This is a genomic window from Clostridium sp. 19966, assembly GCF_032335695.1.
Classification (GTDB): domain Bacteria; phylum Bacillota; class Clostridia; order Clostridiales; family Clostridiaceae; genus JACTOJ01.
Genome location: NZ_JACTOJ010000006.1, coordinates 115,343 through 173,013, shown reverse-complemented (window position 1 = coordinate 173,013; position 57,671 = coordinate 115,343). Strand labels below are relative to the sequence as shown.

Annotated in this window: 60 protein-coding genes (2 of these 60 running past the window's edge); 57 read left to right on the top strand and 3 right to left on the bottom strand. The window is 33.0% G+C overall.

Features of this window, described 5'->3' with window-relative positions:
• The 45 genes from fliM to IAI10_RS08220 all read left to right on the top strand — a co-directional run.
• A protein-coding gene (gene fliM / locus IAI10_RS08440; protein ID WP_315672863.1) for a flagellar motor switch protein FliM crosses the window boundary here: on the top strand, positions 1-444 show its end. Its footprint begins 555 nt before the window's first position; the window shows 444 of its 999 coding nt (coding positions 556-999); the start codon falls outside the window, past its left edge; it ends in the stop codon at positions 442-444.
• A complete protein-coding gene (fliY, locus tag IAI10_RS08435) occupies positions 437-1,579 on the top strand; it encodes a flagellar motor switch phosphatase FliY (protein ID WP_315672862.1) in 1,143 nt (380 codons plus the stop codon). The genes fliM and fliY overlap by 8 nt, the downstream gene beginning before the upstream one ends.
• 137 nt (positions 1,580-1,716) lie before the next feature.
• The gene (flgM, locus tag IAI10_RS08430) at positions 1,717-1,989 is read left to right on the top strand and encodes a flagellar biosynthesis anti-sigma factor FlgM (protein ID WP_315672861.1); all 273 of its coding nucleotides are present in this window, start codon (positions 1,717-1,719) and stop codon (positions 1,987-1,989) included.
• 1 nt (position 1,990) lies between these two features.
• Positions 1,991-2,398, top strand: a complete 408-nt coding sequence (locus IAI10_RS08425; protein ID WP_315672860.1) for a flagellar protein FlgN — start codon at positions 1,991-1,993, stop codon at positions 2,396-2,398.
• 17 nt (positions 2,399-2,415) lie between these two features.
• Positions 2,416-4,215: a flagellar hook-associated protein FlgK gene (gene flgK / locus IAI10_RS08420; RefSeq protein WP_315672859.1), complete on the top strand. Its 1,800-nt coding sequence runs from the start codon at positions 2,416-2,418 to the stop codon at positions 4,213-4,215.
• A gap of 20 nt (positions 4,216-4,235) precedes the next feature.
• A complete protein-coding gene (gene flgL, locus IAI10_RS08415; protein ID WP_315672858.1) occupies positions 4,236-5,246 on the top strand; it encodes a flagellar hook-associated protein FlgL in 1,011 nt (336 codons plus the stop codon).
• Between the two features lie 22 nt (positions 5,247-5,268).
• Positions 5,269-5,694, top strand: a complete 426-nt coding sequence (gene fliW, locus IAI10_RS08410; protein WP_315672857.1) for a flagellar assembly protein FliW — start codon at positions 5,269-5,271, stop codon at positions 5,692-5,694.
• A 4-nt stretch (positions 5,695-5,698) separates the two neighbouring features.
• A complete protein-coding gene (gene csrA, locus IAI10_RS08405) occupies positions 5,699-5,911 on the top strand; it encodes a carbon storage regulator CsrA (RefSeq protein ID WP_315672856.1) in 213 nt (70 codons plus the stop codon).
• A gap of 31 nt (positions 5,912-5,942) precedes the next feature.
• A complete protein-coding gene (locus IAI10_RS08400) occupies positions 5,943-6,314 on the top strand; it encodes a flagellar protein FlaG (RefSeq protein WP_315672855.1) in 372 nt (123 codons plus the stop codon).
• A 51-nt stretch (positions 6,315-6,365) separates the two neighbouring features.
• Positions 6,366-6,668, top strand: coding sequence for a hypothetical protein (locus tag IAI10_RS08395; RefSeq protein ID WP_315672854.1), 303 nt, complete (start codon positions 6,366-6,368; stop codon positions 6,666-6,668).
• 7 nt (positions 6,669-6,675) lie between these two features.
• Positions 6,676-7,071: a flagellar export chaperone FliS gene (gene fliS / locus IAI10_RS08390; RefSeq protein WP_315672853.1), complete on the top strand. Its 396-nt coding sequence runs from the start codon at positions 6,676-6,678 to the stop codon at positions 7,069-7,071.
• Positions 7,072-7,101: 30 nt separating this feature from the next.
• Complete coding sequence (fliD, locus tag IAI10_RS08385; RefSeq protein ID WP_315672852.1) at positions 7,102-8,907, top strand: flagellar filament capping protein FliD; 1,806 nt, start codon at positions 7,102-7,104, stop codon at positions 8,905-8,907.
• A 5-nt stretch (positions 8,908-8,912) separates the two neighbouring features.
• Positions 8,913-9,236 (top strand): hypothetical protein, encoded by a 324-nt coding sequence (locus IAI10_RS08380; RefSeq protein WP_315672851.1) that lies wholly within the window; start codon positions 8,913-8,915, stop codon positions 9,234-9,236.
• Positions 9,237-9,430: 194 nt separating this feature from the next.
• Complete coding sequence (locus IAI10_RS08375) at positions 9,431-10,720, top strand: flagellin (RefSeq protein ID WP_315672850.1); 1,290 nt, start codon at positions 9,431-9,433, stop codon at positions 10,718-10,720.
• 112 nt (positions 10,721-10,832) lie between these two features.
• Positions 10,833-12,047 carry a flagellin lysine-N-methylase gene (gene fliB, locus IAI10_RS08370; RefSeq protein WP_315672849.1) on the top strand — a complete coding sequence of 405 codons (1,215 nt, stop codon included), beginning with the start codon at positions 10,833-10,835 and terminating at the stop codon, positions 12,045-12,047.
• Between the two features lie 185 nt (positions 12,048-12,232).
• The gene (locus IAI10_RS08365) at positions 12,233-12,544 is read left to right on the top strand and encodes a hypothetical protein (protein ID WP_315672848.1); all 312 of its coding nucleotides are present in this window, start codon (positions 12,233-12,235) and stop codon (positions 12,542-12,544) included.
• Between the two features lie 86 nt (positions 12,545-12,630).
• Positions 12,631-13,497: a flagellin gene (locus IAI10_RS08360; protein WP_315672847.1), complete on the top strand. Its 867-nt coding sequence runs from the start codon at positions 12,631-12,633 to the stop codon at positions 13,495-13,497.
• Between the two features lie 511 nt (positions 13,498-14,008).
• Positions 14,009-14,413, top strand: a complete 405-nt coding sequence (gene flgB / locus IAI10_RS08355; protein ID WP_315672846.1) for a flagellar basal body rod protein FlgB — start codon at positions 14,009-14,011, stop codon at positions 14,411-14,413.
• A 5-nt stretch (positions 14,414-14,418) separates the two neighbouring features.
• Complete coding sequence (gene flgC / locus IAI10_RS08350) at positions 14,419-14,847, top strand: flagellar basal body rod protein FlgC (protein WP_315672845.1); 429 nt, start codon at positions 14,419-14,421, stop codon at positions 14,845-14,847.
• Positions 14,848-14,858: 11 nt separating this feature from the next.
• Positions 14,859-15,173, top strand: a complete 315-nt coding sequence (fliE, locus tag IAI10_RS08345; protein WP_315672844.1) for a flagellar hook-basal body complex protein FliE — start codon at positions 14,859-14,861, stop codon at positions 15,171-15,173.
• A 19-nt stretch (positions 15,174-15,192) separates the two neighbouring features.
• Positions 15,193-16,773: a flagellar basal-body MS-ring/collar protein FliF gene (gene fliF, locus IAI10_RS08340; RefSeq protein ID WP_315672843.1), complete on the top strand. Its 1,581-nt coding sequence runs from the start codon at positions 15,193-15,195 to the stop codon at positions 16,771-16,773.
• Positions 16,774-16,778: 5 nt separating this feature from the next.
• Positions 16,779-17,795 (top strand): flagellar motor switch protein FliG, encoded by a 1,017-nt coding sequence (fliG, locus tag IAI10_RS08335; RefSeq protein WP_315672842.1) that lies wholly within the window; start codon positions 16,779-16,781, stop codon positions 17,793-17,795.
• The gene (locus IAI10_RS08330; protein WP_315672841.1) at positions 17,779-18,522 is read left to right on the top strand and encodes a FliH/SctL family protein; all 744 of its coding nucleotides are present in this window, start codon (positions 17,779-17,781) and stop codon (positions 18,520-18,522) included. The genes fliG and IAI10_RS08330 overlap by 17 nt, the downstream gene beginning before the upstream one ends.
• 25 nt (positions 18,523-18,547) lie before the next feature.
• Complete coding sequence (gene fliI, locus IAI10_RS08325) at positions 18,548-19,861, top strand: flagellar protein export ATPase FliI (protein ID WP_315672840.1); 1,314 nt, start codon at positions 18,548-18,550, stop codon at positions 19,859-19,861.
• Positions 19,862-19,877: 16 nt separating this feature from the next.
• On the top strand, positions 19,878-20,321 hold the full coding sequence (fliJ, locus tag IAI10_RS08320; protein ID WP_315672839.1) for a flagellar export protein FliJ: 444 nt from the start codon (positions 19,878-19,880) through the stop codon (positions 20,319-20,321).
• Positions 20,321-21,808: a flagellar hook-length control protein FliK gene (locus tag IAI10_RS08315; RefSeq protein WP_315672838.1), complete on the top strand. Its 1,488-nt coding sequence runs from the start codon at positions 20,321-20,323 to the stop codon at positions 21,806-21,808. Before fliJ ends, IAI10_RS08315 begins: the two co-directional genes overlap by 1 nt.
• 13 nt (positions 21,809-21,821) lie before the next feature.
• Positions 21,822-22,481, top strand: coding sequence for a flagellar hook capping FlgD N-terminal domain-containing protein (locus IAI10_RS08310; RefSeq protein WP_315672837.1), 660 nt, complete (start codon positions 21,822-21,824; stop codon positions 22,479-22,481).
• 8 nt (positions 22,482-22,489) lie between these two features.
• Complete coding sequence (locus IAI10_RS08305) at positions 22,490-22,870, top strand: TIGR02530 family flagellar biosynthesis protein (protein WP_315672836.1); 381 nt, start codon at positions 22,490-22,492, stop codon at positions 22,868-22,870.
• Between the two features lie 96 nt (positions 22,871-22,966).
• On the top strand, positions 22,967-24,664 hold the full coding sequence (locus IAI10_RS08300) for a flagellar hook-basal body complex protein (protein WP_315672835.1): 1,698 nt from the start codon (positions 22,967-22,969) through the stop codon (positions 24,662-24,664).
• A gap of 103 nt (positions 24,665-24,767) precedes the next feature.
• Complete coding sequence (locus IAI10_RS08295) at positions 24,768-24,953, top strand: flagellar FlbD family protein (protein ID WP_315672834.1); 186 nt, start codon at positions 24,768-24,770, stop codon at positions 24,951-24,953.
• Positions 24,954-24,969: 16 nt separating this feature from the next.
• Positions 24,970-25,452: a flagellar basal body-associated FliL family protein gene (fliL, locus tag IAI10_RS08290; protein ID WP_315672833.1), complete on the top strand. Its 483-nt coding sequence runs from the start codon at positions 24,970-24,972 to the stop codon at positions 25,450-25,452.
• Positions 25,453-25,461: 9 nt separating this feature from the next.
• Positions 25,462-25,815: a flagellar biosynthetic protein FliO gene (fliO, locus tag IAI10_RS08285; protein ID WP_315672832.1), complete on the top strand. Its 354-nt coding sequence runs from the start codon at positions 25,462-25,464 to the stop codon at positions 25,813-25,815.
• Positions 25,812-26,582 carry a flagellar type III secretion system pore protein FliP gene (gene fliP, locus IAI10_RS08280; RefSeq protein ID WP_315672831.1) on the top strand — a complete coding sequence of 257 codons (771 nt, stop codon included), beginning with the start codon at positions 25,812-25,814 and terminating at the stop codon, positions 26,580-26,582. Before fliO ends, fliP begins: the two co-directional genes overlap by 4 nt.
• 11 nt (positions 26,583-26,593) lie before the next feature.
• Positions 26,594-26,863 carry a flagellar biosynthesis protein FliQ gene (gene fliQ / locus IAI10_RS08275; protein WP_315672830.1) on the top strand — a complete coding sequence of 90 codons (270 nt, stop codon included), beginning with the start codon at positions 26,594-26,596 and terminating at the stop codon, positions 26,861-26,863.
• 14 nt (positions 26,864-26,877) lie between these two features.
• A complete protein-coding gene (locus tag IAI10_RS08270) occupies positions 26,878-28,719 on the top strand; it encodes a fused FliR family export protein/FlhB family type III secretion system protein (protein WP_315672829.1) in 1,842 nt (613 codons plus the stop codon).
• Positions 28,720-28,738: 19 nt separating this feature from the next.
• Entirely contained in the window at positions 28,739-30,814 is a 2,076-nt protein-coding gene (flhA, locus tag IAI10_RS08265; RefSeq protein ID WP_315672828.1) for a flagellar biosynthesis protein FlhA, read from the top strand.
• Entirely contained in the window at positions 30,814-32,007 is a 1,194-nt protein-coding gene (gene flhF / locus IAI10_RS08260) for a flagellar biosynthesis protein FlhF (RefSeq protein ID WP_315672827.1), read from the top strand. The genes flhA and flhF overlap by 1 nt, the downstream gene beginning before the upstream one ends.
• Positions 32,001-32,858 carry a MinD/ParA family protein gene (locus IAI10_RS08255; protein ID WP_315672826.1) on the top strand — a complete coding sequence of 286 codons (858 nt, stop codon included), beginning with the start codon at positions 32,001-32,003 and terminating at the stop codon, positions 32,856-32,858. Before flhF ends, IAI10_RS08255 begins: the two co-directional genes overlap by 7 nt.
• 11 nt (positions 32,859-32,869) lie before the next feature.
• On the top strand, positions 32,870-33,517 hold the full coding sequence (locus IAI10_RS08250) for a flagellar brake domain-containing protein (RefSeq protein ID WP_315672825.1): 648 nt from the start codon (positions 32,870-32,872) through the stop codon (positions 33,515-33,517).
• Positions 33,518-33,583: 66 nt separating this feature from the next.
• A complete protein-coding gene (locus IAI10_RS08245) occupies positions 33,584-34,318 on the top strand; it encodes a FliA/WhiG family RNA polymerase sigma factor (protein WP_315672824.1) in 735 nt (244 codons plus the stop codon).
• 15 nt (positions 34,319-34,333) lie between these two features.
• The gene (locus IAI10_RS08240; RefSeq protein ID WP_315672823.1) at positions 34,334-34,774 is read left to right on the top strand and encodes a DUF6115 domain-containing protein; all 441 of its coding nucleotides are present in this window, start codon (positions 34,334-34,336) and stop codon (positions 34,772-34,774) included.
• 191 nt (positions 34,775-34,965) lie between these two features.
• The gene (locus tag IAI10_RS08235; RefSeq protein WP_315672822.1) at positions 34,966-35,748 is read left to right on the top strand and encodes a flagellar hook-basal body complex protein; all 783 of its coding nucleotides are present in this window, start codon (positions 34,966-34,968) and stop codon (positions 35,746-35,748) included.
• Between the two features lie 28 nt (positions 35,749-35,776).
• Positions 35,777-36,565, top strand: coding sequence for a flagellar hook-basal body complex protein (locus IAI10_RS08230; RefSeq protein ID WP_315672821.1), 789 nt, complete (start codon positions 35,777-35,779; stop codon positions 36,563-36,565).
• Between the two features lie 75 nt (positions 36,566-36,640).
• Positions 36,641-36,910 (top strand): hypothetical protein, encoded by a 270-nt coding sequence (locus tag IAI10_RS08225; protein ID WP_315672820.1) that lies wholly within the window; start codon positions 36,641-36,643, stop codon positions 36,908-36,910.
• 160 nt (positions 36,911-37,070) lie between these two features.
• Positions 37,071-37,814 carry a hypothetical protein gene (locus IAI10_RS08220; protein ID WP_315672819.1) on the top strand — a complete coding sequence of 248 codons (744 nt, stop codon included), beginning with the start codon at positions 37,071-37,073 and terminating at the stop codon, positions 37,812-37,814.
• 40 nt (positions 37,815-37,854) lie between these two features.
• On the opposite strand, the gene IAI10_RS08215 is transcribed toward IAI10_RS08220, so the two are convergent.
• Positions 37,855-39,498 (bottom strand): putative manganese-dependent inorganic diphosphatase, encoded by a 1,644-nt coding sequence (locus IAI10_RS08215; RefSeq protein ID WP_315672818.1) that lies wholly within the window; start codon positions 39,496-39,498, stop codon positions 37,855-37,857.
• 163 nt (positions 39,499-39,661) lie between these two features.
• Here IAI10_RS08215 and IAI10_RS08210 point away from each other — a divergent pair, with 163 nt between their 5' ends.
• On the top strand, positions 39,662-42,217 hold the full coding sequence (locus IAI10_RS08210; protein ID WP_315672817.1) for a calcium-translocating P-type ATPase, PMCA-type: 2,556 nt from the start codon (positions 39,662-39,664) through the stop codon (positions 42,215-42,217).
• A gap of 22 nt (positions 42,218-42,239) precedes the next feature.
• On the opposite strand, the gene IAI10_RS08205 is transcribed toward IAI10_RS08210, so the two are convergent.
• The gene (locus tag IAI10_RS08205) at positions 42,240-42,659 is read right to left on the bottom strand and encodes a hypothetical protein (protein WP_315672816.1); all 420 of its coding nucleotides are present in this window, start codon (positions 42,657-42,659) and stop codon (positions 42,240-42,242) included.
• A gap of 321 nt (positions 42,660-42,980) precedes the next feature.
• Between IAI10_RS08205 and IAI10_RS08200 the strand changes: the two genes are divergently transcribed.
• Positions 42,981-45,272 (top strand): AAA family ATPase, encoded by a 2,292-nt coding sequence (locus IAI10_RS08200; RefSeq protein ID WP_315672815.1) that lies wholly within the window; start codon positions 42,981-42,983, stop codon positions 45,270-45,272.
• A gap of 23 nt (positions 45,273-45,295) precedes the next feature.
• Here the strand turns inward: IAI10_RS08200 and ychF are convergent, their stop codons facing one another.
• Positions 45,296-46,393 (bottom strand): redox-regulated ATPase YchF, encoded by a 1,098-nt coding sequence (ychF, locus tag IAI10_RS08195; protein WP_315672814.1) that lies wholly within the window; start codon positions 46,391-46,393, stop codon positions 45,296-45,298.
• A gap of 329 nt (positions 46,394-46,722) precedes the next feature.
• Here ychF and mraZ point away from each other — a divergent pair, with 329 nt between their 5' ends.
• The 10 genes from mraZ to IAI10_RS08145 form a co-directional block, all read left to right on the top strand.
• A complete protein-coding gene (mraZ, locus tag IAI10_RS08190; RefSeq protein WP_315672813.1) occupies positions 46,723-47,151 on the top strand; it encodes a division/cell wall cluster transcriptional repressor MraZ in 429 nt (142 codons plus the stop codon).
• Positions 47,152-47,161: 10 nt separating this feature from the next.
• Entirely contained in the window at positions 47,162-48,094 is a 933-nt protein-coding gene (gene rsmH / locus IAI10_RS08185; RefSeq protein WP_315672812.1) for a 16S rRNA (cytosine(1402)-N(4))-methyltransferase RsmH, read from the top strand.
• Positions 48,095-48,121: 27 nt separating this feature from the next.
• Entirely contained in the window at positions 48,122-48,628 is a 507-nt protein-coding gene (locus tag IAI10_RS08180) for a hypothetical protein (protein ID WP_315672811.1), read from the top strand.
• 33 nt (positions 48,629-48,661) lie between these two features.
• Complete coding sequence (locus IAI10_RS08175; RefSeq protein WP_315672810.1) at positions 48,662-50,869, top strand: stage V sporulation protein D; 2,208 nt, start codon at positions 48,662-48,664, stop codon at positions 50,867-50,869.
• Between the two features lie 253 nt (positions 50,870-51,122).
• Positions 51,123-52,577 (top strand): UDP-N-acetylmuramoyl-L-alanyl-D-glutamate--2,6-diaminopimelate ligase, encoded by a 1,455-nt coding sequence (locus IAI10_RS08170; protein ID WP_315672809.1) that lies wholly within the window; start codon positions 51,123-51,125, stop codon positions 52,575-52,577.
• 1 nt (position 52,578) lies between these two features.
• A complete protein-coding gene (gene murF / locus IAI10_RS08165) occupies positions 52,579-53,946 on the top strand; it encodes a UDP-N-acetylmuramoyl-tripeptide--D-alanyl-D-alanine ligase (RefSeq protein ID WP_315672808.1) in 1,368 nt (455 codons plus the stop codon).
• A gap of 26 nt (positions 53,947-53,972) precedes the next feature.
• Positions 53,973-54,941: a phospho-N-acetylmuramoyl-pentapeptide-transferase gene (mraY, locus tag IAI10_RS08160; protein WP_315672807.1), complete on the top strand. Its 969-nt coding sequence runs from the start codon at positions 53,973-53,975 to the stop codon at positions 54,939-54,941.
• A gap of 64 nt (positions 54,942-55,005) precedes the next feature.
• Positions 55,006-56,121, top strand: coding sequence for a stage V sporulation protein E (spoVE, locus tag IAI10_RS08155; protein ID WP_315672806.1), 1,116 nt, complete (start codon positions 55,006-55,008; stop codon positions 56,119-56,121).
• A 244-nt stretch (positions 56,122-56,365) separates the two neighbouring features.
• Positions 56,366-57,115 (top strand): FtsQ-type POTRA domain-containing protein, encoded by a 750-nt coding sequence (locus IAI10_RS08150; protein ID WP_315672805.1) that lies wholly within the window; start codon positions 56,366-56,368, stop codon positions 57,113-57,115.
• A gap of 42 nt (positions 57,116-57,157) precedes the next feature.
• Positions 57,158-57,671, top strand: partial view of a DUF881 domain-containing protein gene (locus tag IAI10_RS08145; RefSeq protein ID WP_315672804.1) — the 5' portion only. Its footprint extends 203 nt past the window's final position; 514 of the gene's 717 nt are visible here — the first part of the coding sequence; its start codon is at positions 57,158-57,160; the stop codon falls past the right edge of the window.

Genomic DNA, 57,671 nt, shown 5'->3' with positions numbered 1-57,671 from the left:
CCTGCTTTAAACCAGACATTAGCACCACATGAGCCTGTGGCACTTATAACTTTCTCAGTTGAAATAGGCAATAATACTACTTTTATTAATATTTGTATACCATATATTTCTATAGAGAAAGTTATGGATAAATTAGTATTCCAGTATTGGTTTGAGCAGGGAGATGATCAATCCCTTTTAGAGTCCAGAGAAAAGCTTAAAAACAGATTGAATGTTATAAACGTTGATCTTACTGCGGTTTTAGGCCAGGCGAAGGTTACTGTGGATGAGTTCTTGAAGCTCACTGTAGGAGATGTGATACCTTTGAATCAAAGGATTGTGAATCCTGTAGTGCTTATGGCTGAGGATGAAAGAATATATTACGGAAAACCAGGTGTTATTGGTAAAAACATGGGGATTGAGATTCTAGATATTATAAGTAAGGATGTGGATTTATATGAGTAATGGATTCCTTTCTCAGGAAGAAATAGATTCTCTTCTTAATGGCGGAGCAGCAGCTTCTACACCTGATACTGCAGAACCTCAGCAAGAAGAGATTTTATCAGATATAGAAAAAGATTTACTTGGTGAAGTTGGTAATATATCAATGGGGTCAGCTTCAACAGCATTATCTCAAATATTAAATCAGCCAGTTAACATAACTACACCAGTAGTTACTCTAACTACCTTTGATGAACTTACTGATACCTTTGAAGTTCCTAATATAGCGGTGGCAGTAGAATATGTTACTGGAATAATAGGAAAAAACCTATTGGTAATGAAATCTCAAGATGCGGCTGTAATTGCCAGCCTTATGATGGGCGGAGATGGTAAGGTTCAAGTGGCTGAACTTACCGAAATAGAAGAAAGCGCAGTATCGGAAGCTATGAATCAGATGATAGGTTCTGCTGCTACCTCTATGGCTACAATGTTTGCCAGAGAGGTTAATATATCTCCACCTAATGCTATGATATGGCATAAAAATGATGAGATTAATGTAGAGGATATGGATCCTAAGGAAACCATTGTTAAGGTATCCTTTAGATTGACCATCGGAGACTTGGTAGATAGCAATATAATGCAGATACTTCCAGTTACTACTGCTAAAAAAATAGTATCCATCATGATGGGAAAAGAAGAGCAGGAAACTAAAGAGACTGTTGAAGTTAAAGCAGCGCCTTCTTCTAAAAACATAGCAAGCGAGCAGCCTAAAGAGATAGAAACAAGAAATGAAAATAATTACTACTATGAAGAAGAGCAACCTCAAAGAAAGCCATCTGTAGAAGTTCATAGAGCTGATTTTCAGCCTCTTGAAAGCCGTCAGGTTTATTCTCAGCCTAAGAACATAGATTTAATTATGGATGTTCCGCTGGATATATCAGTAGTTCTAGGAAGAACAAAGAAAAGTATAAAAGATATATTAGCTCTTGGAACAGGGTCCTTAATTGAATTAGATAAATTAGCAGAAGAACCAGTAGAGATATTGGTTAATGGAAAGAGAGTAGCTTATGGCGAAGTAGTAGTAGTAGATGAAAACTTTGGAGTGAGAATAACCAGCATTGTAAATAGCGAAGAAAGAATAAAATCTTTAGGAAAGTAAAAAATACTAAAATTAGAAAATATCTCATTAGCAGGAAAAATATTATGAGCTGATGAGATATTTTTGTTATTTAAAGTATAAACTTTTGTTCACTGTGCACGATAATAAGATTAAAGGAAGTATACGGAGGTAGCGGCATGAAAATAGATGGAGTTGGATCCAGCAAAATTATAAATATATATAACAAAGTCAGCAAAAGAGAACAAGTGCCTCAAAAAAACAATGGTACAGATAGCATAGAAATATCCTCTGCAGGAAAGAGCTTAAGCAGCTTTTCTGTAGAAAAGGATTATACATCTTCTGAAAAAAGACTTGAAGAGTTAAGAAACAGTATAAGTCAGGGAACTTACAATGTAAATGCAAAACTTATAGCTCAGGGGATAGTAGAATCTATAAAAGGAGAGAAATAGGATGCAGTCTATCAAAGAGATATTAATAAAAGAATCAGAAGCACTAAAGAGTCTTTTGTCTCTTCTTGAGAAACAGCACAAATTGCTTCTAGAAAATGATTTATTTGCTATTGACAGCATGACAAATGAAATAAGAGCAGTAAATAAAGTGATTGCAGAGTCGGAAGTGGAAAGAAGAAAACTAACTCAAGGAAGAAATATGAGTGACATAATAAGCTCTGAAAAGGATATGGAGTTAGAACAAAGCTATAGGCATATAAAAAATATATTATTTAATCTTCAAGTCCAAAAGGATAGCAATGAAGCTTTGATAAAGCAAGGACTTGGTTTTACTACCAGAATGCTTAAGGTTTTAAACCCTGATAGGAGAACAAAAACCTATAATTCTACTGGTAAAATGGGCAGATAATGAGAGGATGGTAATAGATGTCAGGATTGTTTTCAACATTTAATATAGCAAAAAGCGGAATGTTTACTCAACAGAAAGCTATTGATGTAACTTCCCATAATATTGCAAATGCCAATACGGATGGATATTCCAGGCAGAGAGCAAATATAGAAACCACAAGGCCTTTTAGCGATGGAAGTGCTGGTCAGCTGGGAACGGGAGCGCAGGTAAGTTCCATAGATAGAATACGAGATTCTTTCCTAGATTATCAGGTAAGAAATGAAACTAGTACCTATGGAACCTATAATACTAGAAATGATATATTGGGACAAGTACAGAATATATTTAACGAGCCTACTAATTCAGGAATAGGAAGCCTTATAGATAAGTTTTTTAGTTCTTGGTCACAGCTTTCAAAGCAGCCTCAAAGCTCGGATGCCAGAACCGTGGTAGCTCAACAGTCAGTAGCTTTGACAGATGAGTTAAATCATACTTATTCTCAGCTAAAAGACCTTCAAGATAATAATAATGATTTGATAAAAAATTCAGTATTTCAGACTAACAGCATATTGAATCAGTTAGATGCTTTAAATTCTCAGATCATAGGAGTAGAGGCCCAAGGAAATTCTCCTAATGACCTTATGGACAAGCGAGATAGCCTTTTGGATCAGTTAAGTGAACAATTCGGTATAACTATTGATAAGAAATCCTTTGGCGGAGTAGACGTAAAACCAACGGATAGTGATGGAGTCTTATATCCTCAGCTAGTTCAAGCTGAGAATCCTCAAGACGAAAAAAGACTTGCCTATGTGAGTGGCATAGATAAGGATACTTCCGATCCAACTGGGAATACTTATATTATTACTTTTTATAAAAACGGTGATATGTCTAGTGATGATAACAAAAGAACCTTAAAGGTTACTGGACTTACCAGCGACGATATTAAAAATATTCAATATTCCAGAACATTATGGACTGATAAAGACGGCAATGCTATAAAAGGAGATGGAGCGCCAATAAACAATGGCGAAACTATAGATGCACCTTTGTTAACTACCTTTCAGCCAACCACCGGAAATTTAAATGGATATTCAAGTTCTACAAAGGATATAGATTCTTATATAGATCAGTTAAATAAATTGGCAAAGGTATTAGCTTTTTCAGTTAATTCTATAGAAAGCGGTAAATCTGACGCTGCGGATGATCCACTCCCTTTCTTTGTAAATAGCGATACTGCAAAATATAATAATAGCGACTCATCAATAAGCAATTTGAGCGATGTTTTAAATAGTGAAAGCGAAATAACTGCAGGAAATATATCTGTAAATAAGCAGTTGGTTAAGGATGTAATGCAAATTAAAACAAGGACTCACGATGATCAGTATGCTAAAGAGTCTGACAATACGCAGGATGGTGAATCTGATGGAGCAAGGGCTTCCGCTATAGCCTCTCTTCAGAATACATTGCTGACTATTCAAAATATAGGAATATCAGTTAACAGCAGAGCTGATTTGTTTGATGCTTCCAAGGGTGGATCCACACTTACTAATAATGGTATGACTATATCCAGCAATCAAAATGGTATGACCATGGATTCATATTTTAAAAATACAGTAGATAAATTAGGAGAGCAAACTCAAGAAGCCACAAGAATAACTTCTAATCAGAGCAATTTGCTTGACAGCTTAAATCAATCAAGAATGAGTGTGTCTGGTGTTTCACTTGATGAGGAAATGGCTAACCTAATTCAATTTCAGCACGCATATCAAGCTAGCGCTAAAGTCATATCTACAGTAGATGAACTTTTAGATGTGGTAATAAACGGGTTGAAAAAATAGTATAAGGAGTGAATTTTTTTATGAGAGTTACAAATAGTATGCTTGCCGCCAATTATCTTAATGATATGAATAGAAATCTTCAAAACATGCAGACTTTGCAGCAGCAGTTGTCTTCTGGAAAGGAAATAAGCAAACCTTCAGATGATCCTTTTAAGACTGCAAGAATAATGCAGATCAATACCAATATAAGCGCTAATGCACAGTATAATCAGAATATAAAGGATGCTTCTTCTTGGCTTGACGCTACTGATACTTCACTAAATCAGGTGGGAAATGTGCTTCAGAGAGTTAAGGAACTTTTAGTTTCAGCTGGTAACACTACCTATGGAAGCGAGGAGAGAAAATCCATAAAGGATGAAATAAACCAGCAGGTGGGGCAGCTATCCCAAATATTAAATACTAATTTTGATGGTAAATATGTATTTGGAGGTACTAGAGGTACTAGCAAACCTACCAATATAGATGCAGACAGCAATGGGAACAATGAAATATTCTATTGCGATAGGGATGGAAATAAAATTACAAATCCTACTGATCCACAGATTACAATGATTAAATCAGATTTGACTACAGAGGTGTCACAGGGAGTATCTATAGACTACAATGTTTCTGCTGGTGACGTGCTTGAGTTTACTAATGAAAGCGGAAAATCTGTAGATGTAATGTCTTTATTAAACGGTATATTGACTCATCTGGATGATAAGAAGACAGCAGCAGAAGCAGCAGACCCTACGGATACCACCTCTCCTTTAGATAAACTAACAGGAAGCGATTCCCAGGGGATTTTAGATGCATTAAATCATGTACTTACCTTAAGGTCTGAGGTTGGAGCTAAGCAAAACAGAATGGACAGTGCTCAGCAAAAAAATGAAGATGAGAGCACCAATCTCACAGCACTCTTATCCAGCACTCAGGACATAGATTTTACAGAGAAGGTAATGAAGTATACTACTGCACAGACAGTATACACCGCAGCTCTTCAGACTAGTGCCAGGGTTATACAACCTACCCTTATGGACTATTTAAGATAGAAGCGGCGCATAGGAGGTAAGCATGGAGATAGAAACTAGATTTCATGGAAAAATAAATTTTGATGAAAATAAAATTATAACCTTCAACAAAGGATTGCCAGGGCTTGAGCAGCTTCATAAATTTATTTTGTTTCCCGTTGAGGGAAATGGCAGCTTTAGCATATTACACTCTGTAGAAGATATGGATATAGCATTAGTTGTTACGTCACCTTTTAATATCATAAAGGACTATGAATTTGAGATAGATGACACTATTGTAGAGGAGCTAAAAATTATAGATGCTAAAAATGTATTAGTATTAAGTACAGTTAGTATTTACAGACAAAAAGAAAAAATAACCACAAATTTAAAGGCTCCCATAATTATTAATATGGAAAGTAACTTAGGGGAACAATTAATACTGGATAATGAAAAATATATTATAAAATACCCTATATTTCAGGAGTGATATTATGCTTGTTATAACTCGAAAAAAAGGTGAAGCTATATTAATTGGAGATGATATAGAGATTACAGTTATAAAACTGGATGATGGTTCTGTAAAATTAGCTATAGATGCTCCGAGAAGCGTGTCTATTCTCCGTAAGGAACTTTACAATGAAGTGGTGGAAGAAAACAAAAAGGCATCTAATATAGATCCAAGTTTATTAAAAAACTTAAAATAGTATTTCATTAAATTATTTCAAGGAGGAAAATATGGAAGTTTTAAACAATGGCCAAGGAGGGTCACTTCAAATTATTAATGCAAATACGACGGATAAAGTTATTGGGCAGGATGGAAATAATAATATTTCACAAGATAAAAATGCAGGCAATATCACCTCTGACAAAAACGATAATATAAAAGAGGAAGATGTTAAGAAAGCTGTGGAAAAATTAAATAAGGTATTGGAAGATAAGAGTACCTATTTTGAATATTCCTTTGATAAAAGATTCAATCAAATAGTCATAGCTGTAAAGGATAAGGATACCAATAAAGTAGTACAGGAATTGCCTCCAAAGAAGATATTGGACTTGGTAGCAAAAATGTGCGAAATGGCTGGACTATTAATAGATAAAAAGGCATGATGGCTACTAATAATTATCGCTTTAAGATATCGCAGGGATGGCGGTGATATTATGGAAATAAAATTCAATAAAATTGACCCTGATTTAAGGCAGAGAATAAATGATAAGACAAAAGAAGGGGTAATTCATAGAAAAGAAGAAATATCAATAGAACAGGATAAGCATAACGAAGAGCAGGATAGGCGCGGCAAAAATAAAAAAAACAATAAGAAATTTAGTCTTACAAAATATGTTAACAAGAAAATAAATATAAATGCAGTAAAGGTAGTAGAGTATAAAGTAACAGCTGAAAGAAGTGAGGAAACAAATAAAGCTTCTGACAGTAGAGGAATATTTATAGATTCTAGGAGGTAATATAATTATGTCAGCAAATAATCCCTACAGCGTATACAAAAGCAACAGTGTAAATTATGCTTCCAAGGAGCAGCTACTACTTATGCTGGTAGATGGTGCTGTAAAATACTCAAAAATCGGTAGACAAGCACTCGTAGATAACGACATGGTAAAGGCGCATAAGCATCTGGTTACAACACAAGAAATATTTGCTGAGCTCATGGCTTCTTTAGATTTAAGCAAGTCTGGTGAGTGGGGAAAGCAGCTTATGATGGTTTACGATTTTATTCATACAAAGCTAGTAGAAGCAAATATAAAGAAAAGTGTTGAAATATTGGATTCAATAATACCCTTGATTGAAGATATAAGAGACACCTGGTATGAGGCAGAAAAACTTTCAAAGGTTCAAGCACAAGCAAAATAAAACTTTTTAATAAAGAAAGGAGTGATTTGGATGAATATAAATTCAAGTACATCATCCAGCACGTCATCAGCATCAAACTCATCAGGCTATTATAATAGAATTACAGGTTTAGCATCAGGACTTGATACTGATTCTATTGTAAAATCAATGATGCAGGCGGATCAAACAAAAATAGATAAGGCCAATCAACAAAAACAATTATTAGGCTTTCAGCAGAGTGCCTATAGAGACATTATTTCAGACGTGAGAGATTTTTATTCAAAATATTTGGATATGGCAAACTCAGATACTAATTTGATTCTTTCTACCAATTACTCAAGTTCTACCTTTACAACAAGTGATACAAGCGGTGCTGTCACTGCTGAAGGTTTGGCAGGGGCTCAGGTGGGCAATTATAAGGTACAGGTAAACAGTTTGGCAACAAAAGCAAACCTTGCTTTTAATAATTTAAGTAGTTTTGAGGGTAAATCTACTACAATCAGTATTAATGGAAAAAGTATTTCATTGGACTTAACTTCTGTTAAAGATGACACTTCAGCTATGACAGCTATTAATAATGCTATAAGCAATTCCGGAGTAGATGCTAAGCTGGTTAAAAGTGATTTAACAGGAAAGTATATACTTCAAACAAATCAGACTGGAAATGGACAGAGTATATCTTTCTCAACCAGTTCAACCAGTTCAAATATCGTTACAGATGTAAATAGTCTTGCAGGAAAGCATGTAAAGATTAGCGCTGGAGCTTCAACAGTAGATGTGGACTTAACAGGTGCGGTAACTGATACTCAAATTAGAACGGCTATAACAAATGCATTGAGTGCCCAAAATATTACTAATATAACTGTAGATAACGGTACTGGAAATCCTATTACTATAAATGGTGGTACAGATAGCTTAAGTTTATCCACTAGCTATGATGATACAACTTTTACTGCTGGTATAACCGCCAGTGCTACTAGTCAGGTTATGTTCAGCGAAGGCGAAAATTTGAATGTAAATGTTACAGACTCCTATGGTAATACAGTTAATAATAAATATTACACCAGCAATTCCTTTACAATAGATAGTGTTAAATTTACAGCTTCCGATGTTACTTCTTCTCCTGTTTCCTTTGCAGGTAAGACAGATGTAACAGATTTAAAAAAGAGAATAACTGATTTTGTTACAGATTATAACAAACTCATAGATACAATAAATACTAAGCTGCAAGAAAAAAAGAATAATGATTATCCTCCATTAACGGATGCACAAAGGGCTCAAATGACCACGGATCAGATTACTCAGTGGGAAACTAAAACCAAGGAAGGACTTCTTAGAAATGATGACTACCTTACTAATATAGTAAATCAACTGAGAAGTTCAATAAATACTGCGGTAAGCGGCTCAACACTAAAATACACTGATTTAGGAATAGACTTTACAAATGATTATACAAAACCAGGAGAGCTAACTATTGACGATACTAAACTTACTACAGCCTTAGAAAATAATCCTGATCAAGTATTAAAGCTATTTACTAGTACCTCAAATAGTGATGATACTAACACAAAGTTTAAAGAAAGCGGCATAATGCAGAGATTTAGTAGCCTGCTGTATGATAATGTTTATAGTTCAGACTCTGAAATTCTAAAAAAAGCTGGTTATGATGGTTCAGCAACTTTTTACAATAATGATTTACAGACACAAATTGATGCTCAAACTAAACTTATTTCAGATCTTAAAGAGCAATTTACTGAGAAACAGACCGCGTTATATCAAAAATTTGCAAATTTAGAATCATTAATGAATAGTTATAATACTCAATCCAGTTATCTAACTTCAATGTTAGGATCGTGATAAAAATGGATTATCTAAAATCAGCCATGGATTTAGAAAAAAAACTGCTTGAATTGCTGCAAGAAGAGAAATTTAAGGAATTTAATGCTCTATTGCAGAAAAGAGAAGATTTTTATAGAGACTATGCTGAGAATAATCCAGATGAAATGAGGAAAGTTTTAAATTCTTTAGAATTTAAAAGTATGTCTGAAGCTATAAATAAAGAAGGTTTGCAGCAAAAAGAGAAAATTAAACAAGAAATAAAAGATTTAAATTTATCACAAAAGGCTGCATTATCCTATAGGCAAAATTCCCCAAGGATAAATAGCTTTTTTTCAACTAAAATTTAAAATATAAAAAAATTAAAAAAAGTTTTAAAAAGGTATAAAGTAAATAAATTAAGCTACGATATATTTAATATAAGGAACAGAAATTAAAAAAACTGATCTTTAATGTCAAAGTTAGTAAGCTCAAAGAGCTTAACTATAAATAATTAATATAGTGGAAAAGGATGTCCACTTTAAAAATCAAGGAGGAATTTATTATGGTAATCAATCACAATTTAGCAGCTTCTAATGCTATCAGAAACATGAACATTAACTCAAACAGTGCTAGCAAGTCTATGCAGAAACTTTCTTCAGGTCTTGCAATTAACAGTGCAGCAGATAATGCAGCTGGACTTGCAATATCAGAAAAAATGAGAGGCCAGATAAGAGGTCTTGATCAGGCTTCAAGCAATGCACAAGATGGTATTTCTTTAATTCAAACAGCTGAAGGTGCATTAAATGAAACTCACTCAATCCTTCAAAGAGTTAGAGAACTAGCAGTTCAATCTGCTTCAGATACTAACACAGCTTCAGATAGACAATCTATACAGAAGGAAGTTGACCAGCTTGGTAATGAAATATCAAGAATAGGCGATACTACTCAGTTCAATACTCAGAAGTTACTTGATGGAAGCTTCTCAGGTTCTTTCCAGATAGGAGCTAACCAGAATCAGTCTATGGCTTTAAACGTAGGAGATATGAGAAGTAATGCACTTGGCATAACAGGGGATGTTACTGCTGCTATAACAGGAAATGGAGCTGTTACTGCCGGAGCATCAACAACAACAGATATTAAGGTTGGAACTTACAGTGTAAGCGAAACAACAACACTTGGAAGTACTACTCCTACTTATAGCTTAATTGATTCTACTGGATCAGTTGTTGCTACAAGCGCTGATGGTAAAACATATAAGAATACTGCTGACAATACTAACACAATTGTATTCGCTCAAAATGTTGTATCAGGACAAGTGAATGTTACTTCTGCTACAGCAGCAACAGCTGATTATTCCTTTGGTGCTACAGCTAATAAGAGTCTTCAAGCAGGAACATATACTTGGGATGGTACTAGTTCTTTATTAGATCAATCTGGTAATGTAGTTGCAAGCGCTGCAGACGGTAAGACTTTCAAAGATGGAGCAGGTAATGCTGTTTTAACATTAACTCAAGCATTAACTGCAACTGATAACAAAGTAGTTGTACATGGTGTGGATGTATCAAATAAAGATGCTGCAAATAAGGCTATAACTACAATTCAAAAGGCTTTAGATAAGGTTTCAGAGCAGCGTTCAAGCTTAGGTGCTTACCAGAACAGATTAGAGCACACAATCAATAACTTAGGAACATCTTCTGAAAACTTAACTTCAGCTGAGTCAAGAATAAGAGACGTTGATATGGCTAAAGAAATGTCAACTTTCTCAAAGAACAATATTCTTTCTCAGGCTGCTCAAGCTATGCTTGCTCAAGCAAATCAGCAGCCACAGCAGGTTCTTCAGTTATTAAGATAATTTTTAACACCATAAAAGAGACCTTAACTTGTGTAAGGTCTCTTTTATTATATAAGGATTTATTATATAATTAATGATACAAAAGTTATAATGAAAGGTGTGGTGTTGAAAAATGAAAAAAATAATATCGTTAAAGCCACAATATATGAAGCAGTTTCAATGTACAGGTGCTAAATGTGAAGATAATTGTTGCTATGGTTGGAGAATAAGCTTAGATGAAAGTACCTATAAGAAATATAAAAGAATTCCTAATGTAGCCATTGGTAAGAATATTACAAGAAATCGTTCGAATCCTTTATTTGAAGACTATGGAAAAATAAAGCTGAAGAAGGATGGATACTGCCCTTTTTTTGAGGATGATAAATTATGTGGTATACAAAAGCAATATGGGGTAGGGTATCTTTCAAATACATGTATGACTTACCCGAGAATCACCAATGTGATTAATGGAGTCTACGAAAAATCATTGGTGCTTTCTTGCCCAGAGGCTACAAAATTGATTTTATTTGATTCAAATATTATGGAATTTGATGAAGAAGAAGAATCAGCAGATATTCAAAATAATATTATAAAAAAAATAAATGCAGATAGCACTTTAGTGGAGTATTTTTGGAAGTTAAGAATATTTACAATAACTCTTATTCAAAATAGACAGTATTCTGTAGCTGACAGATTAATTATTTTAGGTATATTTATGAAAAAAATTCAGGAATGCTTGGATAATAAGGAAATAGAGAAAGTATCAGAGATAATAGAGAGTTTTAATAATATTATTGAAGAAGGAAGCTTGAAAGAAAGCCTTGAAAATATTCCTACGAATTTAACAATTCAGATGGAGCTGATGAAGGAATTTAATGATGGAAGGTTTTCTATAGGGTTCGCAAAAAATTCTCAGCCATATATACAATGCGTTGCGGAATGCTTAAATGGAATTGAATACACTGAAGATGCGAAGGTTGAGGAAATAGCAGAAAGATATAAAAACGCATATATCAATTATTTTGAACCATTCTTTAGTGAGCATGAATATATTTTAGAAAATTATATTGTGAATCATGTATTTGGAGATTTATTTCCCATAGAATCAAAGGGCGAGGTTTTTGATGCCTATATTAAATTGGTTATTAATTATTCCCTTGTAAAAATGCTTTTGATCGGAATGTCAGCATTTAATAAAAAATTAGATGAAGCACTTATTGTTAGATTAGTGTATTCATATTCCAGAGCGATAGAGCATAATAAGGTGTTTTTTAACAATGCATTTAATTTATTTAAGGAAAAAGGTTATAATACTATGCCGTATATGTCTATATTAATTAAAAATTAATGTATGTGCAGTGAATAGTGTTCTCAGCCATAGAAAAGCCTTTACACTTATCTTGATTTAAAATTTTAAGAGCAGCTGAGTTGATATAGAACTGTTAGTATATGCTACTATATTTGAATTTCAATAGCATTAGTAAACAATATGTGCTAAGCTTAAAATGATAATATTATTAGCAAGGGGAAAATATGAGAACAGAGAAAGTATTGATTAAAAAGGAAAGTCTTAATGAAATAAATTTAAAATTAGAGCAGCTTAAATTGCTAACTCAAAATAAAGATGCATTTATTTTGATTGATGAGGTAATGGAAATTATTAACAAGCAAATTAAATTGCAGAATATTTCATTGGAAGAAATGATAAAATATAAAATGAATGAAACAAGACATTCAAATCCAGAATTACATTTTAAACTCTATAAACTTTACCGTAAATTAGTGGATAATAAAATAACAGAAGAAGAAGCTCTGGATGCATATAAAATATATTTATATGAATAAAAATTAATTCTTTAACATGAGTGTAAAGTTTATGGTTTAAGCTTCGATAATCAAATTAGTTGAGTAATTTAAACGAGGTGACGAAATTGAGAATAAATCCTAATATGGCATCTTTAAATATTTATATAAATCAAAGGGCAAATGAAAAACAAATGAATTTATCCATTGGAAGAATATCCAGCGGAGTTACTGTATCCAGTGCAAAAGATAATCCTAATGCCATGGCAATTAGTGAAAAAATGCAGATGCAGATACGAGGACTTCAGATGGCTTGTAATAATATGCAGGATGGTATAAGTATGCTTCAATCCTCTGAGGGGGCGCTTGACAGTGTTACTGAATCGCTTCAAAGAATAAGACAGCTTTCTATTCAAGCTTCTAGTGCGGATACAAACACTTCGGATAAACAAATAATCCAAAATGAGATAAACCAAAATATTGAGGGTATAGATAATTACATAAAAGGAAACAGCTTCAATGGCGTAAATGTATTATACGATTCTTCTGTAACCGATAATAATTCTCCTACACTTCTTCATATGACTTCTGGAGCTAATATAGGAGATAAGATAGATATTCCTCAATATAATTTATCATCTAGCATGCTGGGTGGTGACGCAGTCGGAGAAAAGCTTACAGATATCGATGTTACAGTGGCTGGTGGAACGAATAAAGCTTTGGATATAGTGGATAAGGCTGTTTCAACTGTAACTTCTGTTAGAGCTAATTATGGAGCTATAGAAAACAGGTTTCAAAGCCAATATGATAATTTGACAACTATTTCTGATGTTATACAAAAATCTCAGAGCGGTCTTACAGATACGGATATTGCAGCTGAGTATGCAGAGTACTCGAAAGCTTCCATATTAGAGCAGTCAGGTACAGCCATGATGGCACAGAGTAACAAGTTTCCTCAAGAAGTATTAAATATCTTGGGTGGCATGAGAAGATAACAATAAGAAAGAATCAAGCAAATTTAAATTAATTCATTTAAATATATAAAAATCGATTTCGGATGAGCCCTATAGGGCTTATTTTTTTATGTAAAATTATTATTTTATAAATAATATAATCATGTAAAATTTAAAATCAAAACTAAAGGGTATAATATCAATAATAGGAAAAATATGTAATGATATTACATAAAAATGAAGAAAAAATAAAAAAGTATATCCATTAAACTAAAATATGACAAATAAAATCGGAAAATACAAATTCAATTTTTCTAAAACTGTAGAAAAAAATTTTTTTATGACCTATAATAATATTATATAAATAATAATAGGGATATATAAGTTCAACAGGATATTTTTGCGTTAAGTTTAATTTATTATTAGAAAAATTAAAAAAAAATCAAAAATAAAGTAAATTATTATTAAAACTATGTACAAAAAATATAATTTAATGTAATATTAAATTATATTATATTTTTAAATTAATATTGATACAGAATGGAGGGGCAATATGGAGATTAATGCCGCGACCTATGACCAAAAAGTATACAATCTTATAAAAAAGGGATTAGATGCATCTATGACTAGAAGTAATGTTATGGCTAATAATATTGCAAATGTTAATACTAAAGGATATAAAAGATATTATGTGTCCTTTGAAGATGCTTTAAATTCTGCAACAGATAATTTAAAGATGGAAACCAGTGATCCTCTTCATATTAGTGATAGCGACAATGAAGGACAAATTACTATTAAACAGGATACATCAACTAGTATGAATTTAGATGGAAATAACGTGGATGTAGATCAGGAAATGTCAAACTTAGCTGCAAACACATTGTATTATAATGCTCTTGCAACTCAGATTAATTCAGAACTATCAATGTCACGAAGTGTTATTAATGGAGGTAAATAGTATATATGTCAGCATTTAATTCTTTACAAATAAGCAGCAGCGGACTTAGTGCCGAAAGACTTAGAATGGATACAATAGCTTCAAATATAGCAAATGTATCTACCACAAGAGGAGAAGATGGTAAGCCGTATGTGAGAAAAATTGCCGTTTTTCAGGAAAATCTGGATGATGCAATTAGCAAAGATTCAACAGATGGCGATAGACTTAAAGGGGTAAAGGCTGTTGGAATAGCTAATGATCAATCCCCATTAAAAAGGGTTTATGATCCTACTAATCCAGATGCGGATAAAGATGGTTACGTATCAATGCCAAATGTAGACATACTTACAGAGATGGCTGATATGATCTCGTCTACCAGGGCATACGAGGCTAACGTAACTGCTATGACAGCTGAAAAATCAATGTTTTCAAAAGCTTTAGATATAGGTAGATAGGAGGATAACTTATGACGATTGATAATTTGCAGAAAATTTCTTCAATGTCCTTAGGAAATGATTTGACAAGCAGCAAAAGTGATGATTCCAACACAAATGGGGTATCAAGCTTTTTAGATTTATTAAATGAAAAGCTAAATGATGTTAATGATCAACAGATACAAGCTGATCAAAAAACTGAAAGCTTTATAAAAGGTGACTCCTCTATAGATATTCAGGATCTTATGGTAAGCACTGAAGAAGCAAAACAGTCATTACAAATGGCAATTCAGGTTAGGAATAAAATTGTTGAGGCTTATCAAGAATTAGACAAAATGCAGTTGTAGTGAGGAGTGCAGATAAATAATGAATAAGCTATCAGAACTTTTCAACAAAATTAAAGAAAAATTTAAATCCATGAAGACCTCAAGAAAGATAGCTTTAGCTGTAATGTTGGTGGGAGTAATTGTATCTATAATATTACTTGTGAGCTATAACAATGCTAATAAATATGGAGTATTGTTTTCTAATCTATCCTCAGAGGATGGAAGTACAATAACTCAAAAATTAAAAGATGAAAAAATTGATTATAAAGTTGATGGAAATACAATATATGTTCCTAAATCTCAAGTTAGTGAACTTAAGCTAGAGATGTCTCAGAGTCTTACAGATGGAAGTAAGGGATATGAACTTTTAGATAACAGCAGCAGCCTAGGTATGACTGATGCACAGTTTGATTTAAATAAGCAAAGAGCTATTCAAGGTGAGTTAGAGAAAACTATAAAAACCATACCTCAGATTGAATCAGCCAGAGTGCTTATATCACCATCTCAAGATTCTGCTTTTGTTACAGATAAGACTCCAGCAACGGCAGCTGTTTATATAGCACTTAAAACTGGCAATAAGCTTACTGATGCAAATGTAAAATCTATAGTGGCTTTAGTGTCTGCTTCTGTACAAAATCTTCCAAAGGAAAATGTACAAGTTATAGATGATAAATTAAATCTTCTGTCTAAAAATATATCCTCTGATGATACTACAAATTCTGCTGCTTCTAGCGAGACTATAAAAAATAATCAAGATTTAGAGACAAGCTTTGAGAAAAAGCTTGATGATGCAGTAATGGATGTATTAGGGCCAGTGGTTGGCAGCGATAAGGTAAAGGTTAAGGTTAATGCCGACTTGGATTTCGATTCAAAACAGAACTCTACTATTACTTATGATCCAAATGCGGTAGTAGCAAGTTCGCATATAATAAAAGAAACTGATAACAATAACTCAGGCACTACTTCCCAAAGTCCTACCAATAATAATACAAATAGTAATACAACTACTGCTAATAATGGTACTTCAACTACAAACAAAGATGACAGCACAATAAACAACAAGGTTGGAGAATCAGATACAAAAACTATAAGTGCTCCTGGCGAGGTTAAAAGACTTACCGCTTCTGTGGCTATAGATGGTAAATTGGATGCAGCTACAAAAACCAGCATTCAGGATTTAGTGTCTGGAGTGATAGGCTACAATGCGGCAAGAGGCGATGTGCTGAATGTGGTTGGACTTTCCTTTGACCAAACTGCAAAGCAGCAAGCTCAAGCTGAAATACAGGCTATGAAGGCTGCAGATGCAGCGGCTCAAAAAACAGCGCTTTATAGGAATATAGTAATAGGTGCTGTGGCAGGTATCGCTGCAATAACCTTCCTAATTTTATTGCTAAGAAGAAGAAAGAAAGATGAAGAGGAAGAAGAATCTATAGGAGAAGGCCTTAATGTTGTTATAGATGATAATGTGCAGCCTAAGGAAGTCGTTAAATTTGATTCTTTAGATTTGGATGCTAAAACTGAGAAGAGTTTTGTAGAGGATGAAATTAAAAAATATGCCACAAGTAAGCCTGAACAAGTTGCAGATATTGTAAAATCATGGCTGGCAGAAGATGAGAGGTGATATTTATGGCAAAAGAAAATGGAAAACTCTCTGGGGTACAAAAGGCTGCTATACTTTTTATAGCTTTAGGACCTGAAGCTTCTTCTGGCATAATTAAAAAATTTCCGGAATCAGATATACAGAAAATAACCTATGAAATTGCCAATATAACAAGTGTAAAGTCAGAGCAGAGACAGGAAATTCTTGACGAATTTATAGAAATGAATAAGGCTAAAGACTACATTTTGGAAGGTGGCTTGGAGTATGCCAGAAACCTTTTAGGAAAAGCCTTAGGGCCTCAGAAAGCAAAGGACATTTTAGACAAAGTTACAGAGGCCACTCAGCAATATAGACCCTTTGCTATTGCAAGAAAGGCTGATGCACGTCAACTTATGAATGTGATTGCAAATGAGCATCCTCAGACCATTGCCTTAATACTTTGCTATCTTCAAGCAGATAAGGCTGGACAGCTCATTTCAACACTGCCAGAGGATATACAGTCAGATGTAGCTTACAGAATTGCAAGCATGAACAATACATCTCCTTTTGTGGTAAAAGAAATTGAAAAAGTTCTAGATGCTAAGCTTTCCTCAGTAGTGAAGAGCGATATGACCGTTTTAGGCGGAGTAGAAACCTTAGTAGGTATTTTAAACCAAGTTGATAGAACTACTGAAAAGAATATTACAGAGGGCTTGGAAAGAGAAGATGCCGAGCTTGCAGAAAAAATTAAGGAATCTATGTTTGTATTTGAAGATATCGTTACTTTGGATGATGTATCTATTCAGAGAGTGCTTAGAGAAGTTGATGTTAAGGAGCTTTCTATGGCACTTAAAGGCTGTGGTGATGAAGTTCAAAATGTTATATTTAGAAATCAGTCTAAGAGAGCCTCCGCAGCACTTAAGGAAGACATGGAATTCCTTGGTCCTGTAAGGCTTATGGATGTAGAAAAATCTCAACAGAAGATAGTTGCAATAATCAGAAGACTTGATGAAGCTGGAGAAATTGTAATATCGAGAGGTGGAGAAGATGCCATCATCCTATAGAGTTATAAAAAATAATGAAGTTATAAACCAAGGCTCTAAGGGAATCGTCACAGAAAATGCATCAAACATAATAAGGCATTTTCCTCAGGATGACTTATCTTCAGGGCAGCAGGCTCAAAGCTATGAGAATCTTGCTCAAAACATAATAGGAAATGCTAAAAGGGAAGCTGAGGAAATAAGAAATCAAACCATGTATTATGCTCAAGGCATAAAGGAAGAAGCCCTTAAGCAAGGTCAGGAAGAAGGATATCAGGCTGGCTTTTCAAAAGGTTATGAGGAAGCATATACTCAAAACATAGAAATAGCTAAAAAAGAGGCGGAAGCTATAATAAGCAATGCCAATAATTTATTGTTTGCAGCCAAGACGGAATATGAAAATTATCTTCAAGAGAAGCATGATCAAATAATTAAATTGGCAGTTTCTATAGCCCAAAAAGTATTAAAGCGAGAAGTTGAGTCTGATGAAGGAATTAATGAGATGGTATATGCAGCTTTAGAGAATTCAACTAATTCTAAAAGTATTATCATAAAAACTAATTTCGTTCATGTAGACAATATAAAGGCTCAGATACTTGATTGGAAAGAAAGACTTGGTTTAAAAAACGACGTTTTTGTTGTTCCTGATAACAGCATAGCAGAAGGTAATGCTGTAATAGAAAAAAACGATGGAAAAATTGTGATAGGTATCGATACAGCTATGAAGAATATTAAAGATGAAATTTTCTAGCAGAAAACATTAAGGGGTGAAGACTGTGCTTTCAGTTGATTTTGAAGCTTTAGCAGATAAAGTGCATAAGTGCAGAACAGAATATGTTGAAGGCAAAGTAAAAAACATTATAGGGCTCACTATAGAAGTTGAGGGGATAAAAGCTTTTGTTGGAGAATTATGTACCATCTATAATGATAGAGAAGAAGCCATAACCTGCGAAGTGGTTGGCTTTAAAGACTCTAATGTTATGCTTATGCCCTTGGGAGAATTGCGTGGTATTTCTCCAGGCTCTAGAGTAGTGCCTAAAGGTATTTTACTTAGTGTAAAATGCTCAGAGGCTCTTCTTGGAAAAGTGCTAGACGGTTTAGGAAATCAGATAAGCGGTGAAGAACTTAAACAGGGAACCAGGTATTCCATGGATAGGGAGCCGCCGGATCCGCTTAAGCGAAGAAGAATAAAAGAAATTATGCCTACGGGAGTTAGAGCCATAGATGGATTTTTAACCTGTGGCGAGGGCCAGAGAATAGGCATTTTCGCTGGCAGCGGAGTTGGAAAAAGTACTACTCTTGGAATGATTGCAAAATATGCTGAGGCAGATGTAAATGTGATTGCTCTTATAGGCGAAAGAGGAAGAGAAGTTATGGATTTCATAGAGCGTGATTTAGGCGAGGAAGGTATGAAAAAATCAGTAGTGGTATGTGCTACTTCTGATAAACCTGCTCTTGTTAGGCTTAAAGGCGCTTTTACCGCTACAGCTATAGCAGAATACTTTAGGGATCAAGGCAAAAAAGTAATTTTGATGATGGACTCAGTAACAAGATTTGCCATGGCCCAAAGAGAAGTTGGTCTTGCTATAGGAGAACCCCCTGCAACTAAAGGCTATACTCCTTCTGTATTTGCAATGCTGCCAAGGCTTTTAGAAAGATCGGGAATGTCTGATAAGGGCTCTATAACCGCATTTTATACGGTACTGGTAGATGGAGATGATTTCAATGAGCCAATTGCAGATGCTGTAAGAGGCATTTTGGATGGACATATAGTTTTGTCAAGGGATTTAGCCCATAAAAATCATTATCCCGCTATAGATATATCAAATAGCATAAGCAGACTTATGCCGGATATTGCGGCTAATGAACATAAATCAGCGGCCTCCATGGCAAGAGATTTGCTTTCCACATACAACGAGGCTGAAGATCTTATAAATATAGGTGCTTATGTAAAGGGAAGCAATCCTAAAATAGATAAAGCAATAAGGTATCATGAGGATATTATAAATTTTTTAAAGCAGAAGGTTCAGGAAAACACTAAATTTGAACAAGCTATTGATACACTCAGCAAAATGATTCCTGCTAATTAGGGTAGAGGTATATTTAATGGATAATTTTAAATTTCCTTTGGAAAAACTTTTAGATATCAGAAAGAGTAATGAAGAAAAAAGTAAGAGAATATTTTTGGAAGCATCTAGGCAAAAAAAGTTGGTAGAGGATAAAATACTTAACTTGCAGGAAAATTATGATCAATATAAGGTGATTGATCAAACTAAATCTGTAGTGGAAAGAAAAATAGCCAACAATTATCTTTTACTTATGGAGAGCTGTATTGATAAAGCAAAAGAAGAGCTTATCCAGCACGAAAAAAATGTTGAAAAAACTCGTGATGAGCTTAAAGCTAAACAGATAGAGAGAAAGACCGTAGAGATTTTAAAACAAAAAAAATATGATGAATTTAAAAAAGAGCAGGACAGGTTAGAGCAGATTCAAAATGATGAGTTTGCCCTATATTCATATATAAGGGCACATGGAAAGGAGGTGAAATAATGATGAACGCAGTAAATGTTAATGTAGATACCAATATTACAGCTGTTCCTTCCAGTGGAAATACTATCATGAAATCTAGTAGCAAGGCTGATACTACTGGACTGCAGGCAAAAAATGATGCTAATGACAGTAAAGACGAAAGTGTTTTCAGCAAGATACTTAAAGAAAACAAAAAAAATTCTGAGGATGATTCTAAGGATACTACTGATCAGGCTTTGAATGTGATTTTAGCTAGCCTGTTTGGAATTCTTAAAGATAGTGCTTCCCAGGTAAAGCCAAATCAATTGGCTAATGAAAGCAGCAGCCTGAAGACTGCTATGAGCAATGATAACTTGATTCAGCTTAAAAATAACTTTGCTCTAAGTTCACTAGCTGATAAGAGTTCTATTTCTGAGTTAATGTCTAAGTTAGCCGAGGCACTTAAAAGCAGTAAGAGCGACCAAGACAAAGCAGCAGATATAAAATCCATATTAAGCAAGCTGTTTTCTCAAAGTGGTGATACAAAATTTCAAGTTAACATACCAGTTAAACATACAAATAGTACATTTGAAACATCTAAAACTGATATAAATGTCACATCGAAGTCTGACACAAAAGCTGATATGTTAGATAATATTAAGAATAAACTGGATGATTTATTACGTGATTTAAATCAGAATGGAGCATCCACAAAAGTTGATGCAGCTGCCGAAAATAGCGACGATAAAATAACTAAAATAGCAGCAGCACTTGAAAACTTGTACAACAAATTATCTGCTAAAAATAATACTGAGGCTCAAACTAATGATGGAGTTAAACAAGATTTTGCAAGCGGCAATTCTGATTTAAAACTTACTGACAACTCTATTACAAAGGAAAAAACATCTAACGATGCAGGAGAGAACAAAAGCAGTTTAGGTTTTCAGCAGGATAAAGAAGACAGTTTTTTAAAGTCTATAACTAGTGGTAATAGCGATGATGCAACTAAGACCACTAAGCTGAATCTTTATATGAATATGTTTAATCCTGATAAGACAACGGTAAAGACTCAAACCGTAACTGGACAAACACCTGTCATTAATCAAAACACTATGGTAAGCGATGTGGTAAAATCTATAAAGTATATGGAAGCTAATAATCTTAAAGAACTTACCGTTAAAATCAATCCTAAGGATCTTGGAGAAATAGTTATAAAAGTAACTATGGAAGCCGGTAATATGAAGGCTAACATAGATGCAACTAACAAGGATACCTATAATATTTTAAATTCTCATTTTCAGGATTTGAAAGATTCAATGAATAACAGCAGCATTAAAATTCAAGATTTTAATATAGGCTTATATTACGGCGATACTACTTTCTTTAAAGATGGATCCCAGAGACAGCAGCAAGATTTTCAGCAAGGTTTTAATAGCAAAGCTGCAAAAGGCGATTTTTCGGATGAAGCTGTGGAGCCTGTAGAAGAAACTACAAATATTACAGACAATAATATAGACAAATTAGTTTAGAAGGAGGATAAAAATGAGTATAAGCGATATTAGCAACAATGGTCTTGTAACATCAAAGGGCACAAAGATTATAAATTCAAATTCTAGTATGGACAAAAATGCTTTTTTGAAAATACTATCTGCTGAACTTTCTAATCAAGACCCGTCAAACCCAGCGGATTCCACACAATATGTTGCTCAAATGGCTCAATTTACATCTTTGGAACAAATGGCAAACCTAAATAATACGATGACCTTTAATTCTGCTGGTGCATTAGTAGGGAGAATGATTGCTACAAGTGTTACTGATGACAGCGGTAATCCATATATGGGAGTAGTGAAATCTGTAACCCAGCAAAGTGGTGATTCCATACTTAATGTTTTAGTAACAGACAGCAGCGGAAATTCAACTATTAAGCAATTCAATTTTAAAGATGTAACTGATGTAGGTGATTCAGCAAGCAATAATTATATGAATTCCATGTCTCAAAATACACTTTTACTTACGGCAGCGTCACTTATCGGAAAAACTGCTGAATTCAGTGATCAGGATTCGAATAAAAAGAATTATACTGGCGTCATAAAAGGAGTATATGTGGATGGAAGTGTTATAAAGTTAAATATACAGCCTAGTGGCGGCACTGATACTGTAAGTTTGCCATATACTGATATATTAAAAGTATATGAAGCATAGGTGATGTTATGGGATATAGGGTTATAAATGGAGTCTTGTATCCTGTTGGAAATTTTCCAAGCAATAATACTGTAGTTAGCAGTAAGAATAGTGATAAAGCAAGTTTTAAAAATGTGCTTGCAGAGGCAATAGAAAAGGACAATGGATTTACAATATCCAATCATGCAGCTGAAAGATTAAATGGAACAGCTTTTACTGACAGCGATATGAAAAAAATTAATGAAGGTATTAATAAGGCAGAAGAAAAAGGCTGTAAAAATTGCGTGATGCTATATAAGGATGTGGCATTGGTTACAAGCATAGAAAACAGAACTATAATTACTGCAGTGAACGGAGACAGGAGAAAAGATAACTTATTTACAAATGTGGACAGCGTATTGCTACTTTAGATGTCGGACCTAAATAGGGGACAATGCTTTGCGGAACGATGGAAGCATAGCAAAAAGAGTATGCGCTGAAAAATTAAATTATTTAGGAGGAATAAAATGTTAAGAGCAATGTATTCTGGCATAGCCGGTATGAAAGTAAATCAAGAAAAATTAGATGTTATTGGTAACAATATAGCTAACGTAGGCACTACAGCCTTTAAAACCAGCAGAGTAAGATTTCAAGATATGTTAAGTCAAAGTGTTAACAGTGCCATGGCACCATCTGTCAATTTAGGTGGAGTAAATGCGTCTAAGGTTGGACTTGGTGTAACAGTTTCAGGTATAGATGTAATAACTACTCAGGGAAACATGCAGCCTACTAATAGACCTCTCGACGTAGCTATAGATGGTAGTGGATATTTCATGGTGGCTAAAGGACCAACTCAGTTTGGAAGTACAGTTCAGGTAAATCAGCAGCCAGGTACTCACAATATAACTTCTGATTCTTTAACTAAGGCTAATATGTCTATAATGTATTCAAGAGATGGTGCTTTTTCATTGGATGATGAGGGAAACCTATTAAATTCTGATGGATATAGAATATTAGGATATTCACTTACTAACGACAATCCTCTTCAAGACCCTACAGCTAAGGCTCCAAACAATTTAAGCCTCCAAGGCTTTACCTTTAACTTTGGCGCTGGTGCTGGCGTTAATGGATATAAGATTGAGTTAGGAACAGTTTCTCCTGATACGGTTGCCACTGCAAATGTAGATACTACTAATAAAATAATAACTTTGAATGGAGACTTTTCCAAAGCTACAGGAATTACTTCAGATCAGGCAGCTTCAGCAATAAATAAGGCTCTTAGTGCTGCAGGTATAGCTGAAACTGTTACAGTTGCAGGAAAGGTAACTCCTTTAACAACTCCTCCATTGAGTACAACTGCTTTTGTTTCAACTACGCCAGCACCGACTTATACTGCAGGAGGATATACATTTACTATTCCAACAGGAGCTAACGATTTAACAGGTTATTCAGTTGAAGTAGGAAATATAAGTGCAACTGCTACACCACAAGTTACAGTTGATACAAAGTATAATAAAATAATTATTGATGGACATTATCCTTATACTACTACTTCTACTGATGCATTGGGAAATACTGTCACAACAACTCATACACTCCAGCAGGCTATTGATTCCGCTTTGGCTAATAAAGGAATAACTACTACATTAACTGCGGCTGGCGCTGATGGATATGGAACTGGAATTATAACTGCAGGCACTACTGACGGAGGTACACCTGTCCAAAGTATTGAAACAGATGGAGTAATAAACTTTGTTGATGCAACTAAAGATATGAGATCCTATGATGGAACTTTGAAAACACTTAGAATTCCTGACACTGTAAGAGTACCTGGAAGCAATACTTACCTAAAAGTTACATCATTTACAATAGACAAACAAGGAGTTATAACTGCAAAGCTTGAAAATAATACTGTAGCAGCAATTGGACAGATAGCCACAGCTAGCTTTAAAAATCCAGGAGGACTTGAATCTATAGGTGGAGATTTATATTCAAGCTCTGTAAACTCTGGTGAAGCTACATTAAGATCCGGTATAGGTACCACTGGTGAAGACAATAGTGCAGGATATGGAGATTTACTTCAGAATACATTAGAAGCTTCCAATGTGGATCTTGCAGAGCAGTTTACTGATATGATTGAAAGTTCAAGAGCCTTCCAAGCCAGCAGTAAAATGATAAATACTGGTGATGAAATACTTCAAGATATAATAAATCTAAAGAGATAAAGAAATAATAAATGGGGAATACTTGTATTAACTACAGGTGTTCTCTATTAAATTAATAAATTGCCTTAATTTTAGGTTGAAATCTCTAATGTAGGAGGAAATTATGATAAAAGTTACAGCATTAGACGGAAAAGAATTTATACTTAATGCGGATCACATTGAAAAGGTAGAAGATATTCCTGAATGCTTAATTACTCTTACTAACGGTAGAAAATATGTGGTTCAAGGAAATAGTCAGCAAATACTGCATCAGGTTATAGAATACAAGAGAAAGATATATACTGACTAGCGAAGGGAGTATTATTATGAGCGAAAATAAAAAAGAGAAAAAAGAGAAATCAGGCGGAAATTTATTTAAAGTAATAATAGTTGTTTTTTTAGGCTTAATTTTAGCGGGAGGAGCTGGATTTGGAGGCTATATGCTTGGCTTTAAGAAAGCGCCTAGTACTTCTTCAACTGCTTCTGTAGAAAAGACCTCTATTGTAGAAACTTATTTCGATGCAGGTGAATTTACAGTTAATCTTGCGGATAAGGATGAAGATAAGCATTTGCAGGTAACTATAAATTTGGCCTATGATTCTACTAACAAGAAGCTTCCTGATGAGCTTACATCAAAAACTCCAGCTATTAAGGATGCTATAATAAGCACTATCAGACAAAAAACTAAAGATCAATTACAAGGACAAGGTTCAGATGCACTTAAAAAAGATATAATAACCAGCATAAATTCTCTTTTATCAAAGGGCATAGTAACCAGTGTCAGCTTTACTAGTTTTATAATAGATTAAGGAATTATTATGGATATTAACTTGTGGACTATGATCTTAGAAATATTATTTTTTCTTCCTTTTATAATTTTTTTAATACATACAGTTTTAAAATATGGAGGAAATAAATTAGTAAAATTTCAGAATGGAAAAGCTATTAGTATTCTGGAAAGAACAGCTTTGTCTAAAGATAACATTCTTCTTATTGTAAAAGTTGGAGATAAGGGATATTTAATTTCCTCTGCTGCTGGAGAAATAAAAATTTTAAAAGAAATGGAAGAGGACGAACTGCAGAAATTAGAAGTTAAGCAAAATATAGATCAATTTAGTAGCATAAATGAATTTATAGCAAAAATAAAGAAAAAAAGGAAAGATAAGCAATGAGTAAATTAAGACGGTTAGCACTGCTTATTTGTATAATTACAATAGGCTTATTGGCAATAAATAAAACAGCATACGCAGCTCCAGCACAAGTTACTGTGCCAAATGTAAACTTTTCTGTTAATGGAGGAGGAACTACTCCCAAAGATTATGTTAATAATATTCAACTGCTGATTTTATTAACCATATTGTCCATGTTGCCATCAATCATAATTATGATGACAAGTTTTACAAGGATAATTGTAACTTTTTCTTTCCTAAAAGGAGCGCTGGGAGCACAGCAGTCAATACCTAATCAAGTGTTGGTTGGGCTTGCAATTTTTCTTACCATATTTATTATGGCTCCTACATATATTCAGATAAATAATAATGCCATACAACCCTATTTGAATAATAAAATCACTCAGCAGCAAGCTATAGATGAAGGGGCTAAACCGCTTAGAACCTTTATGCTTAAGCAGACTAGGCAAAAGGATTTAAAACTTTTCATTGATATGTCTAATATTAAGGACGCTACAAAAGACAATGTGCCATTATATGTAGTTATACCTGCTTTTGCCATTAGCGAACTGAAAACTGCATTTACCATAGGTTTTCTTTTGTATATACCATTTTTAATTATTGATTTAGTTGTAGCTAGTGTACTTATGTCCATGGGTATGTTCATGCTGCCTCCGTCTATGGTATCACTTCCATTTAAATTAATTTTATTTGTTATGGTAGATGGATGGTACCTGCTTGTTAAGAGCTTAGTATTAAGTTTTTCGTGAGGTGATAATGTATGAATGAAAATTTACTGGTGGGAATTGTAAAGGATGCTATTACTACAGGATTATTGGTATCGGCGCCAATACTTATAGTATCAGTAGTGATAGGTTTGTTAATAAGTATTTTTCAAGCAACTACATCTATTCAGGAGCAGACTTTAACATTTGTTCCTAAGCTTATAGCAATAGCTGTTATAGGACTTATAGCAGGAGGATGGATGCTCCACAAAATAATGGATTTTACAGTAAGAATATTCGATCTCATAACTCAGGTAACTAAATAGGCAGGAGGATAAAGTTGGTAAGCACATCGTATTACATAGCACTTTTATTAATATTTTTAAGAATGGTTACTTTTACTGCATTAGTGCCTATTTTTTTCCCAAAGGGAACACCGGCAATTATGAAAGCATTTTTTTCTGCTGTAATAGCCATGATTATTGTTCCATCTATAGATGTTACAGCTGTGAATTCTATAGATTCAAATTTTAGTATATATTTTTTTATGATTAATGAGGTTATTACAGGATTATTTTTAGGAGCTATCACAAATATTTGTTTTTTGGTTTTCAGTATGGCTGGGCAGATGATAGATATACAAATAGGACTATCCATGGCCACCATGTTTGATCCAAATTCAGAAACTAGTACAACTTTAATTCAAAGATTAATGTATTGGGTGAGCTTTATAGTGTTTTTATTAATAGATGGGCACCATATGCTAATAAAAGCATTAGTACAAAGCTTTAAAATTGTAGGTATAGGAAAAACCATCATATTTAATGAAACCATAATGGCGGGTATAAATGCTATTACAAGCTATTTTGCTCTAGGGCTAAAAATTGCCATACCCATAGTGTTTATAATACTTCTGACAGATATAACCATGGGACTCGTTTCAAGAACAGTTCCGCAGCTTAATATTATGATACTTGGTCTTCCTGTAAAGATATTAATAGGTTTCTTATCTGTATCTTTAGCCATACCTATATTCATAAATTTTATGATAAACGCTTTTAATAATATTCCTCAGATATACAATGATATATTTAAGGCAATTCCAGGAATATTGATATTTGCATCTGAAGATAAAACAGAAGAGGCTACCCCTAAAAAGAAAAGCGATGCTAGGAAAAAGGGTCAGCTAGCCAGAAGTAAAGATATTGGACTTTCTTTTACTTTACTTGCCTGCACTTTAGTAATATCTATAGTAGGCCCTTATGTTGGAAAAAGTTTTAAAGCAATTTTAATATACTTTTTTACCCAAAACTTTAAAGATAATATGAGCTTTGTTAAATTAAGTCAAGTATCATTGATGTTTATATATGAAATGGCAATGATATTTCTTCCCATTGTGCTTCCAATAATGCTTATGGGAATAGTGTCTAGTTTTGCTCAAACTGGTTTTTTATTTACAGGAGAACCTATAAAACCAAGTTTTTCTAAAATAAATCCATTATCAGGATTAAAAAGGATATTTTCACCTAAAACGCTGGTGGAGACTTTAAAGCAAATAGTCATCATAACTGTAGTTGGCTATATAGGCTATGGCTATGTTAAGGACAATTACAATGACATAATGAATATGGGCAATATGAGTATTTCAGAAATACCTATACAATTTAGTAAAATAGTTATTGGCATATTTATAAAGATTACCATCGCATCCATCATTATAGCGGTTGTGGACTTTATATATCAGAAATATAATTATAGAAAAGATCTTAGAATGACTAAGCAGGAAATTAAAGAAGAGTTTAAGCAAAGTGAAGGTGATCCTCAAATTAAGGGGAAAATAAAGCAAAAGCAAAGAGAAATATCCAGAAGAAGAATGATGGCTGCAGTTCCAGATGCTACAGTGGTTATTACGAACCCTACTCATATAGCAGTAGCATTGAAGTACGATGATAAAGAAAGCGAGGCACCAATATTGGTTGCCAAAGGAACTGATATTACCGCCTTAAAAATAAAAGAAATCGCAAAAGAAAATGAGGTTCCAATAATAGAAAATAAACCTTTAGCCAGGATGATATATGAAGAAGTTGAGCTGGATTCTCAAATCCCAGTCAACATGTATCAGGCTGTAGCTGAAATACTAGCTGTTGTGTTTAAAATGAAGAAAAAAAGCAATCATAAATAAATTATAAAGGGTGATATTATTGGCTGTTAATAACAACACTAAAAGAAGCTTTAGCATTAAAAACCAATTTGATACTGTTGTTGCCTTTGGCGTAATTGGTATTATCTTAATGATTATAATACCTTTGCCTACTTGGATTATGGATATTCTCATAGCAACCAATATAAGCATCGCCATGGTAATTATACTACTCACTATGTTCACTACTGACGTATTAGAGTTTTCTGTATTTCCTACCATGCTACTTATAACTACACTTTTTAGATTGGCGCTTAACATATCCTCTACAAGACTTATATTGAGTCAAGCTGATGCTGGAAAAATAATTGAAGCCTTTGGAAGCTTCGTAGTTGGTAACAATTACGTGGTGGGAATAATCATATTTCTTATTATAATAGTTGTCCAATTCGTAGTTATAACTAATGGTGCAGGAAGAGTAGCAGAAGTATCTGCCAGATTTACATTGGATGCTATGCCTGGAAAACAGATGAGCATAGATGCAGATTTAAGTGCAGGACTAATTGACGAGGCAGGGGCTAGGAAGAGAAGAGAAAACCTTCAGAAAGAAGCTGATTTTTATGGAGCTATGGATGGTGCATCTAAGTTCGTAAAAGGTGATGCCATAGCCGGAATTGTAATAACCATGATTAATGTGCTTGGAGGAATAATAATAGGTGTCGTAATGATGAATTATGATATCTCAAAGGCAGCTACAACTTTTGTACGTCTTTCCATAGGTGATGGACTTGTGAGCCAGATTCCTGCTCTTCTAATATCTGTAGCTTCAGGTATTCTAGTTACTCGTTCAGGTGGAGAAGACAATTTTGGTAATGTACTTGCAAAGCAGTTTATAGCGTTCCCAAAGGTACTAGCTATTGCCTCTGCAATACTTGGATTGTTGGCTTTTATACCGGGATTTCCAACCATACCATTTTTAGTACTTTCAATCTCTATTGGTTTAGGAGCATATTTCCTTAGAAAAGATGAAGAGGAAAAAGCAATTATGGAAAAAGCTCATGAAGAAGCGCAAATAATAGAAACTGAAAGAAAAGAACCAGAGAATGTAATGAATCTAATTTCTGTGGAGCCTATGGAAGTAGAGATAGGTTATGGTCTTATTCCTTTAGCTGATGAAGTTTCAGGAGGAGATTTGCTTCAGAGAATATCTTCCGTTAGAAGGCAGTGTGCTATAGAGATGGGAGTTGTTGTACAACCTATACGAATAAGGGACAACCTTCAATTAAAAACTAATGAATATGTTATTAAAATTAGAGGAACAGTAATAGCATCTTCAGAATTAATGCCTAATATGCTTTTATGCATGGATCCTACAAATGAAATTGCAGAAATACCTGGTATCAGGACTATGGAGCCTACTTTTGGACTTCCAGCTGTCTGGATAAATAAAGATCAGAGAGAAGAAGCTGAAATAAAAGGCCTCACAGTAGTTGATCCTATAACAGTAATGGTTACTCATCTTACTGAGACAATTAAAGCTCATTCCTATGAGCTATTGGGCAGACAGGAAGTTAAGATGATAATAGAATCTGTTAAGGAAAAATACAGTGCTGTGGTTGAAGAACTTATACCAGATTTGATGACCATAGGAGAATTGCAGAAAGTGCTTCAAAGCCTGCTTAAGGAAAAGGTTCCAATAAAGGATATGGTTACAATATTAGAATCCTTGGCTGATAATTCGAGAGTTACTAAAGATATTGAACTTCTAACTGAATATGTTAGATTTGCATTAGCTAGAACAATATGCAATCCATTAATAGATGAAAATAGAGCAATCACAGTGGCTACATTAGATCCTAAATTAGAGGACACTATAGCAAATAACCTTCAAAAATCTGTGCAGGGAACTTTCCCAGCCTTAGATCCTAATACAACAGGGGCTATACTGGCAGCTATAAAGAATATTATGGAGAGCGTTAATTTTTATGATAATGTACCTATATTATTAGTTTCTCCAAAAATAAGGCCAGCCTTTAGAAGGCTTATAGAAATGGTGTACCCTAACATAGTTGTGCTGTCTTTAAATGAGATACCTAACGATGTTGAAATTAGAGCAGAAGGAGTCGTGACTGTCTAATGATTATAAAAAGGTATTTAGTAAAAAACATGAATGAAGCTATGACAAGGATAAGATACGAGTTAGGAAATGAAGCCGTAATTGTAAGTCAAAGAAAAGTGAGAAAAGGTGGTATTTCAGGGCTGTTTTCTCCAAAGATAATTGAGGTAACTGCTGCTGTGGATGATACGAAGAAAAAAGAATATAAAAATATAGATAATAATAGTATTGATACTATAAAACAGATATTAAATGACAAAATACAAAAGGATAGTGAAGAAAAAAAAGCAGCGGAAGATATAAGCAAAATTCAGCAGCAAAGAGAAGTTAGTTTGGGGGCTCCAGTATTAGAAAATTCCATAGCATCCAATAGAGATGAGTTATTGATGAAAGAATTTCAAGAAATGAAGGATATGCTTTCTGAAATAACTCAAGGCTCTAGCAAAACTCAATCTGCAAGAAAAACTAAATTGCAAAAGGATTTGGAAAATGCAGATATAGATGAAAACATAATAAAGAATGTTTTAACCAGAATAAAAAATGATAAGACGGAATTAGATGAGAAAGAAAAATTAAAAAATATAGTGAAGAGCTATATAAAGGTTTCAAAAGTAAATATGGATGGAGTGGTAGTTCTTGTAGGTCCAACTGGTGTGGGAAAAACAACAACCATAGCAAAACTAGCTGGTAAATTAGCTCTTATTGAAAAAAAGTCAGTGGGGTTAATAACAGTAGACACATATAGAATAGGTGCGGTAGAACAGCTTAGAACTTATGCAGAAATTATGAACATACCTTTCTCGGTAGTCATTACCATGAAAGAAATGGAAAAGGCATTGGAATCAATGTCACACTGCGATGTAGTGCTTGTAGATACTACTGGAAGAAGCAGCAAAAATACCATGCAAATCTCTGAATTAAGAGCATTTGTAGAAAAAACCAATTCTACCAATATTAATTTGGTTATGAGCTGCACCACTAAAACTAAAGACATTGAAGCTATTGCCGAAGGGTTTAAAGTATTAAATTATAACAGTGTTATAATAACAAAATTGGATGAGACTTCGACTTATGGCTCTTTGCTGAATATATTAAAATATTCTGGAAAACCGTTGAATTTTGTTACTACTGGTCAAAATGTACCTGATGATATAAAAACTATGGATTCTGATGAAATATGTAATTTAATATTAGGAGAAGAAACAGTATGTTAGATCAAGCAGAAAAACTTAGAAAATTGGCTGGAGGAAACTCCCAAAAATCAAATAAAGCTAAGGTTATTACTGTTACTTCAGGAAAAGGCGGGGTTGGAAAAAGTAATTTAGTGGTGAACCTTGCTATAACTCTTCAAAAGCTTGGTAACAGGGTCATGATAATTGATGCGGATGTAGGCATGGGGAATGATGACGTATTAATGGGCTTTTTGCCAAAATACAATATTTTTGATATAATAGTTAATAATAAAACTATTGAAGAAGTAGTAATTGAAGGACCATTTGGGGTTAAGCTCCTTCCTGCTGGATCAGGCTTAAATAAGATTGAAGATTTTTCTGAAGAGACAAGAAACAGCTTTTTAGAAAAACTGACAAGCTTAGACAATTTAGATTATATCCTTATGGATACTGGGGCTGGAATAAATAGAAGCGTACTTGGTTTTATAGCTTGCTGCGAAGAACTTATAATTCTAACCACTCCAGAACCTACATCTCTTACAGATGCCTATAGTTTAGTTAAAGCGGTAAATCACTTTAGGCTTAAATCAAAAGCAAAAGTTATTATAAACAGGGCCCTAGATGAGAAAGAAGCCTTGGTAACTTATAATAAGTTTAATGGAGCTGTATCAAATTTTTTAAAGATGGAACTTCAATACTTAGGTATGATTTCTGAAGATAAAAAGGTAGTTATGGCGGTTCGTTCTCAGCAGCCCTTTGTAGTTTCATATCCAGGCTGTGATGCGGCTAAGGATTTAGAAAGAATAGCAAACAATATAATGGGACTTCCGGTCAGCAGCCAGGGTACAGGTGTTCAGGGATTTTTCAAAAAAGTTTTTAATATTTTTTCTTAGCGGGGGTATCTATGGACATTGAATTGAACATTAACAGCAGAGTTGAAATTTTAAAGGATGATATGGCATTCAAAAGTATAATACAGGATACTAATGAGGAAAACTTAAGCATAAGTTTGCCTGTTCGTGATGGTGTATATATAACTCCACAGGTTGGAGAACAATTAGAAGTAATATACTATGATAATACACATGTTTATAAATTTACTGCCACAGTGATAACCAGAAAAAAAGAACAAAATGTTCCTGTACTGATATTAGATAGGCCTAAAAATATAATAAAAATACAAAGAAGAAAATTTGTAAGAATAAATATAAGGTACAGTATAAAATACAGCAAATTAATTAATAAAATTGATAGAAAAAAATTGGAACAAATTAAAGAAGATGATTTAAATCTATCAGGAGTGCTAGTAGATTTAAGCGGCGGAGGTTTCAGATTAAAGACAGCTGATGAACTAAGTTTAAATGAATTCATATTAGGTAATATGTCCATAGAGGGAGAAAATATAAAAATATTTGGAGAAGTTGTAAGAAAAGAAAAAGCAGAGGATAAACAGTTTTATTACGGGATAAGCTTTATTGAAATGGATGATAAAACTAGAGATAAAATAATACAAAACATATTTAAAATTATGAGAAAGCAGTTAAAAAATTGATTAAGACCATTTAGGACTATTTATATTAAATATGATTAAAAAATAAAAAACGTGGGGGGAATAAGCATGGAGTTTGCTAATACTTTAGATCTTAGAGAGCAAATTATAAGTAAATATATTCCACTTGTAAAATACATTGCATCCAGAGTAATAATTGGAAAGAGTAAGTATATGGAATACGAAGATTTAGTTGGATATGGCATGATAGGGTTGATGGATGCAATAAATAAATTTGACGAGTCAAAAGGCATGAAATTTTCCACCTACGCTTCCATAAGAATAAAGGGAGCAATGATAGATGAAATAAGGAAAAATAGTCCTATTCCTAAAGGTGCCATAGATAAGCTTAATAGATATAATGAAGCCGTCGAAAAGCTTCAAAGAAAGTTTCTAAGAGAGCCTACCGAACTGGAAATAGCAGCAGAACTAAATATCACAACAAAAGAAATAAGTGAAATTGACAGCTATATAAATTACATATCCCAAGTGTCTTTAGAAGATGTATTATTTACTGAGGATGATGATATGGAATTAAAGGGTACTGTTGAAGACAAAAAAAGTCCTAGTCCTGAAAGATCCTTAGAGGAAAAAGAAGAAATTCAAATGATAACCAAGGCTATAGAAGAGTTAAATGAAAAAGACAGAACTATACTTTCCTTATATTATTATGAAAGACTTACGCTTAAAGAGATAGGAAAGGTGCTTAATGTATCTGAATCAAGAGTATGTCAGCTTCATAGCAGGGCGATAACTCATATGAGAAGCATACTGAAAAAATTTAAGTATGAAGAATTCTATTAAATTGGAGAAAAACTCATGGCTATATTTTTGTATATTGTCGGAATATTGTTGATATTAATCAATTCTATATACTATTTAAAGGAAAAAAATGCATTTAAATCTGTTTTTAAGAAAAATCAGGAAGCTGTTACTGAAGAAAAAATTTCTATAGTTAATATGAGAAAGGAATTTGCTGAAACAGTATTAGAGCTTCAACAGGAAATTCAGGAAATAAAATCAAGATTTTCAATAGATAAAGAAGAAGAAATTCCTGAAAACCAGGAGGATGAAACTTTAGAAGAAGAACCAAAAGAGCTAGTGGAAAATAAAGAAAGCACACATGAAAGAAACTCCGGCGTCAGAGTGAATGAAATAGAAGAATTATTGAAATCTGGATTCAGCATAGATGAAATATGTGAAAAATTAGGTATAGGTAAGGGGGAGGTATTATTAATAAAAGAATTATACCTCAAATAAAAAAGCTTGGTAGATTTTTATTAGATAGAAAATTGCTCATAGGAGTAGGTATAGGAATAATAATAGCTACTGCAATGATGAGCATAGCTCAAAGTAGCATGTCAAGGAGTACAGTCGAGTCTAAGGCTAGAGCCCTTGGAATGGATTATTACAGCGAATCTAAAGTGTTAAAATAGAGGAGGAAATTGTTAATGATAAGAGGATTATATACTGCAGTTACAGGCTTAATGACTCAGGAGGCTAGACAGAATGTTATAACTCAGGACCTTTCCAATGCTAATACCACTGGATATAAATCAGATGATGTCAAAGTAAAAGATTTTAAAGAAGTTATGCTTCAAAACTATCAAAACATAGTCAATGGTAAAAATCAAAGATCTGTTATCGGAAGCTTAAGCTATGGCAGTGCTGTTGATGAGACGACTACTGATTTTTCCCAGGGCATATTAAAGGATACGGGATTGGATACTGATTTTGCTTTAAATGGTAAAGGCTTCTTTGTAGTTTCAAAAGATGATGGTACTGGAAATTTAACTAACTATTATACCCGAGATGGTCATTTTAGCGTAGATTTAAATGGATATTTAATAGATGAAAGTGGAAATAAAGTTATGGGCAGGAATTCTGCCACTGGTGCTGATGAACCAATACAGGTCGGAAATGCTAAGTTGACTATGGACAGCAGTAATAATCTTTATTTAGATGGTAAACAAGCTTACAAATTTGATTTAGTTGACTTTAATAATTATAATTCAATGCAAAAAATCGGCGACAATCTATATTCAGCTCAGAATCCTATAAATTCTGATGCGGTAGTAAATGAAAAAAAATTAGAAAACTCTAATGTGAATGTAGCAAATGCAGTAACAGACATGATGACTGCTTATAGAATCTACGAATCAAATCAAAAAGTTGTGCAAGCTATGGATGAAACATTAGGTAAGGCAGTTAATGACGTAGGTACTGTAAGATAAATTTATTTCATAAAGGAGTGATAACAAGATGCTTACTATATTTTGGAACAGTAGAAGTTCTATGACAGCTAATCAAGAAAAAATGGATGCTATTTCAAATAATATTGCAAACTCTGAAACGGATGGATATAAAAGAGAGACCGTAAGCTTTAAAGATTTAGTTTATGATACTTTCAAAAAGAATGGGTACGCAGTTACGGATAATACTACTAGGGGGCAGGATCCTTTTACAGGTACAGGAGTTAGAGCAGCTGATTGGATAAGAGACAATACTCAAGGACCATTGCAGGTTACTAACCAAGCTACTGATTTGGCTATAGATGGTCCTGGCTATTTCAGATTAACAGATACTAATGGTAATAAAGTTTATAGCAGAGCTGGCAAATTTGAGATTGATGGCAATGGACAATTAGTAGATAGTAAAGGAAACAGATTAGATATTCAATATAATGCTGGAGTAGATCCTAAAACTGTGCAATTCACTAAAGATAATTTCACAATTTCTTCTGATGGAAATATAACTGTAAAAGAAAATGGAAACTACGTTAATGTAGGAAAAATATCTTTATACCAATCACAAGGAAGCGAAGCTTTTGCATCAATAGGGGATAATTTATATCAGCCAGTAAATGGTGCAGCCGTTACTACAGTAACAGGTAGCGACATAAGGCAAAACATGCTAGAGGGTTCCAATGTTGATATGGGACAGGAAATGACAGATATGATAGTAACCCAGAGAGCCTATGAACTTGGATCAAAGGGAATAAAGGTAGCAGATGATATGTGGAACTTAGCAAATAATTTACGAGGAAAATAATTTCATTAATGTATATAATACAAATAATTCAGCATATAATGATACAGTGAATAATTTATTATTTGGAGTGTTGATATGTTAAATTACGATGAATTTATGGCATGTCCTATGTTATATCAAAATCATTGTATGCATAGAATGAACAAAGGGCAAGTGGTATGCCCTTATGCTTCTAGAGAATTTGAAGCTAATCCATATACGGAAGAATACAGCGTTTATTCTCCCGCAGTAAGATGTGTTGATCCTCAAAGCGTTAACGATGAGGCTGGAAGTATTTCTAATCTCTTTAGAAGCTCAGAGGATATTAGGATTAGAAAAGTACCTATCAATGATGTTACTGAATAATTATAAAAACTAAAGCTTTGAAAAAGGAATGGTATTATAGCTGCCATTCTTTTTTTATTTGGCTGTATTTTAAATTATTTTAGTAATAAATATGCATGCTTATAATATAAATAATATATATAGTAATAGAATATGGAGGAATTTTTTTGGGGTAGGATATTTGTTTGGATGTTTAATAAGCATAGTTCTCTGGAAGGTAGATAGAAGTTACTTTTTTAAAGGTATAGATAGATTTTTAGTAAGAATAGTGAAAAAAATACATATTGCAGAATACACATATTTATTTGGATTGGTTATTTTAATTTTTATTCATATTAGAGCACCAGAGGAAATTTATGATTTATTAACATTGCTTATTGTAATAGATATAAGTAACGCAGAGAGAAAGAATGTGATGGAGAAAGACACACATTTTTATGCATCCATATCCACCATATCCAGAGCTGTGGTAACTGGATTTATAGCACCATTATTTTATATAATAATTTTGGGTAATAAGGCTGCAATAGTTTATTTTCTCATAGCTAATATATGGGAAAGTAACGATTACAAAATATTAAGATCCCTATATAATATTATGACAATAATACCTGCTATGCTTACTCAGCCATTTTTGTATTCCGTGTATATTTTCAGAAATAAAATTATAAAGATAGATTTCAAAGGTGATTACACTTTAAATTGTGTTATTAGACCGCTCCTGAATATAGATATTTTTGGAGCCTATATTGAAAAAGTTAATTTTTATTATTATTTTTCGTTGGAGGGCATTAATTATATAAAAAATTATGGACAATATGAAAATAAAATTGAAATATCCTGCATAAAGGATTATTTATCCATAGCATATTGCATATGTATTTTAGCATTTGCAGTATTTTATATGATTACTGTAAATAATTAATGGGCAGAGTTAAATTACGCTGCCCATTAAAATTAATTTTTTAGCCATTTGTTATTGTAGTACTGAGTGGAGGAATTACCTGTTTCTTTCTAGAAACTACCTCTGGAAGGAAAGCACTGTTATTTTCATCTAATGTTACATTAAATGTTCTAGGCACCAAATCTTTGTCTGGACCAGCTGCGATTATTTTTGAACCGCCATTTAATATATCTGTAACTAAAAGCAATAAGAAATTAAAGTTACCTTTAGTCGCTTTTTCTTCCATATAGGCAAGCATTTCCTCTTTCATTGGATCAAAGCTATCTATATCCATTGTTCCAACTTGAGATACTCCAAAATCTACATCATTTACAGAGAAGGTCTTGTAGTCCTGATGGAATATTTGCTCTAAAGTTTTTCCTTTTAATGAAGTACCTGCTTTAAACATTTCTTTAGAGAATTTTTCAGGATCAATTTCAGCTATAGCAGCTAATCTCTTTAGTATCATTCTATCAACATTTGTTGTAGTAGGAGATTTTAATAAAAGAGTGTCGGATATTATTGCTGCACACAATACTCCAGCAGCCTTCTTGCTTGGCTTAATTCCATTTTCAAAGAAAATAGAAGCTACTATTGTACAGGTACTTCCTACAGGTTCATTTCTATAATAGATAGGGTTTCCTGTTTGAATATCTGCTATTCTATGATGATCTATTATTTCTAATATATCTGCATCCTCAAGACCATGAACAGATTGAGATTTTTCGCTGTGGTCTAGAATTATAATCTTTTTCTTGTTTTTAGATATAAGATGATATCTAGAAATACTTCCAATAACCTTATCCTTATTATCTAATACAGGATAACTTCTATATCTTGTTTCCAGCATTATGTCCTTTACTTCATCCACGAAATCATCTGTATTAAAGCTTACAATATTGTCTCTAGTCATAACATAGCTTATTGGAATACTTTGAGTGATAAGTCTAGATGCAGTAAAAGCATCAAAAGGAGTTATGATTACTGAGCAATCCTTTGACTTTGCAAGCTCTAATATATCATCATTAACTTCTTTGTTGTCAGTAACTACAAGAACGGAAGCTTCTTTTTCGATTATTAGCTTTTGCATTTCTGATGAATTATCACAAATAACTACATCGCCTTTTTCCAGCTTATCAATTATATTTTCTTCTTTAACAGATGAAACAAGTATTTTTCCATGATAAGTTGGCTCTTTATCAGAAACAAATTTTACCTTAGCTGAAAGAGCTTCTATTATATTCTCAATTTTAGTATTGCTCTTTGACAGGATTTTATCGTCCCAAACATCCATAAAAGTTGTTATGAGGTTTGAAGTTGATAGCATTCCTATAAGATTGTTATGCTCGTTAGTAACAGGAAGGGTGTTTATGCTGTGTTTTTTCATAAGGCTCCAAGCCATTTTTAATGAGATATCAGCAGAAACCGGAGCTATTTTGTCCATGCTAAGATCTGCTACCTGAGCTTTAACTGTATCTATAAGCATAGGAGGTTTAATATCGAAATATTCTAATATAAATTTAGTTTCATTATTTAATTCTCCAAGTCTCACCGGTACAGCTGGTATACTTTGAGTTTTATTTTTAAATTCCGCATAAGCGATAGCTGAACATATAGAATCTGAATCTGGATTCTTATGACCAGTTATGTAAATTATGTCATTCATTGTCATATTCCTTTCTTTTTTAGATTCTTATAGCTTTATTTTAAATGTTACATAAAAAAATGTAAAGCACTTTTAAAATCATCATAGCAATAAAGACATTAACATATATATAAAATATAGTTTCTAGAATGAAACGATAGCAAGTACATATTTGGGAGGAGAAATGTTAGAAGAAAAGCAAATACTTAATGGACTTACAAGTAGCGAAGCTAACAGACGATTAAAGCAATATGGGTTAAATAGATTGGAGAAAAAAAATAAAATATCCCCATATAAAATATTTCTGGAGCAATTTAATGATTTTATAATTTGGGTGCTTATGGTAGCTACCGTTATCTCATGGTATATGGGGGAATCCGGAGAGGCAGTTACTATAATAATTATTATAGTTATGAATGCTTTCATGGGCTTTATACAAGAATACAAAACAGAAAAATCTCTGGAAGCCCTAAAAAGCATGGCAGCGCCTACAGCTAAAGTAATAAGAGATGGTAAAATTAAGATAATTAATGCTGAGACTATTGTAATAGGAGATATGCTGGTTCTTGAAAGCGGAGATAAGATACCCGCTGATGCCATAATACTTAATTCTAACTCTGTCACAGTAGATGAATCACTTCTTACCGGAGAATCTGTTGGAGTTACAAAAAGCAATAGGGATAAAGAGAATAAAATATTTATGGGAACTATAGTTATGAGTGGGAAAGCCACTGCAAGAGTTATATACACGGGCATGTCCACAGAAATGGGAAAAATAGCTGATATGCTTCAAAATATAGAAGCGGAGAAATCACCTATAAAAGAAAAGCTAAATTCAATAGGAAAGGTATTAGTAGTGCTATGCATTGTTATATGTGCCATAGTAACAGCTCTTGGCATAATGCGAGGAAACAATCCAATGGATATGTTTCTCTTAGGAGTAAGCCTTGCTGTAGCAGCCATACCAGAAGGACTTCCGGCAATAGTTACGGTGGCCTTGGCTCTTGGAGTTTCAAGAATGCTTAAAAGAAATGCTCTTATAAGGAAGCTTCCAGCAGTAGAGACTCTAGGGTGTACTTCCATAATATGCAGTGATAAGACAGGAACCCTTACGCAAAATAAGATGACAGTAAAAGCCTTATACTATAACAATAGAAATATTAGTTTAGAAAATACTTCATTAACAATTACACAGGATAATAGCATGCTTAAAAAAATATTTGTAAATTGCAGTGATTGCAGTTTTGATTTTGAAAAGAAAAGTGTAGAGCAGGCAGTTTTTGGTGATCCTACTGAAACAGCTCTAATTAGAGTGTTTTTTAGAGATGTTATGGAATTAAAAAAATATACACTAAATTCTTTAAGAGAATATGAAGTTCCTTTTGATTCCAGCAGGAAGATGATGACTGTAATAATGAAAGAAAATGGAGTTAAGATATGCTATGTTAAAGGGGCTCCAGAAAGAATAATTGAAAGATGCAAATGGATACTCATAAACGGGGAAGTTAAGGTTTTTACTCCGGATTATAAAAGACAAGTAGAGGCTGCAGTGGAGGCTATGTCCAATAAAGCTTTAAGATGCATAGCCGGAGCTTATAAAAAAGATGGGATAACTTATAGCAGATCTGTGGAGAAAGATTTGGTTTTTGTAGGGGTGGCAGGGATTATAGATCCTCCTAGGAAAGAAGTAAAGGATGCTGTGCTTAAATGTAAAATAGCAGGGATAAAACCAGTTATGATCACTGGTGATCATAAAAATACAGCTTTTGCTATAGGAAAGGAACTTAATATATGTAAATCCATGGAGGAAGTTATTACTGGAGAAGAATTGGATAAGCTTTCAGATAAGGAGCTTAAAAGTAAAATAGATAAGATGTCTATTTTTGCAAGAGTTAACCCTAATCATAAGCTTAGAATAGTTAAATGCTTCAAAAGTAAAAATAAGATAGTAGCTATGACCGGTGATGGAGTTAATGATGCTCCTGCAGTAAAAGAAGCTGACATAGGTATAGCCATGGGCATATCTGGTACGGATGTCACCAAAGAGGCTGCATCTATGATACTTTTGGATGATAATTTTGCTACCATAGTGGCTTCTGTAGAAGAGGGCAGAGTAATATATAACAATATAAGGAAATTTATCAGATACCTATTATCCTGCAATTTAGGAGAGGTATTAACAATGTTTTTAGCAAGCCTTTACAATTTAGAGGTACCTCTTACAGCAATACAAATATTGCTTGTAAATTTAGCTACAGATGGACTGCCAGCCATAGCACTAGGCGTAGATCCTCCAGATGGAGATATTATGAATGAGAAGCCAAGACCAAAGGAGGAAGGAGTTTTTGCTAGAGGTCTTACTGAAAAAATTGTTCTTAGAGGCGGGCTTATAGGAATATGTACCATTATGACCTTTATTGTGGGAAAAAATTATGGATATTCTCTAGAAAAGTGCAGAACTATGGCTTTATCCACATTGGTTTTGTCCCAGTTAATTCATGTTTTTGAGTGCAGATCTGAGAGAAAATCTATATTTGAAATAAATCCATTTACAAATCCATATCTTCTTGGAGCAGTGGCTATATCAATCTGCATGATAGTATCAGTAGTTTATATTCCATTATTTCAAGGTATTTTTGGCACTGTAGCATTAAATGCGGCACAGCTTCTTGTGGTAGTATTTTTTTCAGCTATAATAGCTTTCATCAACAGCATGTACTTATATATAACAAGAAAATAAGGAAAGCTCTTTCGAGTTTTCCTTATTTATATTTATATTGGACCTTTGTAGCTTTTTTCATTATATCACCCTCAACATGATGCAGTTCTTTTTTGGTGGTGATATTTATAACATTTGCTATTTCTATACCGTCGCTCACAGCATCCTTTGACTTCTTCTTCTTTCCTTTAAGTCCTTGAATTATAACAAGATTTCCTTGAGATACCGATATAAATGTAGGCTTTTTAAACCATCTATTTCTTTTGTATACGCAGGATATAACTCCTTTGCTTCTTTCAGGTCTAACGATAATTACAGCCTTAATTTTATAGAATATCCAAAGTATTTTTTTCTCCTCAATTTTTACAGAAAGTACATTACCTTTAATTTGAGTAAGTCTATCACCGTACTTTTTCATAGCTGTATCTTGATAATACTTTGCTAATTTCTCTTTGAATCCCATATTTAGTAGCTCCTTTTCAATATTGTAAATATTATATTTATAAAAATTTAAAAACTTAATATTTATTTAGGAAATTGTACAATTTAAAAATTTAAACGTTTATTCCAATCCCTAATTATAAACTGCTTTTATGTTTATAAGTCTTCATACTATTATATCATAGGAAAGTATTTCAGAAAATTGTATAATTAAAAAAATTTGTACCTAAAATTATATTTTAGAATATTATATTATATGATAAATTAAAAAATTATATTATTCTCATTAATAAAAGGGAGGAGGAGAATACTCCTAACTTAATTTGAGGAGTTTCAAGTTATTATGAAGAATGAATTTGATTATGGTAAAGTAGCCTATGATATTGATTTATCAAAGATGAAAGAATGCAGGGAATCTATTGATATACCAAGTTACAATAATGTGCTAGAAAAGATAAAGAGCTATTTAAAGATAGATGATACTGGATACAACATTTATCTTATAGACGATTTTGCTAGAACAAAGGTGGATAGCATAAAAAAGGCAGTGCAAGAAACTTTGGCTGCAAGTGATATCAAAGATTTATGTTATGTAATTTATGAAGATGAAAGGTTTCCTAAAGTAATGGAATTATCTTCTGGAAGCGGTATGGAATTTAAAAATGCTCTAGAAGATATAAAGGAAACATACAGAAATGTTATATTTGATTTTTATAATGACGGATTAAATGGAAAAGAAAGCTTGCTTACAAAGATACAAAATAAAAGAAATGAATTAGTGGAAAGCCTATACAGCGAAGCTAAGAAATATGATTTTGATATTAAATTTACTGGGAGCACATTCTCTTTTGTACCGCTAAAAGATGGAGTATCTATGACTGAAAAGGAGTATGACGAGCTTAATTTTTCACAAAAGCAAAAAATGATTGATAAATTAAATGCATTAAAACAAAAAGCCCATGAAGTATTGGAAAAATTAAATAATTATGAGGCTGAAGCGCTGCAGCAGATGAAGGAATTAATGATAATATACTTTGGAGATTCCACAAATGATGTTAAAACAAAATATTTTTCCTTATTTGCTTCTCAAGAAAATGCATTAAACTATTTAAAATTAGTGTGTCAGAATATAGAAGGAGAAATAGTTGAAATATTCAGTTTGAATTACGATGATGATGAAGAGGAAATAAATAAAATAATAAATAAATATAAAGCTAAAATTTTGGTGAGTAATGAAAAAGATTCGATTCCTCCTGTTATAGTAGAAGAAGATCCTGCAATATCTAATCTGCTAGGAGGAATAGAATATGAGAATCATAGCGGAAACTATACTACCAATATTGATCTCATAAAGCCTGGAAGCTTAATAAAAGCTAATGGCGGATGCCTTATAATAAAAGCGAGTGCACTTTTTTCCTATGCTAATTCCTATCATTATTTAAAGAAAGCTTTAGAAAATCAATGCGTTAAATTCGATTTAAATACAAATTATATAGAATTAATATCTCCCACAAGGTTTAAGCCTGAAAAAATAAATATAAAAACAAAAGTTATTATAATAGGTGATTATAAAACTTACGAAGTGCTATACAATATGGATGATGAATTTAAGGACATATTTAAAATAAGGGTAGAATATGACAATCTTATAGATAACACTGTAGCAAATATTAAGATGATAATGGAAAATATAAAATATATAATAAATGAAAATTCTTTGGTGCATATTGAAGAAAAGTCGGCTAAGGAGATATTTAGATATTTAGCAAGGAAAGCAGGCAATAGGAAACAGTTTAACTATAACTATGAAGAAATTAAGAAGATACTGATGCTGGTAAACAATAAAGCTAAGGCTAATGGTACAAATAAAATTAAGGCAGAAGATATAGAAAGCATATTATATGAGAAGGAATCCACTGAAAAGTATATACTTCAGAGCTATGAGGATAATAGAATAGTATTTGATGTGGATAATAGTTTAGTGGGTTCAGTTAATGGACTTTCTGTTATTGATATAGGGTATTTATCTTTTGGAAGGCCTATAAGAATCACCTGCAGCTGCTGCAGGGGGAATGGTGAGATTTATGATATGCAGAAAGAAAACAGCTTAAGCGGCAATATTCATAGTAAGTCAATAAATATACTAAAAGGACTTATGAATGGACTTTTGGGAAGCTATTCCGGTGTAAATGTGGACTTTCATATAAGTTTTGAACAATTATACGGTAAAATAGAGGGGGATAGTGCCTCAGTAGCTGAAGTTATAAGCATGATATCGGCTCTTAGCAAGCTGCCAGTAAGGCAAAATATAGCAGTAACTGGGTCTATAAATCAGTTTGGTGAGGTTCAGCCGGTAGGTGGAATAATAGAAAAAATAGAGGGATTTTATGATGTATGCAAGCTAAAAGGAAGCTGCAAGAACAAAGGAGTGATCATACCAAAGCTAAATTCTGAGGATTTAATACTAAGAAGAGATATAGAAGAGGAAATATTTAAAAGTAATTTTCATATTTATTATATGAGCAGCCTAAAGGATGCGCTAGAGATTATTTTAGGAGATGAAAATCTTAATTATGATGAAATAATAATGGCCGCTTCCAGAGAACAAAAAAAATATGTAACCAGGAATAGATAATAATCCATTCCTGGTTACATTTACTATACGTTAAATCTAAAGTTAACTACGTCTCCGTCTTGCATTATGTATTCTTTGCCTTCAAGTCTGTAGAAGCCTTTTTCTTTTGCAGCAGCTTCAGAACCGCATTCTACTAATTTATCATAAGAAATTATTTCAGCTCTAATAAAGCCTCTTTCTATATCAGAGTGAATTTTTCCAGCAGCTGCAGGTGCTTTTGTGCCTTGTTTTATGGTCCATGCTCTAACTTCCTGTTCTCCAGCAGTTAAAAAGCTCATAAGGCCTAATAATTTGTAGGAAGCATGTATAAGCTTATTAAGACCGGTTTCATTTAATCCATAATCTGCTAAAAGCTCAGCTTTTTCATCATCTTCAAGGGCTGATAACTCTTCTTCTAATTTTGCACATACAACAATAACTTCAGAATTTTCGTTATTAGCAAATTCCTTTATTTTTTTTACATACTCGTTTTCTAAGTTTCCTTCTGTTAAATCCTCTTCTGATATATTAGCAGCATATAGCACAGGCTTTGAGGTTAGAAGAAAATAACTTTTGATCAATTCGTCCTCATCGTCGTTAATTTCAAGGGTTCTTACTGGATGACCTGCTTCTAAATGTGCTTTTAACTTTTCCTGAAGAGTCAATTCTTCTTTAGCTTTTTTGTCACCTGATCTAGCAAGCTTAACTGTTTTTTCTATTCTTCTTTCGAGGACTTCAATGTCTGAAAAAATCAGCTCTAGGTTTATAGTTTCTATATCTCTTACAGGATCTACAGAACCATCAACATGAACTATATTGTCATCATTAAAGGCTCTAACCACATGAACAATAGAAGAAACTTCTCTTATATGTGAAAGAAACTTATTTCCAAGACCCTCTCCTTGGCTAGCTCCTTTTACAAGACCTGCTATATCGTAAAATTCTATAGTGGCATATACTTTCTTTTTTGAAGAATACATTTCTTCTAAAACATCTAATCTTTTATCTGGTACTGCTACTACACCTACATTTGGTTCAATAGTGCAGAAGGGATAATTAGCGGACTCAGCGCCAGCTTTTGTTATGGCGTTAAATAGCGTACTTTTGCCCACATTTGGTAAACCAACTATTCCTAATTTCATATATGAGCATTCCTTTCTTTATTTATATATCAAATTTATTCTATCGGCTTCCTATTATATGTAAACTTTGCATTAATAAAGCCTTTTAGTACAATTAAAAATTATACATTAGTAATACCTTTATTTCAACTATATAATGTCTAGAAAATATAACAAACTAAATTTATATAAATAAATTAAAAATAATATTAAAAAAGTAAAACAAAATTATCACAAAAAAGAAGGATTTTTTATTTTTATATAGAATAGTTTTTGTTAGTGGGTTAAAGTGGAGCAAAGTGGAGCAAAAAACATTAAAAGTGGAGATAAAATACAAAAAGGGGTGTAACATGTTTATTGGTGAGTATCAACATGCTGTTGACAGTAAAAACAGAATGATAATTCCTTCAAAGTTCAGAGATGAAATTGGAGAAACTTTTGTGCTCACAAAAGGTCTAGACGGTTGTCTTTATGCTTACACCATAAGCGAATGGAAAATATTAGAACAAAAGCTTAAAAGTCTTCCGCTTTCCAGTAAAGATGCAAGAGCGTTTGTAAGGTTTTTCTTTTCAGGTGCTAATGAAATTGAAGTAGATAAACAGGGAAGAGCTTTAATTCCACAAAATTTATTAGAATATGCTGAAATAGAAAAGGAAATAGTAAGCATAGGAGTTTCTACAAGAGTTGAAATATGGAGTAAGAAAAAATGGGATGAATATAATAGTTCAAACATTGATTTTGATAGTATATCAGAAAAGATGAGCGAGCTTGGAATATAGGAGAAAAAATATGGAATTCAAACATTTGTCTATAATGCTTAATGAGTGCATCGAAGGACTCGATATAAAAAAAACAGGTATATATGTGGATTGTACTTTAGGTGGTGGAGGACATTCTAAGTTCATATTAGAGCATCTATCAGAAGAAGGAAGGCTCATAGGAATAGATCAGGATATGGATGCTATTAATGCAGCTAAAGAGAGGCTGAAGGATTATAAAAATGTTACATATGTCAATGATAATTTTTATAATATAGATGCCATTTTAAGAAAACTGGACATAGAGAAAGTTGATGGAATATTGATGGACCTGGGAGTTTCTTCCTATCAGCTTGATAATGCTGAAAGAGGCTTCAGTTATATGAATGATGCTAAATTAGATATGAGAATGGATAGGCATCAAGAACAATCAGCTTATGATGTTGTAAATTATTACGAAGAAAAAGAGCTTGAGAGAATTATTAGGGATTACGGAGAGGAAAAATTTGCACGAAGAATAGCTTCATTTATATCAGAAAGAAGAAGCCAAAAACCTATTGAGAGCACCTTAGAGCTTGTTGATATAATTAAAGCAGCTATCCCAGCAAGGGCCAGAAGAGAGGGACCTCATCCGGCGAAAAGAACGTTTCAGGCAATAAGAATAGAAGTTAATAAAGAGCTTGAAATATTAAATAAAACTATAGAAGATGCTGTGAATAATCTAAATCCAAAAGGAAGATTGGCTATAATAACCTTTCATTCTTTGGAAGATAGAATTGTAAAAAACAAATTTAAGCAATTGGAGAAACCTTGTATCTGTCCGCCACAGTTTCCTATTTGCCAATGTGGAAAGGTACCAGAAATAAAAATAGTAACTAGAAAACCAATAGAACCATCTGAAAATGAAATAGAAATTAATCCTAGAAGCAGAAGTGCAAAGCTAAGAATAGCTGAAAAAATATAGTTATATTTAGGCTGAGAGGTGAATAAATTGATATTGAAAGAAGAAGATGAATACATAAGAGGAAGCACTGTAATGATTCCTAAACGCAGGGAAGAAACAACTTCAAGCGAAGACTATGAAAAAATAAAGAAAAGCAATATTATAAGAAAAAACAAAATAAAATATAAAAAGAATCAAAAAAAGAGAAAAGCTTTAAAGACTATAGCAGTAATCTTTGCTTTAGGCTTCCTATTGATGCTTAATGAAACCCACATATACAAAAAGCAGGTAGAGTTAAATAAACTTACTGACAATGTAACTGATACTAATAAAAGCATCGAAGATTTGAATATTAAACTCATACAGCTAAATGGATTAAGCAGTATAGAAGGCATTGCTAAGGATAAACTGAATATGTCTATGCAAAATATGGACAAAAAGGTTAAAGTGACTTTTCATGGAAACAATTTTGTAGAGGTACCATCCGACAAAAATAATGATTCACAAAAGAGTATAATAAGTGAAATAAAGGATTTTTTTATTTCTAACTTTTAGAATTTATCATTATTTATGGCGGGAGGAGCGATATTGAGAATAAATAATTATAGAGATAAGGTAATAGTCAAGAGAAGAATACTTATTTCTGTAGGGGTTATAGCAGTTCTGTTTTTTTCGTTGATATTAAGATTATTTTACTTAATGGTTCTGCAGCAAAATAAGCTTAAAGGGTTAGCTACGGAACAATGGACAAACGAGGTAAAAATAGACGCTAAGAGAGGTAAAATACTAGATAGATATGGCAATGAATTAGCAGTTAGTGCAAATGTGTACAGAGTTGATTTGGACATGAATACCATAAGAAATTATATGAAGAGAAATAATCAGTCCTTTGAAGCTATCGCAGCAAAGCTTTCTAAGGCATTAGACATGGATAATGCTAAGGTACTTAAAGAGCTTACCACAACTTTGAAAAGTGGAAAAGATAGAGGTTCAGCTATACTTGCACGTAGAATAGAAAAAGACAAAGCAGATAAGGTTAATGACTTAAAAATATCTGGAGTTTTGGTATCTCCAGATACAAAAAGGTATTATCCTGAAAATAACTTTTTATCACAGGTAATTGGAACTACTAATTCTGATGGAGATGGACTTGCAGGAGTTGAACTTGAATATAATAAGTTATTAAAGGGAACTCCGGGATTTAGAATATCTGAAATAGATAGAAATAACGATGAGTTACCATATATAATTTCAGATTTTACAAAACCTGTACAGGGAAAGGATATAGTTCTTACCATAGATGAGAAAATGCAGTATTTTGCAGAAAAAGCAGCACAGCAGGCTATGAATGACAATAAAGCAAAGGCTGTTACCATAATGATAATGAATCCTAAAAATGGAGAAATACTAGCACTGGCAAATACACCAGGATTTGATCCTAACAATCCTAGAGAAGGCGCTAATAGCCCAGATGAAATGGCGCAAAAGTGGAGAAATAGGGCAGTGAGTGATACATATGAACCAGGTTCTATTTTTAAAGTAATAACGGCTATTGCAGCTATGGAAAAAGGCGTGGTAAGCGATTCGGATACTTTCGTATGTAACGGAAGCTTAAACGTAGCAGGAGCAAATATACATTGCTGGAAGACCAGCGGTCATGGAACTGAAAGCTTTGTAGATATTTTAAAAAATTCCTGTAATGTGGGATTTATGGTATTAGGATCTCGTCTTGGGGCAGCTAATCTTAATGAGTATATAAATAAATTTGGATTTGGGAGCAAGACAAATATAGATTTACCAGGAGAGGCAAAAGGAATTATTAGAAAGACAAGCAGTATAGGTCCAGTGGATTTAGCTACTATATCTTTTGGTCAGAGCAATACTGTAACTCCAGTACAATACATGACTGCTTTTAATGCTATAGTAAATGGTGGATATTTAATAACTCCACATGTAATGAAGGATATACAGCAGGAAGATGCAAATGGCAATGAAGTGATTGACAGTACCTTTGAACAGTACGATAAGAATTATCAAAAAAAACAAATCATAGATAAGACTCAGGCAGATAAACTTCGTTCATATTTGGAAAAGGTTGTTTCTGAAGGCGGAGGAAAAAAAGCATTTATTGACGGTTATCATATTGCAGGTAAGACAGGGACTGCTCAAAAGGTTAATCCTCAGACAGGAGCTTATGAAGCTGGAAAATATGTGGCATCCTTTGCAGGAACTGCTCCGGCAAATGATCCTAAGGTATCTGTTTTTATTTCTATTGATGAACCTGATCCTTCAAATTATTATGCTGGACAAATAGCTGCACCAGTAGCTAAGCAGGTTTTTTATGATATATTTAACTACATATCCTTAAAAGGAGATGTAAATGTGGAAGATACTGCTAGGAGTATGTTAAATGATGTGATAGTTCCTAATGTGATAGGAAATAAAAAGTCAGATGCCGTAAGTACATTAACTAAGAGTAATTTAAAGTGTGATGTAAAAGTGCAGGGGGATGGAGATACAATTATTGATATGAATCCTAAACCAGGATATACAACTAAAGAAGGAACTACAGTTGTACTTTACATGGGAAATGCTGCTTCAGCTAGCGAAGATATAGTTGTTCCTGACTTAAGCGGATACAGCAAAGAAAAAGCACAAGAAGTACTTGCTAGTCTAGGTATTAAAGCTTCGTTTATAGGAACTGGAATTATTACGGATCAAAGTGTGGACCCTGGACAAATAATAAAGAAAGATGATACTTTAAATATTGAAATGGAAGATACTCCAGGAGACTAGTTTTATAGGCATGCAACTGATATGGGAATCTAGCTTTTGATTATCAATTATGCAAAAGAATGGATGGGTTAATTTGCATAATTGGAAATCTTAGTTGATATTTCTGTATTTAAGGTAGGCATGCCTATGTCATGTAAAATATTAACTTGTGTTTTTCCCTCAGTATTATTAAATTATTATTAGGGTAATAATTAAAGTAATTACATAAAAACATCATAATAAATAATTTGCATATATGAAAGGTAGTGTAAATATGAAGCTTAGTGAGCTTTTAAATGGAATAGATTATAAAGTAATAAGCGGAAATGTGGGATTGGATATAAATAATATTCAATATAATTCAAGATTAGTTGGCAAAAATGATGCTTTCTTTTGTATAACAGGATATAATACTGACGGACATATTTATGCAAAGTCAGCAGTTGAAAATGGAGCAGCCGTAATTATTTGTGAAAAAAAAGTGGACGTAGGCAGCCATGTACTGTTAGTTCAGGTAGCTGATTGCAGAAAGGCTTTAGCTGTAGCTGGTGCAAATTATTATGAAAACCCAGCGAAAAAGATGAAAATTATAGGAATAACAGGAACAAACGGTAAGACTACTACTACCTATATGATCAAGTCTGTACTGGAGAAAGCTGGATACAAGACTGGATTGATCGGTACTATAGCAAATTATATAGGTGACAAAAAAATTCATTCTGAGAGAACTACTCCAGAATCCTTAGAACTACAAAAATTATTTTATGAAATGGTACAGCAAAATGTAAAATACTGCATAATGGAGGTATCTTCACATTCATTAGAGCTTAATAGAGTGTATGGAGTAAAATTCGATTATGGGATATTTACCAACTTAACTCAAGATCATTTGGATTTTCATAAAACTTTTGAAAATTACTACAATGCTAAATTGAAGCTGTTTAAAAACAGTAAAATGTCAATAATAAATATTGATAACGAATATGGAAAGAGAGTATATGAAGATACCGAGAATGATAAAATCACCTATGGCATAGAAAATGCCACGGTAACAGCCAAAAATATAAAAATGTACTCTAGGGGAGCGGATTTTACCATAAATTACGATGGGGTAAAGAAAGATGTTACTATATTTATACCTGGAATGTATAACGTATATAATTCCTTGGCGGCTATAGCGGTAGCTTTAAAAGAAAATATCTCCTTAGAAAATATAGAAAAAGGATTAAAAGATACGCAGGTTCCTGGAAGATGTGAATTAGTAACGAAGGATTATGATTTGGGATATGACATAATAATCGATTATGCCCATACACCGGATGGACTGGAAAATATATTAAAGACAGCTAGGGAGTTTACAAAAGGAAGACTTATTTCTTTGTTTGGCTGCGGAGGAAATAGAGATAAAAGCAAACGGCCAATCATGGGGAAAATAGGGTCTGAACTTAGCGATATAAGTATTATTACATCGGATAATCCAAGAGATGAAGAACCAATGGAAATAATAAAAGATATATTACAAGGTGTTAATGGAGAACATTTAACAATAGAAAATAGACGAGAAGCTATAGAAAAAGCTATAAGCATAGCTGGAAAAGGCGATGTGATAGTTATTGCAGGAAAAGGGCATGAGGACTATCAGATATTTAAAAATAATCAAATAATACATTTTGATGAAAGAGAAATAGTAAAAGAAATACTTGAAAAAGTAAATAACCAGGGGTGTTAAGATGGAAGTTTTAAAATTGAGTGAACTTATAGAAGCTATAGGAGGCAAGGTATATATAAGCGGGAAAAAAGATTATTTTTCAGGAGTATCTATTGATACCCGTCAAATAGCTGATGATAACTTATATATAGCAATTAAAGGAGAAAAATTCAATGGTAATGAATTTGTAAAAATTGCTTGTGAAAAAGGTGCCTCCATATGTATAGTTGATGAAATAAAGTTTCAGTCAAGTGAAATTGAGAATGCTACAATCATCTTAGTGGAAGATACAAGAAAGGCTTTAAAAGATCTTGCGAAATACTATAGAAACAAGCTTAACATTAAAGTAGTAGGGGTTACTGGTTCCACTGGAAAGACAACAACAAAAGATTTAATAGCAGCTGCATTAAGTGAAAAATATAAGGTGTTTAAAACTAAAGGTAATTTTAACAATGAAATAGGCCTTCCGCTTATGATTTTTAATCTTGATAAAACCTACGATGTAGCCATATTAGAAATGGGCATGAGCAATCTTTACGAGATACACAGACTAGCAGATACTGCACGTCCAGATATAAGTGTAATTACTAATATAGGTATATCGCACATTGAGAATTTGGGAACTAGAGAAAATATATTAAAGGCTAAATTAGAAATAACGGATTTTTTTAATAAGCAAAGTGTATTGATTATTAATTCCGAAAATGATATGTTGATGAACTTTAAGTCTGATGAATTTATAGTAAAAAGCATAGGCTATAATACTGATTTTAGCTACTGTGCTAAAAATATAGAGCTTATGGAGAATAAAATAGCATATGATTTATATGACAATAATAAACTTATAAATAATAAAGTATCCATTAATATTGTAGGTCAGCACAATGTACTTAATTCACTTCTAGCTATTGCAGTGGCAAGAGAATTTAATGTTGATTATACAGACATAGTTAGGGGATTTATTAATCTGGAAGCCACCTCTATGAGATTGGATATAGTAAAGGTTAATGGAATGACTTTAATAGATGACAGCTATAATGCAAGCCCTGACTCAATGAAAGCAGCATTAGATGTGCAGAAAAATATTAAGGGTGGCAGAAAAATTGCTGTATTGGGTACGATGAGAGAACTTGGGAAAGAGTCATATAACTGTCATTTGGAAGTTGGAAAATATGCAGGTGTTAAGGGTATAGATATGCTAATAGCAACTGGCGAATATGTTGAAGCTTATAAAGAAGGCTTTAACCATAATGATAAATTTTATAGTTTTGAAAGCAATGACCTGGCAGCCGAATTCTTATTAAAAGAATTAAAAGAAAATGACGTAATACTAGTAAAGGCTTCTAGATCCATGAAATTTGAAACTATAGTAAATAGATTAAAAAATTAAAAGCAAATAACGGGGGATGTTACCACATGAAGGATTTATTAAACACTGCTATTGTCTATTCTGTACTAATTTCTTTTATAATTGTATCACTCATAGGACCATTTGCTATTCCAGCTTTGAAATGGCTTAAATTTGGTCAGTTTATTAGAGAGGAGGGGCCTAAAAGTCATCAAAAGAAGGCAGGAACTCCTACTATGGGGGGCATTATTTTTATTGCTGCAGTGGTAGTTTGCTTTCCATTCATGATTAAAAATCCGACAGATAAATCTATGATAGCCTTATATGCATTCTTAGCTTTTGGCGCTATTGGATTTATGGATGACCTGTTAAAGATAATTCATAAAAATAATTTAGGACTTAGAGCTTACCAGAAGATGATAATGCTTTTGCTAGTGGCAGTACTATTAGCTTATTATGCCTATACAAATGATGAGATCGGCTCCAAGATATTTGTACCATTTTTTAAGGTAAACATAGATTTAGGAATTTTATATGTGCCCTTTATTATCGTTTTCTTACTTGCTACCACTAATGCTGTAAATCTTACAGATGGATTAGATGGGCTGGCTACTTCAATTACACTTTTAGTTATGACATTCTTTACTATGATATGTTTGGGAATGTCACAATATACATTGGCTAGATTTTGTGCTGTGGTTTCAGGTGCTCTCTTAGCATTTTTAAGATTTAATGCTTTCCCGGCTAGGGTATTTATGGGAGATACAGGTTCTTTAGCACTTGGAGGAGCAGTGGCGGCAGTGGCTATGCTATTAAGGCTTCCACTTCTCATAATACTAGTGGGGGGAATATATTTGATAGAAGCATTATCAGTTATTCTTCAGGTTGGAAGCTTTAAATTAAGAGGTAAACGAATATTTAAGATGGCTCCTATTCACCATCACTTTGAAATGAATGGATGGGCAGAGCCTAAAATAGTTTCAGTTTTTTCTATAATAACCGTTATATTGTGTTTGATTTCATTTCTAGCATTCTAAATTAGTGGTTATTAATAATCATTGAATACAGATGTGTTCACAACAATTTTTAGGAGGAGAATTTATGAAAAAATCCAGGGTTAACTTGGGAGAAGCTGATTTTGTTATGTTTTGTGTGATACTGCTTCTTCTTACTATAGGATTAATAATGGTTTACAGTGCTAGCTCGTGGACGGCGTCTATTCAATATAAAGATGACATGCATTTTTTAAAGAGACAGGGACCTGCAGCTGTAATTGGTATTATAGCTATGCTTTTCTTTATGAGATTTGATTACCACAAAATAAAAAAATATACCATATTGATGATGATATTATGCGTACCCTTGCTTTTAGCAGTTTTTTTATTTCCAGGAGCAAAAGGGGCGCAAAGATGGATAAATTTAGGTCCAATCAGTATACAGCCTTCAGAAATAGTAAAATATGTTATGGTTCTATACTTAGCCAAAAGTATAGACTATAAGGGAGAAAGAATAAAGAGTCTTTTATATGGGGTGCTTCCATATTTATTTGTTGCAGGAGCTTATGCTGGACTTATACTTTTAGAAAAAAACCTAAGTATTTGTGCTGTAATAATGATTGTGACGCTTATACTTTTATTTGTAGGGGGGGCGAGATTGTGGCATATATTTGGTCTTGTGGCTCCTGTATGTACTGTTGCAGGAATAATGCTAATATTCACAGCTAGTTACAGAAAAGCTAGACTTCTAAATTTCATAGATCCTTGGAAAGATGCTTCTGGTAATGGATATCAATTAATACAATCGCTGTATGCATTAGGATCTGGAGGAATCTGGGGAGTTGGACTTGGCCAATCTAGACAAAAAGCTTATTATATGCCTGAACCGCATAATGATTTCATATTTTCAATCATAGGAGAAGAATTAGGACTTATAGGATGTATTTTAATAATAAGCCTGTTTATGATTCTCGTATGGAGAGGAATAAGGACTGCTATAAATTCTAAGGATACATATGGTACATTGCTTGCTACAGGAATAACTTCAGTAATAGCTATTCAAGCTATAATAAACATAGCAGTTGTGTCTGGTTCTATGCCAGTTACAGGAGTTCCCTTACCCTTTATAAGTTATGGAGGATCTTCCCTTGTTTTAAATCTATCTGCCATGGGGATTTTGCTTAATGTGTCTAGGCAAATAGATAGAAAAAGAATGTATTGACGAAATGAAGTGAAAATACCACTTCAAAACTTAGTAATATATAAAACCAAAATTAAAACATATTTAATATTTTTATTTTATTAGTAAAATAAAAAATTAATATGTTTTATTATATATTTTAATGAAATTAAAAGTATAAAGTGTTATTATATAAATAATAACAAATTTATATCAATCTATTTATGCAAAATGTAAAAAATAGGCTGATGGAGAACTATTTGAGATGTTTATGGGGGAAAGCGGTTTGAAAAAAAATAATGAACTCATAAAGAGAAGAAAAAGAAAGCAGAGATATAGGAGGGGAATTTTATTACTTTTCATTTTGAGTATTATAACAGCAGTGTTATTGTTAAAATTGCCCTATTTTAATATAAACCAAATTCAGGTAAACAACAATAAAAAATTAAATAAGCAGGAAGTAATAACTGTTTCAAAACTAAAAATTGGAGAGAATATATTTATTTCTAATTTGAATAAAATTAAAAACAATTTATTGACAAATCCGTATATATCTAGTGTGACAGTAAAAAGGAAACTTCCATCTACGGTAGTAATAAATATACAGGAAAGAACTCCATACTTCTTTATACAAAAGGATAAAGATATTATTTTGATGGATAGTGATGGATATGCTTTAGAAAAAACCACTGCTGTTCCTGATAATAAGCTCATTAGAGTTGATGGAATAGACATAAATTCGGTAAAAGTGGGCGAAAATTTAAAAGACTCTACTAAGTTAAATATATTGCATGAGTTTACAAAATATGAAAATAAAACTGATACTGTTATAACAAGCATAGATGTATCTTTAGCAGCGGATATAAAAGTGAATTTTAAAGATTCGGTCTTGGTGAAAATTGGGACTGTTGATAACTTAAGGAAGAAACTCAGTGATGCTGTAGATATAATTAACCAAACCGAGTTAAAAACTAAAAAAGGCTACATAGATATGAGTTATAATGGATCGCCTGTTTATGCCGTAGATAATCCTTAAAAATTTAAAAAGTGCGTAGTATATAGAAGAAGGAGGGGTAAGATGAAAAAGTTGACATCTCAATTAACAGTAGCTCTGGTATGTGGACTTTTAGGATTCATGCTTACATATCAATTTAAGCTTTTAGCAAATCAAGATACCAGCAGTAATGTGGATAATAAAAATAGCACGGAAATAACAGCAGAAATAGACGCATTAAAAAAATCAAAACAGGAATTAGAGCAAAAAAATAATCAACTCACTGATCAAATCAAAAAATATGAAGATAGTGCTACTTCAGATAACGGAACTAATAAGAGTATAAAGGATGAACTTGATAAGAGCAGAAATCTTCTTGGATATACCGATGTTCAAGGACAAGGAATAATATTGTATCTTACTCCTAAAAGTGATCTCTTTTCTTCCAGCAAACCGCAATATATAGATCATAGAGAATTGACATATCTAGTAAATGAGCTGAATTTTGCTGGAGCTGAGGCTATATCAATAAATGATGAAAGGATAACGGAACAAACTGGAATTAAATTATCAGGCAATAATTATATATTAATAAATG

Bases quoted from the DNA above. Each gene is read 5' to 3' on its own strand.
- flgL (WP_315672858.1), top strand. From the start codon at position 4,236: ATGAGAGTTACAAATAGTATGCTTGCCGCCAATTATCTTAATGATATG.
- fliJ (WP_315672839.1), top strand. From the start codon at position 19,878: ATGGATAATTTTAAATTTCCTTTGGAAAAACTTTTAGATATCAGAAAG.
- flgB (WP_315672846.1), top strand. From the start codon at position 14,009: ATGGAGATTAATGCCGCGACCTATGACCAAAAAGTATACAATCTTATA.
- IAI10_RS08425 (WP_315672860.1), top strand. From the start codon at position 1,991: ATGCAGTCTATCAAAGAGATATTAATAAAAGAATCAGAAGCACTAAAG.
- flgC (WP_315672845.1), top strand. From the start codon at position 14,419: ATGTCAGCATTTAATTCTTTACAAATAAGCAGCAGCGGACTTAGTGCC.
- IAI10_RS08210 (WP_315672817.1), top strand. From the start codon at position 39,662: ATGTTAGAAGAAAAGCAAATACTTAATGGACTTACAAGTAGCGAAGCT.
- fliF (WP_315672843.1), top strand. From the start codon at position 15,193: ATGAATAAGCTATCAGAACTTTTCAACAAAATTAAAGAAAAATTTAAA.
- fliP (WP_315672831.1), top strand. From the start codon at position 25,812: ATGAGTAAATTAAGACGGTTAGCACTGCTTATTTGTATAATTACAATA.
- fliB (WP_315672849.1), top strand. From the start codon at position 10,833: ATGAAAAAAATAATATCGTTAAAGCCACAATATATGAAGCAGTTTCAA.
- IAI10_RS08215 (WP_315672818.1), bottom strand. From the start codon at position 39,498: ATGAATGACATAATTTACATAACTGGTCATAAGAATCCAGATTCAGAT.
- IAI10_RS08305 (WP_315672836.1), top strand. From the start codon at position 22,490: ATGGGATATAGGGTTATAAATGGAGTCTTGTATCCTGTTGGAAATTTT.
- csrA (WP_315672856.1), top strand. From the start codon at position 5,699: ATGCTTGTTATAACTCGAAAAAAAGGTGAAGCTATATTAATTGGAGAT.
- murF (WP_315672808.1), top strand. From the start codon at position 52,579: ATGGAAGTTTTAAAATTGAGTGAACTTATAGAAGCTATAGGAGGCAAG.
- rsmH (WP_315672812.1), top strand. From the start codon at position 47,162: ATGGAATTCAAACATTTGTCTATAATGCTTAATGAGTGCATCGAAGGA.
- mraY (WP_315672807.1), top strand. From the start codon at position 53,973: ATGAAGGATTTATTAAACACTGCTATTGTCTATTCTGTACTAATTTCT.
- IAI10_RS08225 (WP_315672820.1), top strand. From the start codon at position 36,641: ATGTTAAATTACGATGAATTTATGGCATGTCCTATGTTATATCAAAAT.
- fliL (WP_315672833.1), top strand. From the start codon at position 24,970: ATGAGCGAAAATAAAAAAGAGAAAAAAGAGAAATCAGGCGGAAATTTA.
- fliY (WP_315672862.1), top strand. From the start codon at position 437: ATGAGTAATGGATTCCTTTCTCAGGAAGAAATAGATTCTCTTCTTAAT.
- IAI10_RS08235 (WP_315672822.1), top strand. From the start codon at position 34,966: ATGATAAGAGGATTATATACTGCAGTTACAGGCTTAATGACTCAGGAG.
- IAI10_RS08330 (WP_315672841.1), top strand. From the start codon at position 17,779: ATGCCATCATCCTATAGAGTTATAAAAAATAATGAAGTTATAAACCAA.
- IAI10_RS08315 (WP_315672838.1), top strand. From the start codon at position 20,321: ATGATGAACGCAGTAAATGTTAATGTAGATACCAATATTACAGCTGTT.
- IAI10_RS08375 (WP_315672850.1), top strand. From the start codon at position 9,431: ATGGTAATCAATCACAATTTAGCAGCTTCTAATGCTATCAGAAACATG.
- fliO (WP_315672832.1), top strand. From the start codon at position 25,462: ATGGATATTAACTTGTGGACTATGATCTTAGAAATATTATTTTTTCTT.
- IAI10_RS08395 (WP_315672854.1), top strand. From the start codon at position 6,366: ATGGAAATAAAATTCAATAAAATTGACCCTGATTTAAGGCAGAGAATA.
- IAI10_RS08205 (WP_315672816.1), bottom strand. From the start codon at position 42,659: ATGGGATTCAAAGAGAAATTAGCAAAGTATTATCAAGATACAGCTATG.
- ychF (WP_315672814.1), bottom strand. From the start codon at position 46,393: ATGAAATTAGGAATAGTTGGTTTACCAAATGTGGGCAAAAGTACGCTA.
- IAI10_RS08380 (WP_315672851.1), top strand. From the start codon at position 8,913: ATGGATTATCTAAAATCAGCCATGGATTTAGAAAAAAAACTGCTTGAA.
- fliD (WP_315672852.1), top strand. From the start codon at position 7,102: ATGAATATAAATTCAAGTACATCATCCAGCACGTCATCAGCATCAAAC.
- spoVE (WP_315672806.1), top strand. From the start codon at position 55,006: ATGAAAAAATCCAGGGTTAACTTGGGAGAAGCTGATTTTGTTATGTTT.
- IAI10_RS08365 (WP_315672848.1), top strand. From the start codon at position 12,233: ATGAGAACAGAGAAAGTATTGATTAAAAAGGAAAGTCTTAATGAAATA.
- fliG (WP_315672842.1), top strand. From the start codon at position 16,779: ATGGCAAAAGAAAATGGAAAACTCTCTGGGGTACAAAAGGCTGCTATA.
- IAI10_RS08170 (WP_315672809.1), top strand. From the start codon at position 51,123: ATGAAGCTTAGTGAGCTTTTAAATGGAATAGATTATAAAGTAATAAGC.
- IAI10_RS08250 (WP_315672825.1), top strand. From the start codon at position 32,870: ATGGACATTGAATTGAACATTAACAGCAGAGTTGAAATTTTAAAGGAT.
- mraZ (WP_315672813.1), top strand. From the start codon at position 46,723: ATGTTTATTGGTGAGTATCAACATGCTGTTGACAGTAAAAACAGAATG.
- IAI10_RS08310 (WP_315672837.1), top strand. From the start codon at position 21,822: ATGAGTATAAGCGATATTAGCAACAATGGTCTTGTAACATCAAAGGGC.
- flgM (WP_315672861.1), top strand. From the start codon at position 1,717: ATGAAAATAGATGGAGTTGGATCCAGCAAAATTATAAATATATATAAC.
- IAI10_RS08300 (WP_315672835.1), top strand. From the start codon at position 22,967: ATGTTAAGAGCAATGTATTCTGGCATAGCCGGTATGAAAGTAAATCAA.
- IAI10_RS08230 (WP_315672821.1), top strand. From the start codon at position 35,777: ATGCTTACTATATTTTGGAACAGTAGAAGTTCTATGACAGCTAATCAA.
- IAI10_RS08245 (WP_315672824.1), top strand. From the start codon at position 33,584: ATGGAGTTTGCTAATACTTTAGATCTTAGAGAGCAAATTATAAGTAAA.
- IAI10_RS08200 (WP_315672815.1), top strand. From the start codon at position 42,981: ATGAAGAATGAATTTGATTATGGTAAAGTAGCCTATGATATTGATTTA.
- fliE (WP_315672844.1), top strand. From the start codon at position 14,859: ATGACGATTGATAATTTGCAGAAAATTTCTTCAATGTCCTTAGGAAAT.
- flhF (WP_315672827.1), top strand. From the start codon at position 30,814: ATGATTATAAAAAGGTATTTAGTAAAAAACATGAATGAAGCTATGACA.
- fliS (WP_315672853.1), top strand. From the start codon at position 6,676: ATGTCAGCAAATAATCCCTACAGCGTATACAAAAGCAACAGTGTAAAT.
- IAI10_RS08255 (WP_315672826.1), top strand. From the start codon at position 32,001: ATGTTAGATCAAGCAGAAAAACTTAGAAAATTGGCTGGAGGAAACTCC.
- fliQ (WP_315672830.1), top strand. From the start codon at position 26,594: ATGAATGAAAATTTACTGGTGGGAATTGTAAAGGATGCTATTACTACA.
- IAI10_RS08400 (WP_315672855.1), top strand. From the start codon at position 5,943: ATGGAAGTTTTAAACAATGGCCAAGGAGGGTCACTTCAAATTATTAAT.
- IAI10_RS08240 (WP_315672823.1), top strand. From the start codon at position 34,334: ATGGCTATATTTTTGTATATTGTCGGAATATTGTTGATATTAATCAAT.
- fliW (WP_315672857.1), top strand. From the start codon at position 5,269: ATGGAGATAGAAACTAGATTTCATGGAAAAATAAATTTTGATGAAAAT.
- flgK (WP_315672859.1), top strand. From the start codon at position 2,416: ATGTCAGGATTGTTTTCAACATTTAATATAGCAAAAAGCGGAATGTTT.
- IAI10_RS08295 (WP_315672834.1), top strand. From the start codon at position 24,768: ATGATAAAAGTTACAGCATTAGACGGAAAAGAATTTATACTTAATGCG.